The 57,671-nt window shown below is 45.9% G+C and carries 47 protein-coding genes (1 of these 47 only partly in view); 9 read left to right on the top strand and 38 right to left on the bottom strand.

What is annotated here, in order from left to right; all coding sequences use genetic code 11:
- From MHI38_RS25355 to MHI38_RS25320, 8 genes are all read right to left on the bottom strand, one after another.
- Window positions 1-245, bottom strand: partial view of a nucleotidyltransferase domain-containing protein gene (locus MHI38_RS25355; protein ID WP_154886802.1) — the start only. Its footprint begins 952 nt before the window's first position; 245 of the gene's 1,197 nt are visible here — the first part of the coding sequence; it begins with the start codon at window positions 243-245; its stop codon lies beyond the left edge, outside the window.
- Entirely contained in the window at window positions 235-717 is a 483-nt protein-coding gene (locus MHI38_RS25350) for a lasso peptide biosynthesis B2 protein (protein WP_154886804.1), read from the bottom strand. Before MHI38_RS25350 ends, MHI38_RS25355 begins: the two co-directional genes overlap by 11 nt.
- 4 nt (window positions 718-721) lie before the next feature.
- Window positions 722-1,021 carry a lasso peptide biosynthesis PqqD family chaperone gene (locus MHI38_RS25345; protein WP_090919998.1) on the bottom strand — a complete coding sequence of 100 codons (300 nt, stop codon included), beginning with the start codon at window positions 1,019-1,021 and terminating at the stop codon, window positions 722-724.
- Window positions 1,018-1,962, bottom strand: a complete 945-nt coding sequence (locus tag MHI38_RS25340) for an aldolase (protein WP_154886806.1) — start codon at window positions 1,960-1,962, stop codon at window positions 1,018-1,020. The genes MHI38_RS25345 and MHI38_RS25340 overlap by 4 nt, the downstream gene beginning before the upstream one ends.
- Window positions 1,963-2,100: 138 nt before the next feature.
- Complete coding sequence (locus MHI38_RS25335) at window positions 2,101-2,238, bottom strand: paeninodin family lasso peptide (protein WP_123065008.1); 138 nt, start codon at window positions 2,236-2,238, stop codon at window positions 2,101-2,103.
- Window positions 2,239-2,279: 41 nt separating this feature from the next.
- Complete coding sequence (locus tag MHI38_RS25330; RefSeq protein ID WP_154983027.1) at window positions 2,280-4,211, bottom strand: asparagine synthase-related protein; 1,932 nt, start codon at window positions 4,209-4,211, stop codon at window positions 2,280-2,282.
- Entirely contained in the window at window positions 4,208-5,476 is a 1,269-nt protein-coding gene (locus MHI38_RS25325; RefSeq protein ID WP_341181828.1) for a sulfotransferase family protein, read from the bottom strand. The genes MHI38_RS25330 and MHI38_RS25325 overlap by 4 nt, the downstream gene beginning before the upstream one ends.
- Window positions 5,477-5,833: 357 nt before the next feature.
- On the bottom strand, window positions 5,834-7,174 hold the full coding sequence (locus MHI38_RS25320) for an MFS transporter (protein WP_341181827.1): 1,341 nt from the start codon (window positions 7,172-7,174) through the stop codon (window positions 5,834-5,836).
- Between the two features lie 257 nt (window positions 7,175-7,431).
- On the opposite strand from MHI38_RS25320, the gene yhbH reads away from it, so the two are divergent.
- Together yhbH and MHI38_RS25310 are read left to right on the top strand one after the other, a co-directional pair.
- Window positions 7,432-8,598, top strand: a complete 1,167-nt coding sequence (gene yhbH, locus MHI38_RS25315) for a sporulation protein YhbH (RefSeq protein WP_154886815.1) — start codon at window positions 7,432-7,434, stop codon at window positions 8,596-8,598.
- Window positions 8,595-10,031, top strand: coding sequence for a SpoVR family protein (locus tag MHI38_RS25310; RefSeq protein ID WP_154886817.1), 1,437 nt, complete (start codon window positions 8,595-8,597; stop codon window positions 10,029-10,031). The genes yhbH and MHI38_RS25310 overlap by 4 nt, the downstream gene beginning before the upstream one ends.
- A gap of 87 nt (window positions 10,032-10,118) precedes the next feature.
- On the opposite strand, the gene MHI38_RS25305 is transcribed toward MHI38_RS25310, so the two are convergent.
- The 5 genes from MHI38_RS25305 to MHI38_RS25285 all read right to left on the bottom strand — a co-directional run bounded on the left by MHI38_RS25305 (window position 10,119) and on the right by MHI38_RS25285 (window position 20,832).
- Window positions 10,119-12,605, bottom strand: coding sequence for a bifunctional diguanylate cyclase/phosphodiesterase (locus tag MHI38_RS25305; RefSeq protein WP_341181826.1), 2,487 nt, complete (start codon window positions 12,603-12,605; stop codon window positions 10,119-10,121).
- A 292-nt stretch (window positions 12,606-12,897) separates the two neighbouring features.
- Window positions 12,898-16,158 carry an endo-1,4-beta-xylanase gene (locus MHI38_RS25300; protein WP_154886821.1) on the bottom strand — a complete coding sequence of 1,087 codons (3,261 nt, stop codon included), beginning with the start codon at window positions 16,156-16,158 and terminating at the stop codon, window positions 12,898-12,900.
- 370 nt (window positions 16,159-16,528) lie between these two features.
- On the bottom strand, window positions 16,529-17,560 hold the full coding sequence (locus tag MHI38_RS25295) for a LacI family DNA-binding transcriptional regulator (RefSeq protein ID WP_154886823.1): 1,032 nt from the start codon (window positions 17,558-17,560) through the stop codon (window positions 16,529-16,531).
- A gap of 140 nt (window positions 17,561-17,700) precedes the next feature.
- On the bottom strand, window positions 17,701-18,696 hold the full coding sequence (locus tag MHI38_RS25290) for a protoglobin domain-containing protein (protein WP_154886825.1): 996 nt from the start codon (window positions 18,694-18,696) through the stop codon (window positions 17,701-17,703).
- Between the two features lie 240 nt (window positions 18,697-18,936).
- Window positions 18,937-20,832, bottom strand: coding sequence for a PrkA family serine protein kinase (locus tag MHI38_RS25285; protein ID WP_154886827.1), 1,896 nt, complete (start codon window positions 20,830-20,832; stop codon window positions 18,937-18,939).
- 360 nt (window positions 20,833-21,192) lie between these two features.
- Between MHI38_RS25285 and MHI38_RS25280 the strand changes: the two genes are divergently transcribed.
- Window positions 21,193-22,068: a DUF2161 domain-containing phosphodiesterase gene (locus MHI38_RS25280; RefSeq protein WP_154886830.1), complete on the top strand. Its 876-nt coding sequence runs from the start codon at window positions 21,193-21,195 to the stop codon at window positions 22,066-22,068.
- A 93-nt stretch (window positions 22,069-22,161) separates the two neighbouring features.
- On the opposite strand, the gene MHI38_RS25275 is transcribed toward MHI38_RS25280, so the two are convergent.
- From MHI38_RS25275 to MHI38_RS25265, 3 genes are all read right to left on the bottom strand, one after another.
- A complete protein-coding gene (locus MHI38_RS25275) occupies window positions 22,162-22,854 on the bottom strand; it encodes an FMN-dependent NADH-azoreductase (protein ID WP_373323201.1) in 693 nt (230 codons plus the stop codon).
- A 122-nt stretch (window positions 22,855-22,976) separates the two neighbouring features.
- Window positions 22,977-24,200, bottom strand: a complete 1,224-nt coding sequence (locus tag MHI38_RS25270; protein ID WP_090919952.1) for an aminotransferase-like domain-containing protein — start codon at window positions 24,198-24,200, stop codon at window positions 22,977-22,979.
- Between the two features lie 180 nt (window positions 24,201-24,380).
- Window positions 24,381-25,037, bottom strand: coding sequence for a response regulator transcription factor (locus MHI38_RS25265; protein ID WP_090919949.1), 657 nt, complete (start codon window positions 25,035-25,037; stop codon window positions 24,381-24,383).
- Between the two features lie 431 nt (window positions 25,038-25,468).
- Between MHI38_RS25265 and MHI38_RS25260 the strand changes: the two genes are divergently transcribed.
- Together MHI38_RS25260 and MHI38_RS25255 are read left to right on the top strand one after the other, a co-directional pair.
- A complete protein-coding gene (locus tag MHI38_RS25260; protein ID WP_154886832.1) occupies window positions 25,469-25,879 on the top strand; it encodes a hypothetical protein in 411 nt (136 codons plus the stop codon).
- Entirely contained in the window at window positions 25,876-26,940 is a 1,065-nt protein-coding gene (locus tag MHI38_RS25255) for a phosphodiester glycosidase family protein (RefSeq protein WP_154886834.1), read from the top strand. Before MHI38_RS25260 ends, MHI38_RS25255 begins: the two co-directional genes overlap by 4 nt.
- A 339-nt stretch (window positions 26,941-27,279) precedes the next feature.
- Here the strand turns inward: MHI38_RS25255 and MHI38_RS25250 are convergent, their stop codons facing one another.
- The 6 genes from MHI38_RS25250 to MHI38_RS25225 form a co-directional block, all read right to left on the bottom strand.
- A complete protein-coding gene (locus tag MHI38_RS25250; RefSeq protein WP_154886836.1) occupies window positions 27,280-28,302 on the bottom strand; it encodes a LacI family DNA-binding transcriptional regulator in 1,023 nt (340 codons plus the stop codon).
- Between the two features lie 98 nt (window positions 28,303-28,400).
- Complete coding sequence (gene bglX / locus MHI38_RS25245) at window positions 28,401-30,566, bottom strand: beta-glucosidase BglX (RefSeq protein ID WP_154886838.1); 2,166 nt, start codon at window positions 30,564-30,566, stop codon at window positions 28,401-28,403.
- Window positions 30,567-30,701: 135 nt separating this feature from the next.
- Window positions 30,702-32,306 (bottom strand): extracellular solute-binding protein, encoded by a 1,605-nt coding sequence (locus tag MHI38_RS25240; RefSeq protein WP_154886840.1) that lies wholly within the window; start codon window positions 32,304-32,306, stop codon window positions 30,702-30,704.
- Between the two features lie 57 nt (window positions 32,307-32,363).
- Complete coding sequence (locus MHI38_RS25235) at window positions 32,364-33,263, bottom strand: carbohydrate ABC transporter permease (protein ID WP_154886842.1); 900 nt, start codon at window positions 33,261-33,263, stop codon at window positions 32,364-32,366.
- Between the two features lie 18 nt (window positions 33,264-33,281).
- Window positions 33,282-34,241 carry an ABC transporter permease gene (locus MHI38_RS25230; protein ID WP_154886844.1) on the bottom strand — a complete coding sequence of 320 codons (960 nt, stop codon included), beginning with the start codon at window positions 34,239-34,241 and terminating at the stop codon, window positions 33,282-33,284.
- An 11-nt stretch (window positions 34,242-34,252) separates the two neighbouring features.
- Window positions 34,253-35,017, bottom strand: coding sequence for an alpha/beta hydrolase (locus MHI38_RS25225; RefSeq protein ID WP_154886846.1), 765 nt, complete (start codon window positions 35,015-35,017; stop codon window positions 34,253-34,255).
- A gap of 481 nt (window positions 35,018-35,498) precedes the next feature.
- Here MHI38_RS25225 and MHI38_RS25220 point away from each other — a divergent pair, with 481 nt between their 5' ends.
- Complete coding sequence (locus MHI38_RS25220) at window positions 35,499-36,419, top strand: serine hydrolase domain-containing protein (protein ID WP_341181825.1); 921 nt, start codon at window positions 35,499-35,501, stop codon at window positions 36,417-36,419.
- A 137-nt stretch (window positions 36,420-36,556) separates the two neighbouring features.
- Here MHI38_RS25220 and MHI38_RS25215 read toward each other — a convergent pair whose 3' ends face one another.
- The 16 genes from MHI38_RS25215 to MHI38_RS25140 form a co-directional block, all read right to left on the bottom strand.
- Entirely contained in the window at window positions 36,557-36,802 is a 246-nt protein-coding gene (locus MHI38_RS25215) for an AbrB/MazE/SpoVT family DNA-binding domain-containing protein (protein WP_090919903.1), read from the bottom strand.
- Window positions 36,803-36,971: 169 nt separating this feature from the next.
- Window positions 36,972-37,436, bottom strand: a complete 465-nt coding sequence (gene trmL, locus MHI38_RS25210; RefSeq protein WP_090919901.1) for a tRNA (uridine(34)/cytosine(34)/5-carboxymethylaminomethyluridine(34)-2'-O)-methyltransferase TrmL — start codon at window positions 37,434-37,436, stop codon at window positions 36,972-36,974.
- Window positions 37,437-37,599: 163 nt separating this feature from the next.
- A complete protein-coding gene (gene serC, locus MHI38_RS25205) occupies window positions 37,600-38,709 on the bottom strand; it encodes a 3-phosphoserine/phosphohydroxythreonine transaminase (protein WP_186809565.1) in 1,110 nt (369 codons plus the stop codon).
- Between the two features lie 214 nt (window positions 38,710-38,923).
- Window positions 38,924-40,348, bottom strand: coding sequence for a type I glutamate--ammonia ligase (gene glnA, locus MHI38_RS25200; RefSeq protein WP_090919896.1), 1,425 nt, complete (start codon window positions 40,346-40,348; stop codon window positions 38,924-38,926).
- A gap of 413 nt (window positions 40,349-40,761) precedes the next feature.
- On the bottom strand, window positions 40,762-41,826 hold the full coding sequence (gene aroF / locus MHI38_RS25195) for a 3-deoxy-7-phosphoheptulonate synthase (RefSeq protein WP_090919894.1): 1,065 nt from the start codon (window positions 41,824-41,826) through the stop codon (window positions 40,762-40,764).
- A gap of 289 nt (window positions 41,827-42,115) precedes the next feature.
- Window positions 42,116-43,069 carry a 4-hydroxy-3-methylbut-2-enyl diphosphate reductase gene (locus MHI38_RS25190; RefSeq protein WP_154958596.1) on the bottom strand — a complete coding sequence of 318 codons (954 nt, stop codon included), beginning with the start codon at window positions 43,067-43,069 and terminating at the stop codon, window positions 42,116-42,118.
- A 69-nt stretch (window positions 43,070-43,138) separates the two neighbouring features.
- Entirely contained in the window at window positions 43,139-44,608 is a 1,470-nt protein-coding gene (locus MHI38_RS25185; protein ID WP_154958236.1) for an ATP-binding protein, read from the bottom strand.
- A gap of 1 nt (window position 44,609) precedes the next feature.
- Window positions 44,610-45,299: a response regulator transcription factor gene (locus tag MHI38_RS25180; RefSeq protein WP_090919888.1), complete on the bottom strand. Its 690-nt coding sequence runs from the start codon at window positions 45,297-45,299 to the stop codon at window positions 44,610-44,612.
- Between the two features lie 181 nt (window positions 45,300-45,480).
- Complete coding sequence (locus MHI38_RS25175; protein WP_154958237.1) at window positions 45,481-47,127, bottom strand: S1C family serine protease; 1,647 nt, start codon at window positions 47,125-47,127, stop codon at window positions 45,481-45,483.
- Between the two features lie 149 nt (window positions 47,128-47,276).
- Window positions 47,277-47,939 (bottom strand): response regulator, encoded by a 663-nt coding sequence (locus MHI38_RS25170; protein ID WP_154886857.1) that lies wholly within the window; start codon window positions 47,937-47,939, stop codon window positions 47,277-47,279.
- Window positions 47,936-48,973: a sensor histidine kinase gene (locus tag MHI38_RS25165; RefSeq protein WP_090919880.1), complete on the bottom strand. Its 1,038-nt coding sequence runs from the start codon at window positions 48,971-48,973 to the stop codon at window positions 47,936-47,938. The genes MHI38_RS25170 and MHI38_RS25165 overlap by 4 nt, the downstream gene beginning before the upstream one ends.
- 3 nt (window positions 48,974-48,976) lie before the next feature.
- On the bottom strand, window positions 48,977-50,026 hold the full coding sequence (gene liaF / locus MHI38_RS25160; protein ID WP_090919877.1) for a cell wall-active antibiotics response protein LiaF: 1,050 nt from the start codon (window positions 50,024-50,026) through the stop codon (window positions 48,977-48,979).
- Window positions 50,027-50,285: 259 nt separating this feature from the next.
- Window positions 50,286-50,495: a hypothetical protein gene (locus MHI38_RS25155; RefSeq protein ID WP_090919874.1), complete on the bottom strand. Its 210-nt coding sequence runs from the start codon at window positions 50,493-50,495 to the stop codon at window positions 50,286-50,288.
- 112 nt (window positions 50,496-50,607) lie between these two features.
- A complete protein-coding gene (locus tag MHI38_RS28805; protein WP_373323211.1) occupies window positions 50,608-51,120 on the bottom strand; it encodes a 3D domain-containing protein in 513 nt (170 codons plus the stop codon).
- Window positions 51,121-51,575: 455 nt separating this feature from the next.
- Window positions 51,576-53,513, bottom strand: coding sequence for a threonine--tRNA ligase (gene thrS, locus MHI38_RS25145; protein WP_154886859.1), 1,938 nt, complete (start codon window positions 53,511-53,513; stop codon window positions 51,576-51,578).
- A gap of 409 nt (window positions 53,514-53,922) precedes the next feature.
- Window positions 53,923-54,867 carry a putative sporulation protein YtxC gene (locus MHI38_RS25140; protein WP_154958241.1) on the bottom strand — a complete coding sequence of 315 codons (945 nt, stop codon included), beginning with the start codon at window positions 54,865-54,867 and terminating at the stop codon, window positions 53,923-53,925.
- 232 nt (window positions 54,868-55,099) lie between these two features.
- Here MHI38_RS25140 and MHI38_RS25135 point away from each other — a divergent pair, with 232 nt between their 5' ends.
- From MHI38_RS25135 to MHI38_RS25125, 3 genes are all read left to right on the top strand, one after another.
- Window positions 55,100-55,498: a hypothetical protein gene (locus MHI38_RS25135; RefSeq protein WP_341181824.1), complete on the top strand. Its 399-nt coding sequence runs from the start codon at window positions 55,100-55,102 to the stop codon at window positions 55,496-55,498.
- Between the two features lie 335 nt (window positions 55,499-55,833).
- Window positions 55,834-56,328 (top strand): cation:proton antiporter regulatory subunit, encoded by a 495-nt coding sequence (locus MHI38_RS25130; RefSeq protein WP_090919862.1) that lies wholly within the window; start codon window positions 55,834-55,836, stop codon window positions 56,326-56,328.
- A 4-nt stretch (window positions 56,329-56,332) separates the two neighbouring features.
- On the top strand, window positions 56,333-57,571 hold the full coding sequence (locus MHI38_RS25125; RefSeq protein ID WP_090919859.1) for a cation:proton antiporter: 1,239 nt from the start codon (window positions 56,333-56,335) through the stop codon (window positions 57,569-57,571).
- Window positions 57,572-57,671: the final 100 nt, after the last annotated feature.

Here is a 57,671-nt window from a genome sequence, read left to right as displayed (position 1 = left end):
TGTTTCAAACTCCCTAAAACTGCTTCGGGAATAAACCGCAGATCCAGCATTTTTAATTTCATATAAATAACAGAATACAGACGATGATGGACCACAAGTTGTAAAAAAAGTGGCCAATCCATCTCGTGCAGTCGGCCCTTGATCTCCTCGGAAGTCAGATCTGCCAGATCATCTCTAAGCAGGCTCAAGATTAGCTTGAGCTCCTTCGGAAACCCTGTGGAATACAGTTCAGTTTCATGCGTCATAGACAATCTCTCCAGATCCCTTCTCAGGACATCGTTTGCCAAACACGCCGACGACCGTATATTGATCCATCGTATCTGCTCCAGTTACGATCAGTTTTCCACTTCGTAGCCAGGCGTGTGCCATCAGTTGTCCTTGCTTATTCCTTGCGGTACCCATATATAATGTACTCGCGATATTACGCCGTTCCAGCATTTTCATTGCAGCTATCGCCATAACAAGACATTGGCTTTCCCAAAACGTATATTTACTAGCAATCATAACGGCTTTCGATATGTTTCTTATTTCCGCCACTTGAGTCCGATTCAATCCAGTAACAGGTGTTTCGATCATAGGTGTACCAAGCCTCGGAGCAATTTTGGCAAACGGCCTTGTCTTTTGCACTCTAGCCCATCCTAGCAGGATATAAGCTTCCCATACCAAACGCCTTATCGTACCTGGAAGCGAGAAATAGGACTTCACTTTACGATACATGTTCCTACACTCCGCGCGAAATGTTGATTAAACCTTCACGTGAGAGGTGTTCCAAAAAAGCCACAACCTGATCACGGCATTGTTCTGCCTGAATGTCATATTCTGTAGCAAGCGTCTCAATCAATTCATTCAGCGTTCTCTCTTCTGCAATCAGTTCCCAGATTCGTCCGCCTGTACTTCCCAGATTGTAATATTTCCCGGAACTGATGCTCATCATCACCTTTTCGCCACCCATATCACTGACCAAGTTGCCATCCTTCTGGATTACGACGTCATTCGCATCGATAGGTGTAATTGCTGTCATATTTCTATCTGCACTCCTTTGCGTATATGATTAATGATCCGATCCACCATTTCAAATGCTGTAAAATGGTGCCCCGTTCTGCTAATTCTGTTAATCTCCACACTGGCTGAAAGTCTTGAAGCTGTTTCAAACAACCATTGAGCGAGTCCTTGGCGATTCACCAGTCCACCGCGAAAGGTATGAGAGCAGAGCAAGTGCAGACGTTCCAGACCACTTACCTCCTGCAAATACACAGAACCAGATTCCTGGTCCGGCTCAGGTACAAGTTCGTAGATTCCCCCAAGTGGAACAGCCCTCTCGTGAAAATAGTGCTGAACCGGTATGGCGTATTTCGTAATTTCAGCATGCACCGTTGCATAATCCTGCTGCTTCATTCCGAAGCCTTCCAGACTAGGCTGCCATAATTTCTGCTGGGGATATCCGGGGGATACGATCGCTCTGCCTCCAGCATCCCAGGTCAAGGCAACCACATCATCGGTGAGAAGAGGATATCCGCGTGAGGCCAGTGCCGCTGACAAGGTAGACTTTCCCGCGCCAGAATGCCCAACGAACGCGTAGGCCCAACCATCAATCACAACTGCGCTTCCGTGCAGAGGAAGAATACCACGCTGCATCATAATCACGGACATGCATGTCCCGAGGATAAACAGCCTGACTTTTTTCGGATCGGCACCAGATACTTGAGAGACAACGATTCGTTTGCCATGCTCCATGAAAAAAAGACCCGTATCTTCGATTCTGAAAAAAAGACAACCGTCTCGCGCCACAAAGTTGTCGCTACCAACATCCCATTTCTCCCATAACCCTGCCAGATCAAAAGACTCGATCTGTACATCAGCGACATCCTGCTGCGTTTCAGCAGTCAGAGTTGCGCGCTGCAACTCAGGCATCGGAATCTGACTCAACCAGCGTAAACCATAAGCTTCATAGTACAAAGGCAACAATAAAGGCGCCTCCTTCATTTATAGATATGAAAAAAGCCCTGATATTCACAAGCTCAATATTAGGGCGGAGGCGAAAAAGCTGGATTGGTTGCATTTCCGCCCTTTAAGTATGAACTAGCTGGGGAAACTACTAAATTAGGACGTTGGATCGTACATGTCGGCATCGTGAACAGTGATCCAGTCGATTTGTCTGTATCCTACCCCTGCCATCGTTTCATTCACATCCAACACTTCAAGAACGGGTGCTTGCCATTCCTTTTTTTCGTTTTGCATCGTTTTCACCTCCTTTCAAGAGCGTATACGTTTGCCTTGGATCAAAACTTCTGAATAAAGCGGTATACAATTAAACTGTGCATCATCAAACGCAAATCCGGATGGGATGCCAGTTCGGGCCTGGGACTTGGAAAATTAGCCAGAGCTGATTTAATCCGATCCGTGTTTAATATGCCGGCAACCTGACTGTCAGAACACAAGGTTTGCAGTTCCGAGGTAAACGTCTGCCAGTCAGGCAAAATACGGTGTAGCCAGTCCGCAGGTTGTACGCCCCGTACACGCTGATTAAGCCTCACTTTGTCCGGCAATTCCGGTGATGTAGCTCGGCGAATGAGGGAACGATCCGTTCCCTGTCTTACATATTGCTCAATCGGTACGGAGAGACAAAATCGGATCACTCTTGGATCACTTGTGGGATCGCGTTCCCATGCGCGGTAACGAAGGGAACATTTGGTGGCGACGGCCCCATTTTTATTTGCAATCGCTAGATTGTTGAACTTGTCGGCTCGCACCTGTAGTGCATCGGCTCGGGCTCCGCCCTGGAGTACAAGGATGGATTTAAGTCGCTCCAGCACGCCTGTTCTCCGGGCCAGATCTGGATGAATCAGCTGTGCTCCTGCAGGCTGAGCTGTCCCCTTGTTATTTCCTTTGAACCAGTCTGGGAACGCTTTACGGCCTGTAATACGGGCGATGCGTGAGAATGCCATCCCTGTTCGTTCGCTGTACTGTTGCATCTCACGGAACCAGCGGAAGTATCGGCCACTTTTCAGTAGACTAGCGTAATAATCAAGTGCAGGTCCCCATGAGATCGTAAAATTGCCACGTGCGCCTGTCAGCAAAATACCGGCATCCTGCTCACTCGCTTTTTCATAAAATCCACGGATCCAGAATGAATTTTCAAAGTATTTATAAGGCATCTCCATCATGTTCAGCCACGTATCCACTTCACTGAGCGGACTGCGTCCTTCAAAATCGAGATAGTTCTCCGAGATATTGCCTACGTGATTAATGGTGGAACGAATAAATGGTCGCTCGTCTGCTAGCAACGTTTTCGACGTGTAATCCGTAAAATCCGGAACAGGCACGTAGCTATAAGCTTGTAGCTGCTTCCCCTGACTCCGGAGCGTTCCGGAAGCAAAACCCGCAACAGCTCCTGAATCCAGTCCACCACTTAATGCCGCTGCAACCTGTCTATGCGTTCGTAAGCGCGAACCTACGGCTTGGCTAAACACCTCACGAAAAGCTTCTACATAGTCTTCATCCGATTTGAGTCGAAGCGGTTCGACATCATCCCAGCGATGATATTGCCTGAGTTCGATCCTCCCGTTTCGAAACGTCAGCGTATGCGCAGAGGGCAACTGGTTCACTCCGCGATACACCGTGGAATGAATATCAGCCGAATCGTGCATGTCAGGGATGGCCAGAAATTCGGATAACCAGTTTTCGTCAAGTGCCTTCTGCACCCCTCCAAGCTCAAGCAATGGCTTCATTAACGTACAGAAGGCAAATCGCGAACCGTCATGTCGGTAATAAAATGCCCGCATGCCCGTAATATCCCTCGCAGCAAACAACATGCGGCGGCGTTCATCCCAGATCGCAAATACAAAGTCCCCTAGTAGATGACCAGCTACATCTTCTCCAAAACGCTGGTATGCACGGAGAATCAGTTCGCTGTCCGCCAGTCCAGCCAGCTCTGCTCGTGAAATCTGCAACTGATCGGCCAGTTGCTCACGGTTATCCAAAATGGCATCTGAAGTAATGGTCAATTGACTTTCTTCATCATAGAGAGGTAATTTCTCGTTTACGGACTCCAGCGTAATCCACTGAGCATGGCAACTAAGAAACGCTTCATCTCCTTTCCATACCCCCGTTGTATCTGCCGGGATATGTCCAAGACTTGCGTAGAGCCGCCAGCTGTCCTCCCATAGTGCTTGCTGACCTTCTGTATGTACGATTCCGGCTATGGCGCTCATGACTTTCCTCCCCGAACGATCTTGCGCTGGGATGCCCATGCGCTAATTCGATGACCAAATGGTATCCATGATTTGATTCGTTGTAATTTGCTATGGGCAGCATGAAGCTGTTTCTTCAAACGTTCCCGCTCCGTATACCCACGTTCCAGCCGCTGATCCGCTGCGCGAAGAGCTGCCTGCAATTGTCTGATCGTGGCCATAGCGGCTAGTGACGGGTCAATCTTGGGGCTTTCCTTCTCCTCACTGCCGCTGTGGATCGGAGACCGATCCTTGGCTCCATTCATCGGCGCATCCATGCGGTAATTTGGCTGCCAACGACACTCCGTTGCGAGTACTAGCTGTTGCTTGAGCCGCTCCAATACCTCCGTATCCGGCTCTGCCTGAAACTGGACTCCCGTCCAATCTTCAGCTTCTTGTAGCTGTTCACTGTACCCCATCCGGTGGAACAGGTTCGCACCGAGTACACGGCAATACAGTTCAACTTCTTGCCGCTCGAGTATGTTTTTCCAGTTGTTAACAGAACCTTGATGTGCCTCCTGATGTGAAGAGAGGAAGGGGTCCCCGACGCCCATACTATAGAACATGTCAGATTTCGTACTATCCACAAACTGACCATATCGCTCCATGCCTTGTTCATAAGTAATGCCTAGAAAAGCACATAACTTCTCCAGTTCTTCCTGAGGTTTTATAACGAGCTGTTCATATTTTAATTCGTAGGCCAAAGGATGAGCCTCTGCAAAATAATCATTCAATCGAGTTAGACCAAGTGTCAGGTCTACGGCTTTCATATTGAGTTTTGAATGATTCAGACTCTGAATCAGATCAAAAACTTCGCCGGTATGGCGATTTACTTTTTTAAAGGATGCCGCTACAGAAAGGGGGTTACGCTGAAGATGAATGCGTCTGGACTGCGGAAACAATCGATCCAGCCATTCAAGCATATAATAATAACGCGGAGATTTATCAACGATGAAGTCTGCTCCGCTCCCTTCCAGAAATCCATTATATATTTCAAGAGCAAAGCTTCTGCACGCCTTTTCGAAAATATCTTCGGACACCATCGCTTGATAAAATTGACGGATGATGGAACTGCCACCGTAAGCGCGAGAGTCGGCTTTGGACAAATCGACGAGATTCATCAGAAACCACATCTCCTGCGTGGCAAATATGCGACTATGATTTTGCAGCATAACGGTAGATAACGAACTGCCACTGCGGGGAATGCATAATAAAAAGACAAGTCCGTTTCCTTGCGTATCTATCAATGGCAGCCTCTCCTCTGTAAATTTATAAAATTATGCCGTGGGATCGGATCGACCGGATGATCATTACCTTGGAAATGACAGGGAATTTCGACACTCTAAGATACAATATGTATTTATACCTTTACTCTATGATACAAAATGTATCATGTCAATCTTTTATTTTCACCTTTTCATAATTTATTCACTTGCCAATGATCTAAGTACGCAACAATGCAAAAAAGCCTCCAGTTCCTGTTATGAGATAAACAGAATCCGGAGACCGAGATAATCAATAACCGATACGACACAATGACCATATCCATCTTATCTAAACCAAGCTGACCTAATCTAACCTAACCAATTGAAACCAGACTAAACTTATCCGGTAAAGGTAACATCCTTCCCTTTTCCAGCCATACCTAGGCCTTGCATACGTTCCAACTCTTCCTGGTCGGCTGACTGAGCATCCTGCATTCCTTTCTGTACCTTCACGGTTAATAATACCGCAATGCCTGCTACAAAAAAGAAGATCAGTGACAGAATGCCCCAGCGGGTAGAACCTGTAATCTGTCCCACGTAACCAAATACAAATGGCCCAAAGATCGAAGCGAACTTCCCTGTAATGTTAACAAATCCAAAATACTCACCCGTTCGTGCAGCCGGCATCAGATTGCTAAACAAGGAACGTGCCGTCGATTGACTAATCCCTTGCACAACGCCAACCAACCCTGCGAGCACATAAAAGTGCAGAGCTTGGGTCATAAAGTAGCCAAGTATAACGATACAAATATAAATACTTAAACTTACCAATAACACCTGCTTTGCTCCCCACCGCTGCGCCCAAGCACCTAGAAGCAGTGTACACGGGAAACCGATGAATTGCGTAATTAGTAGCGCCAACATCAAATCCGATGTACCAATGCCAATGCTTGTCCCATAGATTGTGGCCATCAGAATAATGGTATTAATCCCGTCATTGAAAAACCAGAATGCGACCAACATCCGAAGCAACTGCGGAAAACGCCGGATCTGACCGAAGGTTTGCCGTAATCTGCGTACGCCAACCTTTGCATAACCTGTTACGGATGCAGGCAACTCAGGCGAGGCTGGCCTTCTAGGTGCATAGCGGAAGATGGGAAGGGAGAACAGTAGCCACCACATCGAAACTGAAATGAATGCAAGTCGCGTACCTGCAAGTGTACTCGGCATGCCGAACCAGCCCGGCTGCTGAATCATTAACAGATTGATTGCAAGTAGTAACCCCCCGCCGATATAACCATAGGCATAACCTTTGGAGGACACCATGTCTCTTCGTTCTACAGGAACTAAATCCGGTAACATGGCATCATAGAATGTATTCCCCCCGGCAAAACCAATCGTAGACAACACGAGCAGGGTAGACGCAAGCAACCAGTCTCCTTCTCCGATCACGCTGAATCCCAGCGTTGACACAATTCCTGTTATCGCGAAAACTCGCAGGAAGTCCCCTTTTCGTCCCGATAGATCAGCCAGTGTTCCTAGCAGCGGAGTTAACAGCGCCACACACAACATTCCAATAGAGTGTGTATAAGCAAGGTAAGAAGCTGCCGTATCCTTATCCAATGTTGCCGCAGCAACAGAAGCATAGAATACAGGTAGCACCGCCGCAAGCACGGTTGTAGCATAAGCCGAATTGGCCCAGTCATACGTAATCCAGGCTTTTACTGCACGTTTATCCACACTTAATCCTTCCTTTACATGCATCAGGGCTCGATGCTCAGAATCAGACCTTTTTCTCTATTGTAAAGGAAAGATATCACATATGATCATGATTTTTGTAAAATTTAAACATGTACCTCGCTCCAGCCTATCCTAAGGCAATTGCAGCGTATTTCATTCATTTTAGTTGAGATCGCATCACATATCGTCCCCGCCCGTGAATATACTTAATTACCGACAGGCCAAACTGTGCCGCGTAATCAATGGGGGGTGCCTACATGTCAAATTCACACCAGCCTTACTCGTTCGTCGTATCCCGGGAAGATTGGTCGCTTCACCGCAAAGGGTACCAGGACCAGCAGCGCCATCAGCAAAAGGTGAAAGATGTCATTAAGCAGAATCTGCCCGATCTGATCACCGAAGAAAATATTATCATGTCCGATGGAAAACAAATCATCAAGGTACCCATTCGCAGTCTGGATGAGTACCGTTTCGTGTATAACTACCAAAAGCAAAAACATGTCGGTCAGGGGGACGGTGACAGTCAGGTTGGCGATGTCATTGGCCGTGATCCTGCGTCCCAGAAGCCGGGCAAGGGCGAGAAAGCTGGCGATCAACCAGGTCATGACATAGTGGAAGCTGAGGTCAGCATTGAGGAATTGGAAGATATTCTTTTTGCCGAACTGGAATTGCCGGATCTGAAACAAAAGGATAAAGATTTGATCGAGACACATACCGTGGTCTTCAACGATATTCGCAAAAAAGGCATGCAGTCTAACATCGATAAGAAACGAACCATACTGGAGAACCTGCGCCGCAATGCAACCACGGGCAATCCGGGCATTCATCACATCAGTCCGGATGATCTCCGCTACAAAACGTGGGAAGACAAAATCATCCCTCAGTCCAATGCCGTCATCATCGCCATGATGGATACATCCGGGTCGATGGGATCATTTGAAAAATATTGCGCCCGCAGTTTTTTCTTCTGGATGACTCGTTTTCTTCGTCGTCAGTATGAGAAAGTCGAAATTGTGTTTCTGGCTCACCACACGGAAGCCAAAGAAGTGACGGAAGAGGAATTTTTCACTCGTGGCGAGAGCGGCGGTACGATCTGCTCCTCTGTATATATGAAGGCACTGGATATTATCGATAAACGTTACCCGCCTACCAGTTACAACATCTACCCGTTCCATTTCTCGGATGGCGATAACCTCACCTCGGATAATGAGCGCTGTGTGAAGCTGATCGGGGAATTAATGAAGCGCAGCAACATGTTTGGTTACGGTGAAGTGAACCAATATAACCGCAGCAGTACACTCATGTCTGCTTACCGCCATATTAAGATGGATCAGTTTATGTATTACGTCATCAAGGAAAAAGGCGAGGTGTACAAAGCGCTCCGCAGCTTTTTTCAAAAAAGAGAAGGAGGCAGCCTAGGATGACCGATGAAATCCGCGAACTGGAATACGCGATTGCTGAAATTATGGAGATTGCCGATGGATTCGGCCTCGACTATTACCCGATGCGCTACGAAATCTGCCCGTCGGATATCATCTACACCTTTGGTGCTTACGGCATGCCAACAAGGTTCAGCCACTGGAGCTTTGGCAAAACGTTTCACAAGATGAAAATGCAATATGATTTTGGCCTGAGCAAAATTTATGAACTCGTTATTAACTCCAACCCTTGCTACGCCTTTCTGCTGGATGGCAACTCTTTGATTCAGAATAAATTAATCGTCGCCCACGTACTCGCACACTGCGACTTTTTCAAAAACAATGCCCGCTTCTCCAAATCCAACCGCAATATGGTTGAAAGCATGGCCGCCACGGCGGATCGAATCAGCAATTATGAGATGGAATATGGCACGGAGGCGGTTGAAGCCTTCATCGATGCGGTAATTGCCATTCAAGAACATGTGGACCCACAGCTCATTAAACCGCGGCACCTAGACAAACAGCGTTATATGGAGATGAAAATTCGCGAACAACGTGGTGATAAAGCCCCTAAACCGGAAGGTCAATATGACGACCTGTGGTCGCTCGACAATCTGCAAACTGAGGAAAAGTCCACGGATAGTCTGCAAGTGCATCATTTTCCACCAGAGCCGGAGAAAGACATTATGTGGTTCATCCAAGAGTTCTCCGAGGTGCTCACCGATTGGCAACGGGATATTATGAGTATGATGCGTGAGGAGATGCTCTATTTCTGGCCTCAGATGGAAACGAAAATCATGAACGAAGGCTGGGCTTCGTACTGGCATCAACGTATTATACGCGAACTCGATCTGAGCAGTGAGGATACCATCGAATTTGCCAAGCTGAATTCTTCCGTTGTGCAACCGTCCAAGCAGAGTTTGAATCCATATTACCTGGGACTGAAAATCTTTGAAGATATCGAGCGGCGCTGGGATCATCCGACACGCGAGGAACAGGAACGTTGGGGACGTCAGCCTGGGCAAGGCCGGGCCAAAATGTTCGAAGTGCGCGAGTTCGACTCCGATACCTCGTTCATCCGTAACTACATGACCAAAAAGTTAACCGAGGACCTCGACCTCTACGTGTTTGAGAAAAAAGGACCCGACTGGAAAATTACCGACAAGTCTTGGGAAAACATCCGTGACCAGCTTGTATTTTCCCGCATTAACGGCGGCTCTCCGTATCTAGTCGTACAGGATGCAGACTATCTGCGTACAGGCGAACTCGTGTTGAAACATCAGTATGAGGGCATCGAGTTGGATCTGAAATACATGGAGCGCACGCTTCCGTATCTGTACCGTCTCTGGGGACGCACAGTGCATGTAGAGACCCGTGTGGAAGATAAACCGATCTGGTTCACCTATGACGGCAAAAAGCACCATCGCAAGTTTTTATAGGCGGGAGTGACGAAATTCGGATATATCATGAAAAACGAAAAAAGAGGCAAGTTCCAGATACTACTCAGGAACTTGCCTCTTGACCGTTTATACGGAATGAAACACCGTGTTACGTTCCCCCAGCAAACGCAGGGGTACAAAGAAATTATTTTCCACTTCATTGGCGGGTAGTGGCCTGCTGAAGTAGTAACCCTGGATCTCCCGACAGTCATTTTGCATCAAAATATCGAGCTGGCCTTTGGTCTCGATCCCTTCTGCAATCACTTCCATCTTAAGATTCTGGGCCATCGAGATAATTGTGGCTACGATAGCCTGATCGCTATGGCTTTCGGTGATATCCGTGACAAACGAGCGGTCGATCTTGAGTTTGTGGATCGGAAAATGCTTCAGATAACTCAGTGAGCTGTATCCCGTGCCAAAGTCGTCCAGACTGATCTTCACACCCAGAGCGGATAGCTCGTTTAGAATTGCCGTGGATACCGCTGCATCCATCATCATGCTCTCTGTGATTTCCAGTTCCAGATATTTGGCTTCCAGACCTGTCTCAGTTAAAGCATTCTGCACCTGCTCCACCAGGTTGGACTGGTGAAACTGCTGGCTGGACAAGTTCACAGACACCGGTATGAGTGGCCCGCCGCTAGCGTGCCACAGCTTCATCTGTCTACAGGCTTCACGAATCGTCCAGTTACCAATATCGTAGATCATGCCGGTCTCCTCGGCCAGAGGGATAAATACATCGGGTGCAAGCAGCCCTTTAAGCGGGTGTTGCCAGCGAATCAGAGCCTCTACCCCGATCATTCGGCTGTCCAGCGTACGAATCTGCGGCTGATAGTACAGCACCATCTCATTACGCTCCAGTGCTTTCCTTAGATAACCTTCGAGCTCAATCCGTTCATAAAGTTCAGAGTCGAGCTGAGCCGTATAGAACTGGTAACCGTTCTTGCCATTTTTCTTCACCTCATACATTGCGGAGTCGGCATGTTTAATCAAAGCATCCGTTCCAACCCCATGTTCAGGGTACATGGCAATACCGATACTGGCTGTAACGTAAAAATCATTTTCCTTCAAACGATAAGGTTGCTTAATCGCTTCCACAATTTCTTCTGCAAGTCGAACCACCTGTTTTTCATCCGCTTGTTCTCCTGTGACTACCATGGTAAACTCATCCCCGCCCATTCGGGCTAGCGTAACATTAGAGGTTGCCTGAGGATGAGAAGCTTCAATTACGGTTATAATCCGGTTGCTCACTTCTTTCAGAAACACATCCCCGATGGAATGCCCCAGAGAGTCATTAATCATCTTAAACCGGTCTATGTCCATGACCATTACAGCAAACTTATGCTGTTTTTGTTGTTCACAGACATTTATCGTAGTAGCCAGCACTTCATCCAACTTGCGTCGGTTAGGCAACCCTGTAAGTGGATCATGCAGAGCCTGATGCCGAATATTTTGCTGTGCCTGGGTCTCTTCTGTAATATCTTTAATCAAGATATGGCTCCCAACATGGGTGTGATCAATGATGACTGGAATGACCGCAATACTCAGATCAAGGAGTTCATTTTGTGTATTTCTCATTTTGGCCATGTAATGCCGCTGTTGCAATTCCTGGTTGTCCCACGTGTGAGCGTTATCCTTACTCGAACACTGTACACTGATCTGCTCAATAATCTGGTTAATCGGGCGGTCAATCACCCTCTTTTCAGGATATCCAGTAATTGTAGTGACTACAGCGTTAATGCCTTTAATGATACCTTCGCGATCTACGGAAACGATGGCATCCGAATGATTATGGTACAGTGCATGATACCACTGTTCATTTTCATGAATACGTTGATCTTTCTGAATCATCCGTTGATTGATAAAATTACCGAATAACGTGAGACCAATGGCCACAATCGTTCCCGCCGCAATAAGGTAAGCAAGAACCTCCGACTCCACCTGTCTGCTTAGACTCTCAGGGATGACTTGCACTTGATGAAATTGAGCTGCTGCCATTCCGGTGTAGTGCATGCCTGTAATGGCCAAACCCATAATGAGTCCACTGCCTATTTTATAGACCCAATGATGTTTAGATTCCGGACGATTGAAAAAAAACATCAGCCACAGCGCTGCATAGGAAGCCAGTGCCGCGATCAGAACGGATAACACCACAAGGCCCGGCTTGTACGTAATCGGAATAGACATCGCTGCCATGCCTACATAATGCATAGAGGTGATGCCTGCAGTCAGCAACAATCCGGCAAACACAAGTTTGCTAATCCGGTTGGACGGGCGACCTGCAAATTCCAATGCTACCCCCGACGCGATAATAGCTAACAAAACGGACAAGATCACCTTGTCCATGGAATAGGAAACGTGCATAGGGAGCACAAAAGCGATCATGCCAACAAAGTGCATCGACCAGATACCCAGTCCCATAGAGATTGCCCCGCAAGCAACCCACCAGTGACGCGCCTTTCCACTCGTCAAAGATACACGGCCTGCAAGATCAAGTGCTGCATAAGAGGCTAACGACGCAATGAAATAGGATAAAATAACAAGTTGTAGATTGTACGTGCCATGTATGTGCTCCACTCACTCTGTCCTTTCAGCCGGGTAATGCTCATATGTATGTTAAATGTAAAAAAAGAAGCGAGTGCGCTGCCTGGGCGACAGGCACTCCCTCCGTAGCATTTGACTTTGCGACTAGCGACTTAGTCATAAACCGATTGGCATACAATGAAACCCGCTAATGATGAATGTTTATAGTCTAAACGTCCCAGCCCTGAAAATCAACACTTATTTCCAGAAGCACAGCGCATTTCACCCTAGTCACTCATTTGTTACACTTCATTAAACATCCTCATCCAAAGCATGGTCAGTAATTCTACTTCTTTACCAATAACAGACTACCGAATCCGGAAGTATCGCGGTACGAGTTGCCTGAAGGATCACTCCACATGAAGACACTGCTACGTTTTCCATCTCCAGCACCATCATCATTCACCTGCAGATCGAACCCGATCCATTTACTTTGCTTGGCGTTAACATTCTCCAGCGGAATAGCTGCCTCTACCACATATCCATCCTTCGTCAGACGTGTACTTGATTTGAACAGCTCTTTACGGGCATTACCACCAAACGAAGTTTCATTATCGAAATTAACTCGATACTGGGCATCATCGTCCTCATAACTGCTCGTTTGATTTTTATTCAGATCAATGAATAGCTCAATGGAATCTTGTTCATGTGCGTTAGCACTTTTTTTACTGAGCAAAGGGTCTTTGACATCAGCAAGTACGTAAAGATACTTTTCATCCCACAGCAACTTCGCCTTGGCCTTAGCACCGGCATTTCCGGCAACCTTAACATCCGTTGTGATGGTCACTGCTTTTTTCCACAACTTATCTTCCTTACCATCAACAACAGGAGTTCCATATGAAACTTTGACTTGTTTTAATGCAGGGCCTAACTTAAGCTTGCCCCGACTTTCCTTTTTCTGCGGTTGCTGATTATTGGTATCATTCCAGACAATAATGGAAGTTTTATTGTTAGGCTGTTTATCCGTAATGCGGAAATCCAGAGATAACACCTTGCTTTCCGCTAGATCAGCTGCGGAGAACGGCAATGATGCATAGACAATATATCCCGATTTATCCTCCTTCACTTGGTACAGCTTCTGATCTTTGCCTTTGCCGCCATCCCGATGAAAGACGTATTGTCCATCTTTCGGTGTCGTGTTTTTCTTGCTGGTTGCCATATCATCCGGGCTGACAAAGACCTCTACCTGGTCGCCTTTCTGACGTGTGGCGTCTTTGACTTCAATGCGCAGGTTCAGTTTTTTCCCATCCCATAATGTCTTCACTTGACCTGTAGTACCTGCTGTGCCTTCGATGACATGTGAAACCGGTTTGGCCTGAACAGCTCCCCAGAGAATATCTTCCTGCCCTTTACGGTCTGGCAAGGATACTTTGGCTTGTGCGGCTGTCCATTCATTTCGATATACAGGCAAGGATGCCGGATCAACTAACGCCCAGTATGCCGGTTTGGCTTTCAGTTTACGGTCAAACAGCAGCGGTGCATCCTTTCTGCCTTTGACAGGAAAATCATCCAGCCATGTGCCGTCATCAGCAAGTCCCCATAACGTCACGCTGTCCATAACACCACGATCATCAAACTCCTTGAACAGATCAAAGAGCGCACGGTAACGATAAGCCTGCTCCAGCATCATCTCATCGGTCACAGGTTTCTCCTGCTCCGAGTTCCCCGAATAGATCGACATATCCAGTTCCGTTACTTGAATGTGAACCCCCAAAGCAACCGCCCGGTTGAACGCTTCACGAATTTGTTTTACATCCGGTCCGTACATCGACACATGCATTTGAAAGCCGATAGCATCAATCGGTGTACCTTTAGCCAGCAGTTTCTCCACCAGTTTGACCATGTCGTTCATTTTGCTAACACTGCCTTCGATACCGTAATCATTGATCACCAGTACCGCGTCAGGATCAGCCTCGCGTGCATAACGGAAAGCCAGTTCAATGTAGTCACTGTCATCTCCGTCACCGTCTACATCGCCAATGATATCCCGCCATTTCGAATTGCTCGCCTGATCACGCAGACCTCCGCCGTCCGAGATGACTTCATTAACAACATCCCACGTATGCACTTTACCTTTGTAACGGCTCACAATCGTTTGGATATGTGTTTTCATACGCTTCAGAAGTTGCTCACGTGTAGCTGGTTTCGATGGATCATTAGGATCGGTAAAGAACCAGTCCGGTACTTGACTGTGCCATAGTAGCGTATGGCCTCTGACCTCCATATTGTTCGCTGCAGCAAAGTTAACCAGCCGATCTGCCTCAGACCAGACAAAATTGCCCTCCGTCGGCTGCATGGCATCCATTTTCATGAAGTTGCCCGCAGTAATACTTTTAAAATGTTTTTTAAGCAGATCCGAGTGCGGATCTTGTGGATCTAGAGCCGTTTGGTCAATCGCTGCGCCAAGAGCATAAGATGTCCCCAGCGTTTTGGCCAAATCCGGGATATCCTTCTCAATTGCGATCGCTTCCGTCGCTGTAATCTGAACATCATCAATGTAGAACGGAATCGTGTCTGTCTCCGTCACTTCAGAAGACTGCTTCCACGGTGTCTCGGCATACATCCGCAATCCGCTTACACCCGTGCTTTCTGCCGGAACGATGACATCTGCTTCGATCTTCTTCCATTGGCCTTTATTCAGTGTAGTGGAAGCAAAGGTTGCATATTCCAGCTTAGCTGCATCACCATTAAATTCCTTCTCCAATGAGCCGTTGATTACCTGGGTTGCAGGCCCTTCATCATACATCGCCCAGAAGGAGACATGAACTGTACTTCCCTTTTGCAAGTAAGGCAACACCTCTACCAACGGTCCATGATAAGTTTCCGTTCGGGAGGAGGTTTTCAAACTGCGGTTACTATTGTGTCCGATGCCGCTGACTACCTCCAGCTTTTCAGTACCGCGAGGTTTCCATTTTCCGATATTCCCATCTTCAAAATCAGCGTTAAACAAAGCTTTGCCCGGTTCTCCCGGCTCACCTGGATTCTCTGGAGCAGGTTTAACAAGCCGGATTTGGAACTCGTCTAACAAATAAGCAGCGGTTGCATCCGTGCTCTCCAGATACAGTTGCAGGCCACTGCCTTGTTCATAACTATATTGTCCTTGCAGCTTCACCCATTTCTGATCGGTTACTTGCTCGGCTGCGTTAACCTGATCATATTGCGCATCCCCGTTGCCATCGCGGCGTTCCACGGTAAATTTCAGATTAGCCGGTGCTGAACCTGCAACCAGTTTCACGTAACCAGATATTTCAACGACAGCATTCTTGTCTACCACATCCGACAATGACAATGAAGGTCCATTCCAGGCCTCTGTGCGACCTGTTGTTTTCAGAGAACGTGTACCTTGGTAAGCTTGATCTCCAGTCACGCCAACCGTTACTCCACCCCGGGCTGTCCAGCCTTGGGTCGTGCCATCCTCGAACGAATGAGACAACAAAATGTCACCTGCATTTGCTGCGCTTGCCTTCTGTTCTCCTGCTCCGATCCCTGGCAACAAACTAAAGATCAGAGTTGCTGCCAAGCATAACCTCAACCATTTTCCCCGCACGTCAATTCCTCCTTGTGAATTTCGTCATCCATCCTGTAACGCGGTCAAACATCGGGCATTTCACAACACACTTCTGCATGCATGGATTTCCTCTGCTGGTCTGTTAACTGGCAACATATTACGTCGCACGGATGGAGTCAGGAACTTCAATGCACGGTTCTTAACCTCCTCAAGTGAGCCGGATTACGCCCTTGGGAACCTGCTTAACTCCCTAAGTAAGCGGTTACATTATCAAATTTATGTCATCATACCTTTTACTGTAAATATGGAAATTTAGTGTCCATCCCCCTCTTTTTATACTTATGATCGCCGCCCATGCCATTCACACTTCAATATTAACGTATCATTCGGTAACAAAAAAAAGCACAGCCTATGGCTGTGCAGGTAGTTCCGGATACGTTTCATTTACAGGCGCTGTCGTCTGGCGAACAATTAAATTCGATGGTTCCGTCACGACAGGGGGTGTATACGAGGGATTCTCAATCATCGCAATCAGATATTCAATGGCTCGAATACCAATGGTGTAGATATTCTGATTCACCGTTGTTAATCCTGGCTTAAACACCTCGGCATAATACGTATTGTCGAATCCAACCACTGAGATATCCTCTGGCACACTGAAACCATGTTTTTCAATCTCATGAATCGCGCCAAAAGCAGACATATCCGAGGCACAGATGATGCCTGTAGGTTGCTCCCTAAGAGCCAGCAAACGCCGAGCTGCCTTGGCACCGCCATCAAATGAATAGTCACAGACTTCCAGATAAATCGTCGCATAAGGAATACCGCATAAACGAAGCCCTTCCTTGTACCCGTCTAAACGAAGGTTAGCAACAGCAGGTCCCAGTGTACCTGAGATGTAGGCAATCTTGCGATGCCCAAGTTCATACAGATGCTTCACTGCCATAGCAACACCATTAACATTATCTGTCGTAATGTAACCTGCACGTTTGCCAAACAGATCGGTATCTATGAACATGGTTGGAATCTCTGCCGTGACCAGTTCCTGAATGCTTTTGTTTTCCCGTCCTTCCCCGAAAACAACAACGCCATCCACATTTCGGCTACGGCAGTGCTTGATGAAAGAATATGTAGGGTCATCAAATCGAGTTGATAATCGAACAAGATCATAACCGCTATTTTCCAAGGCCGTTTTGATCCCTTCAAGTAACTCGGATACAAACGGATTCGTAAACGGAACGGTAAGCAGTACCCCCACTGTCCATGAACGGCGTTTAACCAGTCCACGAGCGACTACATTGGGTTGATATTTTAATAGTTCGATAGCTATATTCACTTTTTTACGTGTTTTTTCACTAACGTCCGGATAGTCGTTCAATACTTTGGAAACGGTTGCAACAGATACTCCCGCTTCTTTGGCCACATCATGGATAGAAGCCATCTAATCACCTCGACCTCTTTTTAAATCGCCTGTCTCCGGCTATATTATCTATAACAACAGCAGGTTTGTCTACCCATTATAGCTTATTACAACCGGAAACGGTATGGAAGGTTCCTGGTGCTTCGGGGTCCACATTACTGCTACAGTTTCCTCAAATCCGTTGCAAGCTTCTCCATTGCTGTCGCAAAAACGGCAAGCTCGGATGAACGTGAAGCCTGACTGCGCGCCCCGTTCGAAGTACGCTCAGACTCCTGCTGCACTCTTTTTAATATTTCCATGATCTGATCCAGATTGGATTGAATTTTGCTTTGCGCGTCTCTGGAGCTTGCCGCCAGCTTGCGTACTTCGCTTGCAACCACTTCGAATCCGCGTCCGAACTCTCCGGCATGTGCCGCTTCAATTGCAGCGTTCAAGCCGACAAGGTGACTTTGATCGGAAATTTCACGAATCAGCTCACCCATTTTTTCGATCTGTTGCATTCCTCCGGTTAACTCTTCAAGGAGCACATGCGCCTGATCCTGGGAAACAACCGTTTCCTTCGCTACAGCGGAGATGGATAACGCATTTTCATTTAATTCCGTAATCATACCAGTAAGTTCCTGCGTAATTTGTGTGATCGCTTGCAGTGTACCATCCTGATCCGAAGCGAGCTGGTGAAGCTGCTCTTTTTCTTTTTTTTCATAAGCTTCCAGAACAAGCTGTGAATCCAGATTGAACATTTTGCTTAGTGCATGTATGACGTAGTGCCACGAATCGGGGATAAGCTGTTTAAATATGGTGGTAGCGATATCCAGATAGGCCATGTAAGCACCGAGATAATAGTTCGTTGTCAGTCCGATACGCGAATGAACTAATCCAATGGTGATCCGCTGTTCAATATAAGCATCGTCCACAATGCCGTCTGTCATGGATAACCAATACATCCGTTGTGTTTCCTTCAATCGTTCAATATTGGAAAAGCGGGCGATCAATTCTATTAATTCAGGATACTTCCCGACATGTTTGTAGAAATGATCCACCACTTCTTCAACAACCTTTTTGAAGACAGGCCGATGATCAGCAAGTAGTTTCAAATCCTGTGCAGTTAACCCCACATAATCCAGTTGTTTTTGCCTTTCTGCCGAAATACTACTCATATCCGATCGGATCAACTCCTCCATAACTTTTTCAACCAAAATTAAAACAATTTTAATTGATTATAGACTAAACTACCTAAACACACATACACCCTAAGAACTATTTAATGTGGGATTGATTATATTAAATTGTAAATTATTGATGAATAATGATTTAATTCAATATAAAAAGGCCCTGAATCTGTTGCGAAGGAGCCTCACAACAAATCTTCAGGACCTAATTCGGAATGGTGCTACAGGTTAACGGTTAAGCAAACTTCCTACGTATCTTAGCAATTCATTTGCACTTGCAGCTGTGTATCCATGCTCTTCGATGAGACGTTTGATGACCTCATTCATGCGCTTCAATTGTGTGGCATCCGGTGTTTTCGTAGAAGTCGTAATCTTGACGATATCCTTGAGATCAGCGAACAGCTTTTTCTCAATGGCTTCCCGCAGACGATCATGACTACTGTATTCAAATTTGCGTTCCTTTCGGGAGTATGCCGAGATCCGGATCAGAATCTCTTCCCTGAACGCTTTCTTCGCATTCTCGGAGATCCCAATCTGCTCCTCAATGGAACGCATCAGCCGCTCATCCGGGTCCATCTCCTCATCTGTCAGCGGATCACGTATTTTAGACCAGTTGCAGAACGCTTCAATGTTATCCAGATAATTTTCAAACAACGTTTTGGCTGACTCTTCGAACGAATACACAAATGCTTTCTGCACTTCTTTCTTCGCAAGTTCATCATACTCTTTACGTGCCAGAGCAATAAAGTTCAAATACCGCTCGCGTTCTTCCTTGGTGATCGAAGCATGTTGATCCAGTCCATCCTTAATGGCACGCAGGATATCCAGCGCGTTAATGCACTGAAGGTTTTGCTTAATCAAAGCGCTGGATATCCGGTTAATAACGTACCGCGGATCGATACCGGACATGCCCTCGTCCAAATATTCATTTTGCATTTCTCGCAGATCGGCTTCTTTATACCCTTCAACCTCTTCGCCATCGTACATCCGCATTTTTTTCACCAGATCCATGCCTTGTTTCTTCGTTTCCTTCAATCGTGTAAGTATGGAAAAGATCGCCGCTGTACGCAGCGCATGCGGTGCAATGTGCACATGTTTCATATCACTTTGCTGAATCAGCTTGGCGTAAATTTTCTCTTCTTCCGACACCTTCAGGTTATACGGGATCGGCATCACAATCATCCGTGACTGCAAAGCCTCATTTTTCTTGTTTGAAATAAAAGACTTATACTCGGATTCGTTCGTATGTGCCACAATCATCTCATCTGCACTGATTAGGGCGAACCGGCCTGCTTTAAAATTGCCTTCCTGCGTCAGGGATAACAGGTTCCACAGAAACTTCTCGTCACATTTCAGCATCTCTTGAAACTCCATCAAACCCCGGTTAGCCTTATTCAGTTCCCCGTCAAAACGATACGCCCGCGGATCAGATTCCGATCCAAATTCGGTAATCGTGGAGAAGTCGATGCTGCCTGTAAGGTCAGCAATATCCTGAGATTTCGGGTCTGATGGACTGAATGTACCAATTCCCACCCGGTTATCTTCAGAGATGATGACCCGTTCCACCGGAACCTTGCTGATGTCCCCACCAAATTCGGTGCGAAGTCTCATCTGGCAGGAAGGGCACAGATTGCCCTCAATGCGCACACCGATCTCTTTCTCTACATCGGGCCGAAGCTCCAGCGGAATGAGATGTAGCGGTTCCTCATGCATCGGGCATCCCTCAATGGCGTAAACGGCCCCTTTTTCCGTACGTGAAAATTGCTCCAATCCCCTTTTTAGCAGGGTCACCAACGTGGATTTACCCCCACTGACCGGTCCCATTAGAAGCAAGATCCGTTTGCGTACATCCAAGCGGCGCGCAGCCGAATGAAAATACTCTTCCACCAGTTTTTCAATCGAACGATCCAGCCCGAAGATTTCCTGCTCGAAAAATTTGTAACGCTTGTGTCCCGAGGCCTCTTCTACCCCAAACGATTCAATCATCTGATACACTCGTGCGTGAGCCGTCATTGCCGGAGTCGGGTCCTCTCTCAGCAGTGCAATATAATCTTCAAATGTTCCGTTCCAAGACAAACGGTCACTCTCTGCCCGATATTCCGCAACGCGTTCAAAAATATTCATGCTTGGTACCTCCCATGGCTCCTTTAGTGTGATTGTCAACCATTCCGAATGGTATGAAGAAATCAATAGAATTGCAGCTCCTGCTTGAATACCCTTCTGCGGTCCGGCTTAGTCCCGCTTCCTTTGTTACAATGGTCTTGTATGGATGTGAAAAGTGTATTACATACCTATGCGGCAACTTGGATAAGTTGACCTCTTTTTTTCAAACCTTGACCCTGAATTTTACGTATGTGCTGTTCTATCAGACATCTTGTGGCCTCAGAAAAAAAAGCATGAATATGCTATAATGAAGGTTCTAATGATGGAAACCGGACAATGCGGCGAAGGCAGGCAGAGCACTTCGGGAGAGGAGTAAAGAGCATGGCTATACAATATGAAACGGAGCTGTATTCCCCTGTCAAAACTTTTTTTGAACAGCGCGGCTTCGATATCAAAGCAGAAGTTAAGCACTGTGACCTGGTCGGCATGAAGGCAGATCAGACGGACCCCCTTATTGTCGAGATGAAAAAAACGTTTAACCTGTCTTTGCTATTGCAAGGTTTGCAACGCCTGAAAATCAGCCCACTCGTATATCTGGCTGTGGAGCGTAACCGAAGTAAACGCGGAGCGGTCAATCAGCGCTGGAGTGAGCTAACAGCACTGTGCAGGCAGCTCGGCCTGGGGCTGTTAACCGTCACTTTTTACAAAACCAAAGCACCTCTAATTGATGTATTATGCGAACCCACGGTGATATCAGGTACTGTGCGATCCCTCCCGGTAGCTCGCAAGAGCGGGATACGTCGCCAGCGCCTGCTGAAGGAATTCGATGAACGAAGCGGAGACTATAATACAGGAGGCAGTACAGGCCGCCAGCTGATGACGGCTTATCGGGAAAAGGCTATACGTGTCGCCGCCGCGCTAAGTTCCAGTGGTGAATCTTCACCTGCGGCACTTGCCCGTCAGACAGGTGTAGGCTCAGCGGCAACCATTTTGCAGAAAAACTATTACAGCTGGTTTGAACGTGTTTCCCGTGGTAAATATATGCTCACCGTTAAAGGTGTGGAGGCATTAACGGAACATGCACTTATGATGCAAGACCAGGGACTGACGGCCGGGGAAATAGACGCATGGACTAAGCATGATCAATTGAACACATTCAATGTGAACTCGACTTCATCCGAAGATTGGGCACAGGAAGATCCTGTTCAGGTTGCCGAAATTACCGAACGTTATCTCCTGAACCCAACCAAAAACTGAACGATACGATGAACGATAAGCTCGCCAAAAACATACAAAAAACGCCCGTTATCTCCTTCCGGAGACGACGGGCGTTTTCCATATGGAATTGGATTAGAAGCTTGCTGCAACTTCTTTAGCCAATTTCAAGCCAGCTTCCACGATCTCTTGGGAACGATCAGGAGAAGCATTGTGACCTTCTACAACAACAACCTCAGGGTTTTGGATGCCCCAGAAGCCAAGTACGTTCGTTACATAACGAACGGACATTTCAGCAGATGCCATAGGCTCTACGGAATATACGCTACCACGTGCGTTAAGCAATGCTACTTTTTTGTCGCCTACAAGACCTACTGGGCCTTCAGCAGTGTATTTAAACATTTTGCCTGCTTGGCTCAGGTAAGAGATGTAGTTAACCAGTGGTGCTGGAACAGTGAAGTTCCACAGTGGGAATGCAAATACCACTTTATCAGCAGCAAGGAATTGATCTTGCAATTGCGCAGCCAGTGTTGCTGCTTTTTGCTCTTCTGGAGTTGCTTCGATACCGTTAGCTGCTTTGTAACCACCAGTGATTACAGTGTTGCCGTAGTAAGGAAGATCTGTATTGTAGAGGTCCAGCTCAGTGATGGTATCACCTGGATGGGACTCTTTGTATGCGCTCAGGAATGCATCGTACAATTGAACACTAACTGCTTGATCCGCAGGACGGTCATTAGCTTTAATAAAAAGAACGTTAGACATGTTAAAATTTCCCCCAATGATTAAAATGTATGAGTGTGTCCCCCTAACTCGCAACGGTTGTTGCATCGTATTAAAGAAGCCGATCACTCATTAATTCATATTATATATAAAAATGTTAGTGGATGCAATAAGGTAATCTAGATGATTTGTAAACTAATCTGAAATTCTTTGGATGAAATCGCTCACCTTTAGCTACGAGCGGTAAATTCTGAGATAGCTTCGTTAATCAAATTCATGCCAAGCAACAACTCATCCCGGCCGGGACGGCTGAAGTTTAACCGAATATATTGTTGATCAAGTGTTCCTGTGGAGCATAACGTTCCAGGCAGAAAAGAGACACCCTTCAATAAAGCTGCCTTAAGCAGTGCTTCACTGTTCAGTCCTTCCGGCAATCGCACCCATAGATACATTCCACCCTGAGGAATGTTATAGCTACATCCCTTCCAGCCGGGTCTCTTCAACAACTCAAGCATTAATTTAAGTCTTGTTTTATATTCCCTGTTCAGCATGGATAAGTGATCGCTCCATCGAAAAGGTGACTGGGCGAGCAATTGGTACAGTAGTCGCTGATTCATTGGACTGGATTGTCCATCCGCAATTCGTTTGACGGAGGCCATTGCCTGAATCAGTGATGGATGTCCCGCAGCCCACCCTGTGCGGAGTGCAGGTGCAACTGTTTTGCTGAAGGACCCGATGTAGAGGACATGTCCACCTTGATCTGCAGTGTCCAATGCGAAGAGTGAAGGATACTTGCGATAGAAGGTAGCTGGCTCCAAGCCGTCAAAATGCAACTCACCATAGGAATCATCCTCAACAAGCAACACCCCGTAACGCGCACACAGATCAAGAACAGCTTCTCGTCGTTCCAGGCTCCACAAAATCCCCGTGGGATTGGAAAAGCTGGGTGCAGCAAAAAGCAGCTTCGGTCTCACCTGCTGCATGTGCTGTTCCAATAAATCTGGTAAAATTCCATCCTGATCTCCCATAACAGGTACAATTGTGGCTCCTTGCATTTCGAGTACTTCAAGACAACCGGGAGAAGTCGGATGTTCAACAAGTACAGAGTCTCCCGGCTCCAGTAACAGACGCATCACGAGATCGATTGCCTGTTGGGTGCCTGTAGTCAGCAAAATCTGATTGGAGACAGTCCGGATACCCTTGCGCTTATTCCAATCATTATTCAACCATTCTCTTAATGGAGCATATCCACCTGGCTCACCATACTGCAATGCAGAAGGTCCTGAACTAAATACGGACAACGCCGCTTCCTCCAAAAGTTTAAAAGGAAACAGTTCCTCCGCTGGCAATTCTTCAGCGAGAGAAATGAAATACTCCTTGCCAGACATCTCACGTATATCCCTCAGTGGTGAAGACAAAAGCCTGTTGGTACGGGAAGCAAAGAAATATTTCATGGATAGATCCCCCTTCATCCCTATTCCGAAACTGTTCTCGCAGCCGCCCTACAACCTATTCCGACTGGGCACCAAATATAACTGAACGAATACCTGAATTATCTCATGAAGTGAGGCAATCTGACTTTGACCTCTAGGAGCAATTTTATTATGACCAGCTAGGACCAGCGGAGACAATAATTAAGACACCGTCTTGGATTGTCTTGCATGCAAGGCATAACGTTCAATGGCCTGTGCTCTGCTGCTCACTTCCAGCTTCACATAGATTTTACGCAAGTAATTGTCTATCGAGCGCCTACTCACATTGATCTCACTCGCTATTTTATCATAGGTTACCCCTTGAACAATTCTTTCCATAATAAAAGTTTCTGTCTCGGTTAGTTCAATTATACCTTCTTCAGACTGTGAATCGGCAGGTTGCCCCCAATCCTCACTGTTTAACCAAGACATGGGTATTGAAACGTAGCCTTCTCTTAGTCCGGAGATTAGATGAATCAATTGGCTCGGCGAAGCCTGTTTGGATAACATGCCGCTTGCACCGAGGCTCATCAGGTAACGAAACAACTTTACGTTATCTTCATCTGTCAGAATAATAATATGTGTCTCATTCGATAGCCCTTTGATTTGAGCGATGTACTGATCTGCCTGCCCTTCTGGCAAACGATAATCCATGAGAATCAAATCAGGCTTGTGCGCACTCACCAGTTCAAGACCCTCCGTTCCGGTCGAAGTCATACCACGTACCGTCAGATCCTGTTGCTCTTCCAAGATTAATTTTGTTCCCAGCATGCTGGTGGGGTGGATATCTACGATGACCACCTGCCATACTTTTTTCATTGTGGTTCCCCCTGTTATGTATTGGACAATTGACTTCTGTTTTCCATCTATATCCTTTATGCGACAGTCCGAGTATAGATGAAGCTAAGGTCGGATTATGTCGAATAAAAGGAAAATACAGGACTCAGCGCTCAAAAACTCTGTTTTCTGACTGTATTCTACTGTAGAAAAGGCAAGATGGGCCCCATTCCATGCATGAAATGATCAAAACCTAGTATAAAATTCCTGCATTTCTATCTAAAAAAGTCGAAAAACCTGCCCAAAGTTCCTACTTATTGCATCTATAAGAAATTGTATCCTAGGACTTCCTTCCGATGCAATCTCTTTTTGATCTATTATTTAAAGAATTTCATTTTTGCGTAATCAATAGCACCATGATAGAATGAGGATTGGAATTTTTTAATCTAATATATAGAACCAGGAGTGATGTTATGAAACCATCCGACCCGTCTTCTGACATCCATCACACCCGGAGCGCCAAAGGCAAGATCAGATCATCCGTTAAATGGTTTCTGGTCATGTGGATCGTTCTCATTGCACTAGGAGTCACTGGAACCTACTATTATAGTAATCACCTCCAGCAACAGATGATCAACCAGCTTCAGGTCCATACTGAGCATCAGATTGACGCATTGAAAAGCGATTATGAAAAGCAACTAACAACGATCTCTTCAGAAGTTGCAGCATTGCAAGGACAGGTTCAGTCCTTCAATGAACTGCTTACGTTCACCAAGGACAATGCAAGCAACAAAACAGACAACAGCAACAAATTGTATACGCAATTGAGCGAAGTGAAGAAACAACTGGAAGCTCTCCAGAAAAAGATGGACTTGCTCAAATGATTACACCCGTGAAACAGGTTAATCGTGTTTTTATGCTTTCACTCGCTCCTTTTATAGGATTGATCATATGTTTGTTGCTATTTCGTCCTGAATTAGAAGTAGGAGCTATCATGCCTACAAGCTTGCCAGAAGATCAGGTAACCTCTCAGACCCAAACAATCAGTAAGGAACTTGCGGGAGCAAAAGAGGCTGCTGTTCAAACTTCTTCTTCTATTAAAAGAACGACCCTGCTTTACAATAAAACGACCAGTACGATGTCTACCATTGTACAAAAGGCTAAAGTTCAAGCCGCCCGTCCGGAAACAATTTACAATAAGCGCATTACGTCCAAACTGGGCGTTCCTTTTGATCGTGTAGACAGCGATCGGATCACCATTGAACTCTATCGGGTAAACCCAGGCAGCTACAAGGGATATGCCATGAAGATCAAGCTGAAAGATCACAATGCGATGAAGATGGCCTTGAATAGTGAGCTAGGGCGATCAGAAACGACAATGCAGGCCGTGAAACGGAGCGGAGCGATTGCCGGGATTAATGCTGGCGGATTTGCTGACAGCGGCGGCAAGCGTTACCCCCTCAGCACTACCGTCATGGATGGGAAGTATATCAACGGTTTTCAGGCTAGCTTCAAAGACCTGTTCTTTGTCGGGCTAAACGATGATGGTAAACTGGTAGGAGGGAAGTTTTTCGATAAAAGCTCCCTGGATCGCCTACACCCGCAATTTGGAGCGACATTTGTACCTATCCTTATGAAAAATGGACAGAAAACGATTATTCCGGACAAATGGAAGGTGTCACCGAAGCGTGCTCCACGAACCGTCATTGGTAACTACAAAGATGATCAATTACTGATTATGGTTGTCGATGGTTATAACGAGAGCGGAAGTTCAGGTGCTACCCTCGAAGAGATGCAAGGTCGACTTCTTAAACTTGGCGTGGTGGACGCTTATAATCTCGATGGCGGTGGCTCCTCATCGCTAATTCTGAATAATCGAGTCATCAATAACCCTTCGGATGGCAATCTGAGACCTGTTCCTACCCACTTTTTATTTTACAAATGATGGGACAAGGCATTCCTTTTCTAACGAATATGGTTATAATAGAAGTAAATGAGCTTGTGCAGGAGGTGCGAAGTGTATGTCGTTTTCGCTGACATTCTGGATTATTGCAGTTGTATTAACACTATTCATCACAGGTATCCTCACTTCATCCTACAACCAAGACAAAACAAAAGGCCTGTAACTGTAGGGCCAAGTCTCTCTTCGGAGAGGCTTTTTTCATGTTTCTGCATACAGCAAAAGACAAGTTTTAAAAGGATGTTCTCTCCCTCCAAAGCTTGTCTCTTGCTATAACAATTGAATTCACCTAACAAACTCTCGGCGGTGACACGAAAAACTTGTTTAGTAACTGACTGCACGTTCGTTTGCATTCGGCATGTTCAACCTGACTTGAGCCGAATTCGGTCCGGTTACGGACTCCCCTTCCACCAACGTGACATATATGCGCTCGTGATCCACAGGTTCTCCAGCTATAATTTTAATTAACTGTTCAGCTGCAAGCGCCCCCCACTTTCGTTTCGAATAATCGATGCTTGCCAGTTTGGGCTGCACATAGTTGGTAAGCTCAATATGATCGAAGCCAATGACATCAATCTGATTGCCAATCTCGAGTTCACTACCCGCAAGACGATCACATAAACCTATAGCCATCTCATCATTAAGACAAAAGACAGCAGCCGGTCCGTTATACGTCCGTATAATGTGGTCTGCAGCTCGTTCCCCACCGCTTTTCTCGAAATCTCCCACGATTTCAATCCATTCCACATCCGCCTGACGCTCTGTAACCTGTCTTACAGCCTTCAACCTTTGTACAGAGTCAAACGAACCTTCAGGACCTGTAACCACGTAGATCTTTTTGTGCCCGTGTTCAATCAAATATTCCATCGCCAGTGTGGCCCCAGCCTTGTTATCGAGCAGTACCTGATTAATATTAGGATGTTTCAACTCACGGTCAAGCACTACAATTTTATGTCCTCGATCCGCATACTGCATAAGTTCCTCACTTGAGAACGTATGATCGAGAATAATGGCCCCGTCAATCATTCGCTCCGGCAACATCCGATGAGACTGTTTACCGCTACATACAATAAGATCATATCCCTGGGCATTACATATCGCCTTCATACCCGTTAACAAGTCTCCGTATACATCACCGCTGAAATCCGTGAGAAAAACACCTAGAATCCGTGACTCTCTCTTTTTCAAGGTTCTGGCAGCCGCGTTGGGAACATAGTTCAGCTCTTTGGCGATGACCAAAATTTTAGAACGGGTCTCATCGGTGACTTTATTGCTTCCATTCAGCGCGTACGATACGGTCGAGATGGAAACTCCCGCCTTTTTGGCGATATCCTTGATACTGACCATATTCTTCGCTCCTCTGTTATGTTGATCAGGCCTTTCCTAATGAAAGACCTGAACTTAAAATAAGAAGTAACAGACATCTCGTTACAGCATAAAACGATTCAGACAAGTCTGAATGTTTGGCTCTGTGTATCTCTGCTATTTGATCCAACCATCACACGAAACTCTCCACGATCACTGCGATAGCTGAGATCAGCATGATGATAACGCAATTGTTCTTTATTTAATGTAAACTTAGCCGTACCCGCTTCCCCCGGTGCAAGGGAAAGCTTCACATAATCTTTCAACTCACGCATCGGACGAACCACTTCGCCGCTTACATCCCGAACGTATAGTTGCACAGTCTCTACACCAGCATGATCCCCTGTATTGGTTACACGCACCTGAACCGTCAGAGAATCATTTGCAGTCATCTCCTGTCCCGACACTTCAACCTCTCCATAAGCAAATGTCGTATAGGAAAGACCGTATCCAAACGGGAACAACGGTTCATTCGGACTGTCAATATATTGGGAAACATAACGATTCTCGGTATTATCCGGGTTGATTGGGCGCCCTGTATTGAAATGGTTGTAATATACCGGGACTTGTCCAACCGATTGCGGGAAGGACATCGTAAGTCGAGCGGACGGATTCACTGCTCCTGTGAGAATATCCGCAATCGCTGCTCCTCCTTCACTCCCTGGGAACCAAGCTTCGAGTACAGCATCTGATTCGCTAATAAACCCGTTCAGATCAAGTGGACGTCCATTGAAAATGACACTGGCAATTGGTTTGCCTGCCGTTTTGAGCGCCTGTACCAATTGTAACTGCGCTGCCGGCAAACGAATATCTGTCCGCGAGCCGCCTTCTCCACTCATCTCGGAATCTTCACCCAGTGCAAGCACGATGATATCAGACTGACTTGCTGTTTCCAGCGCTGCGGCAATCTGCTCATCCGTGATAGTATGCACACCGCTGCCTTGAGCCACAAGAACCTTACCTTGTGGGAGGCGCTCCTGTAACGCTGTTCCCAGCTTCACCGCATCCGCTTTGACACCTTCACAAGACCACCAGCCGAGGATGTCTTCGCTTTGAGCGAAAGGTCCAATTAATGCAACTCTCGCATCAGGTTGTAGCGGAAGGGTCTGTCCGTCATTTTTGAGCAGCACCGCAGACTTCGCAGCAAGTTCTCGTGATACCTCACGATGTTCCTTGGAGAAAACGATCTCGCGCTCACGCTCCGGATCAGCAGCTCGGAACGGGTTATCGAACAGACCCAGCTTGTCTTTGAGCTGCAAAATACGCAAAACCGCTTCATCAACAAGGTGCTCTTGCACTTCACCCTTTTGAACCAGTTCAGGCAAATGGTTGACGTAACATGGCGTCATCATCTCCATATCTACACCCGCACGAATCGCACGGTATGCCGCCTCCCGGTCATCCTCGGCCGCACCATGGGCAATCATCTCACGAATGGAAGCCCAGTCCGAGATTAGCACGCCATCAAAGCCCCATTCTTCGCGCAAAATATTACGCATTAACTTCTCATTCCCGCTGGCTGGAATACCATCAACGGTATTGAATGAAGTCATGACCATCTCCACACCAGCATCCAGTGCCGCCTTATATGCTGGCAGATAATATTCACGGAGCTGACGCTCTGACATATCTACCGTATTGTAATCACGCCCACCCTCCGCTGCACCATACGCAGCAAAGTGTTTTACACAGGCTGCAAGACGATCCAGCTCATCCGTCAGGTTATCACCCTGATAACCACGTACAAAAGCAGCAGCAAATAAACTATTTAGATACGGGTCTTCACCCGTTGTTTCCATCACACGCCCCCAGCGCGGATCACGAACCAGATCGACCATCGGTGCAAAAGTGACATGCAAACCGGATACTGCGGATTCACGCGCCGCAATCTCGGCACTCTTCTCCGCAAGTTCCAGATCCCATGAGCAGCCAATGGCCAGCGGGATCGGGAAGATCGTTTTATAACCATGCACCACGTCTGCCATGAATAATAGCGGGATGCCGAGACGGCTTTTTTCCATATAAGCCCGTTGTACATCCATTATCGCTTGTGCACCGGATAAGCCAAGAATGGAGCCGCTCGCTCTAACGGATTGCTCTGTAATGCCCATCTCTTCCATCGGCCCTGTAATCTGTCCCTGCGTATCTGTTCCTTCATAGAAGTTGGCAGTCAGCTGTAACAGCTGTGCCACTTTCTCCTCCAACGTCATCTGATTCACTAAATCCATCAACTGCTGATTATTCACGTAACCATCCTCCACTACCTTTTAATTGAAAGAAAGAACCCGGCTGCGTTCGGGGAGAGACCGCGCACCGGGTTCAATCGGACGGAGAGACAGAACGCTCCTGTTATCTCCTTGTTGTTGTTCATTTCATTACGTTTATTTGAACTTTTCGTTCAATTCGTCCAGATAAGGCTGAACCAGAGACATTTTGCTATTAACCCACTCTTTCCAGTTAGCTTCCAAGTCTCCGCCTTTGAGGATCAAGTTCGCATATTCGTTTTGATAATCGAAAGATGCTTGGCTCTTCGCTTTGGAGTCGTACAGGTTAACATCCCAATCGTAAGGTGCAAGTGATTTACTTTCAGTACCAAGCTTTGCTTTCTCCTGGAACAATTCTACTGCTCTATCACGATAATCTTTTTTGATTGCAGGGTTTACTACACTGAAGTCATCGCCAAGAAGATAAAGTCCTTCAAAACGTGCAGGGTATTTGTCTTCCAAGACAGTTCCCTCTGGCAACAAGCTTACCAATTCTTTGTTCTCATCGTATTTCCAATCTTTGTTTTCAAAGCCCATGTTGATCAGCAATTGTCCTTCTTTGGTTGCGGAGTAATCGATCAAGTCCATGATACGTTCAAATTTCTCATCACTGATGTTCGGGTTAAAAATCAGAGCAGACCAGAAATTCGCTTGCTCCATGTTGCGGTATTTACCATCATCACCAAGAACGATCGCTGTGTGAACGAGATCATCACTGTTGACGCCAAGATTTTTTCTCATATCAGAATCCAGACCTTGTCTGTAAGAAGCAAGTCCACCAAGACTGGTTACTGCCGCAGTACCTTTTACTTTGAAGTTGTTTTGTCCTTCATTGTTTTTCCAAGTGTAGAACTCTGGATTAAGCAGTCCATCCTTGTACGCTTTTTGCATCAATTTCAGACCCGTCAGCGTTTCTGGATCTGCAGGACCCCAATGGAACTGACCATCTTCACCTTTATAAAATGGAACATCTGTCATCGCATGCACACTGTTAGGCATGATGATGTTAGTCATTGCATCAGCAGCATTGTAAGACAATGGCACCAGTTTATTACCCACCTTACCTGGGTCCTTTTCTTTTACCAGTTCAGCAAACTGATTCAATTCGGAAGTTGTATACGCATCTTTCAGTTCAAACCCAACCGCCTTTGCCCAGTCTTTACGAAGAGCAATAACACCAATTTGGTTCGTCAGCGGGTCAGCCGGTTTGTTTTCGAAATAGATAGGTCTAGGAAGCACATACGTGCCGCCTGTCAGTTCTTCCAGCTTGTCACCCAGTCCTGTCAGCTTGTAAGCCGCAGCAACATTAGGCCATCTTTCTTTCCAATCATCCGGGAACTTATAGAACAAGCCTTGATCGATGTTGTTGATGGCATCGCCGTGTACATAATTCCATACGGCTACATCGGGCAGGTCACCAGAGTTAATCCAGAGACGAAGCTTCTCCCCCCATGAATCCCAGTCAATGTAGTTGTAATCCCATTTGATGTTAAACTTGTCTTCCCAGAATTTATGGAACTCATTGTCCATATTTCCGTTTTTCACTTCGGTCAGATTCGCTACAGAAATGGTCAGGTTATCTTTGTAATTTCCTTCCGCATCCTTTTCGTTGCCACCATCTGAGCCTTTGCTACTGTTAGAACAAGCGGATACTACCAGTACCATGAGACAGAGTGTGATCGCAAATAACGATTTGACTGACAACTTTTTGCCCTTTTTCATGCTTTTACCCCCATGTTTTTAGTCGAATTGCTGAAGCATTGAAATCTTATGTGTATATCAGGTCTTGATAGCCCCTGTTAATACCCCTTTGGCAAAGTGCTTTTGCAGCATTGGGAAGAAACACATAATAGGTACCATCGTGACAAATACCGCTGCCATTTTCATCCCCATGGAGAAACCGCTCAGCTTTACTGCATCCACACTAGATGCGTTGGATGCATTCGTTGTAGAAGTTACAATGATGTTCCTTAACACGTTCTGCAATGGTAACTGATCCGCTTTTCGCAGGAAGATCATCGCATCATACCAGCTGTTCCAGTAAGCTACACCGTAGAAGAGCGTGATAGTTGCCATAATAGGCGTGGCCAGTGGAAGCACCACGGAGAAAAGAATTCTCCACTCCCCTGCACCATCAAGTCTCGCGGATTCCATCAGCGATTCAGGCAAGGTATAGAAGTAGTTCATCATCAGAATCATGTTAAAGGCACTGAAGCTTCCTGCGAGAATGACAGACCATAACGTGCCTGTCAGATGCAGTGATTTCATAATCAGATACAGAGGAACGACCCCCCCGTTAAAGATCATGGTGAACAGTACCAGGAAAAAGAGAAACTTTTTAAATGGGAAATTACTGCGGCTCAGTCCGTAAGCCATGCTTGTTGTCAGGAACAAGCTCAGCGGTAAACCAATAATTAGCAAGATCAATGTATTTTTGTAACCCGACAGGATTCTTCCGTCAGCGAACAGTGCTTTATATGAATCCAGCGTGAACTCTTTCGGGAACATCAGGAACGGATTATCAGCATACTCTTTTTGGGTTGCAAATGAGATCATAATGACATTCCAGAACGGAATCAGAATCATCAGTGCAAGTACCAGTAAAACGGCGAATATCAAGTAATCCAGAAAGGTCATTCGTTCGGTGCCAATCTTAGGTTTTCTTCCAGCTTTGCTCATCTCACTTCTCCTCCTCTCTTATCGGAATAAACCGTCTCCACCAAGCCACTTGGCAAATCTGTCGGCCAGAAGCAGCAGCGCCATATTCACCAGGGAACGGAACAAGCTGACCGCTGTCGAGAATGAAAAGTCGGTTGATGACTGGAACGTAATCCGATAGATATATACATCGAGTACTTCAGATACATTTTTCGTCGCGGCATTCGCCAAGTTGAAAATCTGGTCGAAACCGGAGGACATCAATCCGCCCACCGACAAAATAAACATAACCATGATCGTTGGCATGATGTTTGGCAACGTAATACGAAACATCTGTTGCATCCGGGATGCTCCATCGATCTGTGCAGATTCATATTGATCCTGATCGATACCGGAGATTGCTGCTAGGAAGATAATTGCGCCCCAGCCGCTCGATTTCCAGATGTCAGTCAGCAACAACATCGGAACAAAGTTGGATTCCGAACCCAAGAAATTAATCGTCGGCAAACCAAGTAATCCAAGTGCACTGTTTACAAGTCCGTCATAGGCAAGCACGTTAATGACTACACCGGATACGATGATCCAGGACAGGAAGTGCGGAAATGTCAGGACGGTCTGGAACCACTTCTTCCCTCTGCGCATCCGCAACTCATTCAACAGCAGTGCCAGAATAATCGGAAACGGGAACTGAATAATCAGCTTCAAAATGTTAATGTAAAGCGTCCGCCATACGGCATCAATAAAGGTCGGATCGCGGAAGACGTATTTGAAGTTTTCAAATCCGCTCCACGGACTTCCCCAGATTCCAAGGTTAGCCTTGTAGTCTTTGAACGCCAGTGACAGGCCGCCCATCGGCATATAGGCAAACAGGATCAACCAGACCATCCCTGGAATAAGCAGGGTATACGTCATTCGGTGTTTCCAGATTTCAGTCCAAAGGGACTTACCTCTCAGGTTTGCCTTCAGCTTTTTGTTAGGTCCTTCGGCTGCAGGTTTCAATTTGCATCTCCTCACTCTACTATGGTGTTGTCGTTGTAAAGAAAATCAAACATCGTTTTCAGATGCTGTTCCCAAAATCGCCATTCATGCGTGCCAGGTGTTTCTACATACCGAAAATCAAATGCAGTTCCCTGCATATACTCGGCGTAGTCCCGATTCATGTCCACGAAAGGATCATGGTCCCCGCAACAACTCAATATCTTCGGCAAGGCTCCTCCCTGCTCCAGCAGTCTGGCTGACAATGCGTAAATATCCTGATCAGCCTTTACCTGTAACCGTTCCCCAAAAACCGCTTTCATTTCCTTGATCATACCTTCGGGCATATGGGGATCACGAAGCCGCGCCTGAATATTCGTTACACCGGATAAAGACACCACTTTGCTGTACTGCTCAGGATAGGTCAACCCACATTTCAACGCTCCATATCCGCCCATGGACAAACCGGCAACATAAGTTTTGGCTGGGTCGGAATTCAGCTTCAGTAGCCTTTCACATAGTTCAGGCAGTTCCTTCGTGATGTAGTGGAAGTAATTCAGGCCGTATTCCATATCCGTGTAATAACTGCGATTGGCTTCAGGCATGATGACGGTGCAACCATACTGGGCTGCATACATCTCAATGGTGGTCAGACGTTGCCAGGTACTCGCATTGTCTCCTGCCCCGTGAAGCAGATATAGTGTACCGCCTGAAGTCTCTCCGGAGTCACTGGATACCACGTGTATGCTTGTATTCATGCATAATGTGGGCGATCCGGTTTCGATCGTAATATGCGCCATTGATCGTAACCCCTTTCATCTTTGTTGCTTTTAACTGCGGTTTGCTTTTTCTCTTTCTTTGCTTGCTGTTACTTCCCCCAACATGCTCACCTTTACCGGCTTTGGTTATCGAAACGATTCTCTCGAATCGTTTCAAAAACAATCAACATTGATTTACTTGGAGTTTAAATATCAACATTTTATTTGGAAGCGATTTCTTCGAATCGTTTCGAATAAATCATAATCCCGTTGACTAAACCCTGTCAATAACCTTTTTACAATTTTCGCGTTTTTTTATCAAAAAAGTGACCTGATTGTTCCAATTTTGATTCAAAAGGCACTTTTATAACGAGTATTTTCGGATTTAATCATTCATTATTACACTGGAATTGACATCAAACCGAGAATATACTAACATGAGTTCTAATTTTGCAATCAGATTACGGAAACGTTTCACCAGACTGAATTCATTCAGGTAAACGCTTGGAACTGGAGGGTTATCATGGCAGAACAACTTAAAGGATTTATTGACACAATCACAGAAGAGAAGCTTGTTGTGCACTCTGTGCGTGTACTACAAAATGGGCGACTTCTGGATGAATGGCATTCGGACGGAGATCGCAGGCGTGTGCAACATTCTGTAAGTAAATCCTTTACCTGCATGGCGGTTGGACTTGCCGTTGAAGAAGGACTTATTCAGTTGGATGACACTTTGGGCGATTACTTCCCTTATGACCAAGCACAGCGCCCCCCCTCACAACTGCCCTCTCCGCGAGAGCTCACATTGAGGGATCTGCTTCGCATGTCATCAGGTCACGATGACCCACCCCTCTGGGCTGACGAACGAGCTTCTTTAGAGGAAAAGGACTGGGTCAAACACTACATGTCTCTATCATTGGATCGAATGCCAGGAGAACATTTTACTTACAGTAGTGGTGATACGTTTATGATCTCGGCCATGTTGCAAGAGGCTATTGGTCTGACAGTAAAGGATTACCTCATTCCACGTCTTTTTGAACCACTAGGCATGGTTGATATCCAATGGGAGACTTCTCCACTCGGAGTTACCTTGGGATGTGCGGGCCTTTGGCTGAGTAATGAAGAACTAAGCCGATTTGGACAGTTTCTACTCCAGGAAGGTCGCTGGAACGGTAAACAACTGGTTCCAGCAGATTGGATCAGAGTCGTTACACGTAAACAGATCGAAACGAATGGCGATGGAGATTGGGGAAAAGGCTATGGCTATCAGTTCTGGATGTGTTCGCATGACGCTTACCGAGCAGATGGAGCTTATGGTCAATTCTGCATTGTCCTGCCTTCCAAAGAGGCTGTCATCAGTATCAACAGTGAAGAGGAGAATATGCAAGGCATCCTGAACGCTGTATGGGATAAGATTTTGCCAGCGCTAAATCAGTCGAACTAAGGATGATTTATTAGTTTACATAGACACTGGATGCAAGAACGAGCTTCCAAGTCGCTGTGTCATCTTATACAACGTTAAACATTAAAAAACAAAAACACCATGGAGTTTGTATGCTCCATAGTGTTTTTTGCTTGCTTTTATGAAAGCTGAGTCATTTCTTCTAAGCATTGTGCGCATATGTAACGCTCTTTAAAGTCATTGACATCTTCCATTGATCCGCAGAAAATACATTTCGGACGGTATCTTTCCAAGATAATGTGATCCCCTTGAACTAAAATTTCTACAGGATCTCCTTCATTCATTTGATACCTTTTGCGCAAAGATTTAGGCAATACGATCCTACCCAATTGGTCAACTTTGCGAACTACTCCAGCTGGCTTCATAGCTACGGCACACCTCTCCTATCTTACTCTGAATTTCTAGGTACATTAGTACTATATCTATAGATTCGCCAAAATTTTGTCGAATCCTGCTGGAAATAAACATTTTTTGTCCTTTTTTTTGAAAAATGTTTTTTTAGCGAATTCTAACCGTCTTTTCGGATACCATTCACTAATCCAGTCCTGGGAAATTTAGCTGACGCAGTGCTTCATATACAATAATTGCTGCTGAATTGGAAAGGTTTAATGAGCGAACATCACCACTCATCGGCATCTTCATGCAAGTTTCTGGATTAGCAGCAATTAGTTCAGGTGGGAGCCCTTTCGTTTCTTTACCAAACACGAGAAAATCTCCATCCTGAAATTCGAAATCGGAATACCGGTTTTTCGCTTTCGTTGTTGCGTAGAAAAACCGTCCGTTCGGATACTTCTGCTGAACCTCGTCAAAAGAATCATGATATTCAATATGAACGGCATGCCAATAGTCTAGCCCGGCACGTTTTAAAGTTGCATCATCTGTCCGAAATCCTAAAGGACGCACGAGATGTAAGTGGGTGCCAGTCGCCGCACAAGTCCGCGAGATATTTCCCGTGTTAGCCGGAATCTCTGGTTCAACCAGAACGATGTGTAAAGCCATATGTGTTTAATCTCCTTTTATTTCATGTTCATGTATACAACAATCCTCTAATTTTAAAGAAAAGCCCTCCACACGTCAATGTGGAAGGCTTTGCCACAACAGTAGGATAGTTTATCGAAGCTTCACTACTGCCATATTTGGTCATACGTTCGTTTCTCAGGGATTATCCGTTCGCCTGTTGGAAGTGGTTCATAAAGTCGGTAAGGGCCTTAACACTCTCATATGGAGCCGCGTTATAGATCGAAGCACGAAGTCCTCCTACACTGCGATGCCCCTTCAGACCTACAAAACCTTCTTGCTCCGAAGCTTTAATGAATTTCTTCTCCAGTTCCTCAGATGCGAGTCTGAACGTCACATTCATCAACGAGCGGTCTTCTGCTGCAACGCAACCACGATAGAAATCCCCTGAGGAATCAATTGTATTGTAGAGCAGCTCCGCTTTCTTGATATTTTTTTGTTCCACACCAGCCAGACCGCCTTGTTCCTCGATCCATTTTAACACTTCGTTCACCATATATACCGAGAAGGATGGCGGCGTATTATACAGGGAATTGTTATCTACATGCGTGCTGTAACGGAACATGGTTGGAATGGTTTTCGGAGATTCACTCACCAATTCCTCGCGTGCAATAACAACGGTAATTCCCGAAGGACCGAGGTTCTTCTGTGCACCTGCATAGATCATGCCAAACTGATTCAGATCAAACGGTTTGCAGAAAATATCACTGGACATATCTGCGATGAGCGGTACCGATCCGGTATCAGGGAAAGCCTTGAATTGTGTACCTTCAATTGTCTCATTTGAAGTTACATGCACATAAGCCGTACGTTCAGGCAAACTCAGATTCGAAACATCCGGTAATTTCATAAATTTATCGGATTCTGAAGAAGCTACGATCTGTGTCTCACCAATTAACTTCGCTTCAGACAGAGCCTTTTTGGCCCAGCTGCCTGTCATGATGTAACTAGCTGTCTGACCCGCCCCAAGCAGGTTCATAGGCAACATCGCGAATTGTGTGCTTGCACCGCCTTGCAAGAAAAGAACTTTATACCCTTTCGGATTGCCTAGCAACGACAGCAATCGCTCCTGAGCTTCATTATGTACAGACTCGTACACGGCCCCACGGTGAGACATCTCCATAATCGACATGCCTGTATTACGAAAATCTACAAATTCCGCCTGAGCACGCTCCAATACTTCTAGTGGCAACGCTGCTGGTCCTGCATTAAAGTTATACGCTCTCTTTGTCACAAAATCCCCCGCCCTTTCCATCCTTAACTGACATATGAAGTAAATATTATCGCTATGATATCAGTATTCCCTGAACGCTTCAAGGGGAATATGCACTGAAAACTCGTTAAAAGCCATCAAATTCCTTTATCACCCTAAAAAGTTAAAGCGCTATACTGTTTGTTTCAAGGAAAAGCCTCCGAGAAGCATCCCGGAGGCTTTGATTTGGAACAATTTCGGTTCTGACTCCAACCGATTAGCAGTCGAAGTAGAGACTGTACTCATGCGGATGAATGCGGATTGCAACAGCTTTAGCTTCATCGCGTTTGAGGTTGATGTAATTATCGATGAATTCTTTGGTGAACACGCCACCTTCAGTCAAGAACTCGTTATCAGCTGCCAGTGCATCCAGTGCTTCTTCGAGGGAAGCCGGTACACTGCGGATGTTTTCTTTATCTGCATCAGAAAGGTCGTAGATATTTTTATCGAGTGGACCATATCCGAGCTCAGTTGGGTTGATTTTGCGTTTGATTCCGTCCAGACCAGCCATCAGCATTGCGGAGAATGCCAAGTAAGGGTTAGCAGTGGAGTCAGGTGTACGGAACTCGATACGACAACCTTTAGGTGTTACCGCTGCTACCGGGATACGTACAGCTGCAGAACGGTTACCTTTGGAGTATACCAAGTTAACCGGTGCTTCATAACCAGGAACCAAACGTTTGAACGAGTTCGTGCTTGGGTTCGTCAAAGCGATCAGTGCTGGAGCGTGGTACAAGATACCTCCGATGTAGTGCAGAGCCATTTCGCTCAGGTTAGCATAACCGCCTTTGTCATAGAACAATGGGGAATCGCCATCGAAGATCGATTGGTGAACGTGCATTCCGCTTCCGTTATCACCAAACAATGGTTTTGGCATGAATGTTGCTACTTTACCATATTGACGTGCCGTATTGTGCACGATGTATTTGTATACAAGCAGGTTATCTGCTGTTTTCTTCAACGTATCAAAACGGAAGTTGATTTCAGCTTGGCCCGCAGTCGCTACTTCATGGTGATGACGCTCGATGGACAAACCAGCTTCCTCCAACAAACGACACATTTCGCTACGGATATCTTGTTGGGTATCCACTGGAGCTACTGGAACATATCCACCTTTAGTGCGAACTTTAAAGCCCAGGTTGCCGCCTTCTTCTTTGCGGTTTGTGTTCCATGATGCTTCTTCGGAATCAACGAAGTAAGAAGAGCTGTTCGTGCCGCTCTCATAACGAACATCGTCAAAGATGAAGAACTCGGACTCTGGTGCGAAGAACGCTGCAGTACCTACGCCGCTTTCTTTCAGGAAAGCTTCAGCTTTAACTGCGATACTGCGTGGGTCACGCTCATAACGCTCGCCATCCGGTGTGAAAATGTCACACATAACATTCAATGTAGGGTGTGCAGTGAACGGATCGACATAAGTCGCTTCAGGGTCAGGCATCATAACCATATCGGACTCTTCAATACCACGGAAACCTTGGATAGAAGAACCATCAAACGCTACTCCATTTACGAACGTGTCTGCATCAACAGCCGAAGCTGGCAAAGAGATATGATGCGCACGACCAGCCAAATCTACAAAACGAAAATCTACCCACTCGATGTTGTTCTCTTGAATTGATTTCAATACGTTTTCAACCGACATGTATTCGTCCTCCCAAATATTCCGAACATTAAACAACCCCACGAAGAAAATGTCTATATATTCGAATTTTTTTCTGTCGTCATTATAAATTCTGAAACATAACATCGTCAATACTTATGTAAGGTATTTTTTGCGAGCATGTTAGGTATACTTACATTTTATAATATTCAAAAATGCATATAACAAAGCAAATAGTTTATATTTGACCGATTTAATGCGGTGAAGCGACCCCAAAAACACCCTAAATCATGGAAAAACGTGACATCATAAATGTTTCTTATCACCTTTGATTAATAAATATGTTCATCTGTGCAAAACAGACGAAAAACCGGACATCTACCCAAATTGTTCACAAGGAACAAATCTGAACAGAAGTCCGGTTTTGACTCTTCAAATCTCTATAACCGTGTTAATTATACGCCTACACGTGCCGGGAAAAATGCAGCAGGCTGTTTAGCTGTGTTAAATGTTTTCCCAACAATCGGGGCTAGTTTCTCCAGATCTTGTAACAGGTTCGCAAACTGATCAGGGAACAGAGACTGCACACCGTCTCCAGTCATGGAGTTATCGGGATCTGTGTGCATCTCAATAATCAAGCCGTTAGCTCCAGCAGCTACCGAAGCTTTGGTCATCGGTTCTACCAGTTCACGACGTCCCGTACCATGGCTCGGGTCAGAGATGACTGGTAGATGGCTCAAAGACTGCAAGACAGGGATTGCCGACAGATCCAGCGTATTACGAGTGTATTGTTCAAACGTACGGATACCTCGTTCACATAACATCACATTTGGATTGCCACCAGCGAGGATGTACTCCGCCGCATTAAGCAATTCATCGTATGTCGCACTGAATCCGCGCTTCAACAATACCGGTTTGCCGCACTCACCTAACTTGCGCAACAAGTCGAAGTTCTGCATGTTACGTGTACCCACCTGCAGAATATCCGCATACTCTGCGCAAATATCTACGTATTCAGGCGTCATGACTTCGGTAATCGTCAATAGATTATGCTTCTGGCCTGCTTCCGCCATCATGATCAGACCTTCTACACCTGTTCCTTGGAAGCTATACGGTCCTGTACGTGGTTTGAAGGCACCACCACGAAGAACTTGACCACCCGCAGCTTTCACAAGGCCAGCAATCTCATCAATCTGTGCTGCAGATTCAACCGCACAAGGTCCGCCCATAACGACAAGTTCTTTCCCGCCGATATCTACACCTTTGATCGAAATTACGGTATCTTCTGGATGGAAGTCACGACTTGCCAATTTGTAAGATTTCGAAATCTTCACCACGTTCTCGACGCCCTTCATTTGGCGCAAGTGTTCTTGCATTTTAGGTTCAACTTTACCAATTAATCCAATGATGGTGCGATCCTCTCCACGGGATACATGTGCCTGCAACCCTTCCTTTTCAATCACACTAACGATATCTTGAATTTGGTCCTCCGAGGTAGCTTTGCCTGCGATTACGATCATAAATTGTCCCATCCTTCCTTGTATAAGAGCACTCGTTTATCGTGCGTCTAATTATCTTGTGGTCCGTATCCCAAAAACTCTGTCACGCTTAAACGCTTGTTCGCTTTTAAGCTTTTAATCACTAAAGCAAATATAACACAGTTTCTTCCCATCGTCAAGAAGTGATCACTATATCCGGTATTTTCTACAGGTAAAATATAAACTGTATGGACAAAAAAACATCCCGCTATGTCACGTCCCAATGAAACGAGGATCTGCACAGCAGGATGTTTCCTATTCACTTTTGAAATTATGTGGTACGCGTCTTCTCTCGAACCGGAGGCAATAGCTTGCTCATATTAACGGTACGTACAATTTCCCACGTTTCCGGCTGATCATGCTCATACTGCTCCAGATATTGAATAACTTCCTTGGTGATTGGTGTTGGAGTTGAAGCGCCTGATGTCACAGCCACTTTCTGCACACCTTTCAACCAGTCTTGTTGAATTTCAGATACGTCGGATATACGATATGCCGTCACGCCCGCAATCTCCTCGGACACTTGTGCCAAACGATTGGAGTTATTGCTACGTGGATCACCTACAACAATAACAAGATCGGCCTGCCCAGCTTGCTCTGCTACCGCTTCTTGACGTACTTGCGTAGCGAGACATATTTCGTTATGAATCTCAGCTCCTGGGAATTTCTCCAGCAACCGGCTCATAATGTGTTTGATGTCCCATTGACTCATTGTCGTCTGATTGGTAATCAAAATTTTCCCCGCAGGCACGATCAGATCTTCAATCTCTTCTTCCTTCTCAATCAGATGAACACGGTCTGGTGCAACACCAATCGCACCTTCCGGTTCCGGATGATTCTTCTTACCGATGTAGATAATATCATAACCTTCAGCCGTCTTCTCCCGGATCAGATCATGAGTCTTCGTAACATCTGGACAGGTTGCATCTACTGTGGTCAGCCCCTTCTCCCGAGCCAGCTTACGTACCTCCGGCGAGACACCGTGAGCCGTAAAAATAATCGTTCCACTCTCCACCTGATTCAGAATCTCCATCCGATTAGGACCGTCTAGAGTAATAATGCCCTCATCTTCAAAAGAATCAGTCACATGTTTGTTATGCACAATCATACCTAATATATAAATAGGCCGTGGTAAATCCAGGTTGCGTGCCGCCTGACGAGCAAGCACCATGGCATCTACAACTCCATAACAGTATCCCCGCGGCGAAATTCGCAGTACTTCCACTTGGTTGCCACCCGCTTTCTTTTCGGCTGTATAGGCCGATGTAATTGCAGTCTTCATCCTATTATACCTTTATTCGATAGGCGGGGCAAAGACCACAGGCAACCAGATGATAAAAGTGGTTCCTTCTCCTCGTCTCGTTACCACTTCAACCGACCCGTTATGCTCCTCAATGATCCATTTAGCAATGGATAATCCAAGTCCGATACCCGGCGTCGCCCCACGAGATTCATCTGCCCGGTAGAACCGGTCAAAAATAAACGGTACCTGATCCCGTTCCATACCGATTCCCGTGTCACTGATCCGCAGTCCGACCTGCCCTTTATACAACAGAGCATCCAGCGTAACCGAACCCTCCGGTGTGTACTTAAAGGCATTTTCGATAAAAATAAACAAGACTTGTTGCAGATAATCTTTGCTTCCGTTTACGTAAATACCGTTCAGAATCGACAAATCCCCAGGAAGCCAGTCTGCTTGTCGATCCAGGAACTGGGCTCTACGCGCTACTTCCTGCACCAGAATCTGCAACGGAATGGGATTGAGCTCGATTTTCTGACCTGTATCCGCTCTGGCAAGGGATAACATATCGCTGATCAGACGGCTCATACGTTTGCCCTCATCAGCCATATCCTCAATTGCCTCAAGAGACATCTGCCTAATCGTTTCTTCATCCAGATTCGGGCGGTCTCCACCCTCCTGATCCCACAGCTTTTTCAGGAAATCCACATTTCCTCGAATGGTAGTCAGCGGTGTACGCAACTCGTGGGAAGCATCGGATACGAATCGGCGCTGTGCCGTATTCGTCTCTTCCAGCCCACGGAAAGACAGCTCGGTTCGCTCCAGCATGTTATTCACCGTTTCAATCAGACGACCGATCTCATCCTTCGGTCCCGAATACTGAATACGTACACTAAGATCGTCTCCAGACTGAATCTGATTAGCGGCATCAATCACATTAACCAGTGGTCGCATGGACTTACGGGCCAGAATCAAACCGGATGTAATGGCAAGCGCCATAGCTACAAGCCATCCGAACACCAGGATATTCCTTAATGCCTCAAGCAAACGCTCCTGTGAATTCACAACCGTTCCCACTTGAAGAACACCTTTAACGCTAGTTACGCCATTCATTTTAATCATAATAGGATCCTGATTTACCATAAACGGTGTTCCGTTTATATAGATTTTTGTCAATCCCGGTTCTCTAAGCAAGCGTTCCGAACTCATCACTGGGAATTGCAAACCTACTTTTTCCATATTGTTGGATCGGTTACTATTACCCGTCTCATAATCGGATAGCTGAATATAAATTTGGGAACCTTGCAATTCAATCTCAGTAAATGGATCCAGATTTAGATTCAGTTGGTTGAGAAAATTCAGATTAATCTGACTTAAAATCTTATTACTTTTCTCCGCAAGCTGATGCTCGACTTCTTGATATGAATTAAAATACACAAAAGCATAAATGACCACACCCCAAAAAATCAGCACGGCTGCAAGAATCCCCGAATACCATGCGGTTAGTCTTAACCGAATGGACATGTTACGAGTCACCTCTCAAAATATAGCCGGCTCCCCGGATCGTCTGAATGAGACGTTTGCCACCATGCTCTTCTGTTTTCTGTCTAAGCATCGCGATATAGACCTCTAGCACATTGGACTCGCCGCTATAATCGTATCCCCATATTTTATCCATAATGAGGTCACGAGACAGTACCCTTCTCGGATTTTGCATAAACAGATTAAGCAATTCAAACTCTTTTGCTGTCAGTTCAAGACGTTTGCCATCTCGGAGCACTTCGCGTGAATCGTTATCCAGAATGATATCTTCATATACCAGGCGATTGTCTACCACGTTGGAGATATCCGCTTTGCGACGCAGCAAAGCACGGACACGTGCGAGCAATTCTTCCAGTGCGAACGGCTTCACCAAATAATCGTCAGCACCAGTATCCAGTCCGGTCACCCGGCTCTGAACCTCATCCTTTGCAGTAAGCATCAGCACAGGAACTTTACTACCTGCTTCTCTCAATCTGCGGCATACCTCAAAGCCATCGATCTGCGGCATCATCACATCGAGCACTACGATATCCGGCTCCTTATCCATCAGCTTGCTTAGGCCTTCTGCTCCGTTAGAAGCTGTCTGAACCTCATATCCTTCAAATGCCAGGCCTCGGCGCAGCATAGACACAATTTTCTCGTCGTCATCTACAATTAAAATCGTTGAGCGCATGGTCTTTCTCCTTTACCCTATCGTTGTATCCCCATTGTAACAGGCCAAAGCCCGATTCGCATCTTCTCCATAATCCATAATAGAGAAACTATGCAAAAACAGAACAGAAACATCGTGCAAAAAAACGGAAGGGCCTTAAACCCTTCCGTTCTTACCTTCATATACTTCAACCTGGTTGCAACTATTGTTGCTGTGTTTGTGTTGTATCGTAATCATACTTGTTGCCAATTTTCACTTTCACATCAATCTTTTTGCCGTCACGTACAACATTAAGCGTAATCTCTCCGCCGACTTTCTGAGTCTTGATAAAGTCGATCAAATCCTGACTTGTTGCTTTTGAAGTACCATTTACGCCGGTAATGATATCATACGGTCTCAGATCAGACTGGTAAGCTGGAGATTGGTACACCGTGCTTGCAACAACTGAACCTTCCGTAATATTTGTTCCCATTTGTTTGGCCACTTCCGGGGTGAGATTCATCAGAGAAGCACCGATAAACGGTACAGGTTCTTTGGGAACATCTTTGTTCTCTTTCAAGTATTTCACCGCTTCAGAGATTACACTGGACGGGATTGCAAAACCGATACCTTGAGCATCCGCACTTACAGCAACGTTCATACCGATAACTTCTCCATTCAGATTCAGCAGCGGACCACCCGAGTTACCCGGGTTAATCGAAGCATCTGTTTGCAACAAGTGGCTGTATTCACGTGTTTTACCTGTTTCTTGATCCGGAATGCTGATCGTACGTTCTTTGGCACTAAGAACACCTGCAGTGACTGTATGTTCAAAACCTTCAGGGTTACCAATCGCTACAAGCCATTCACCAACTTGTGTGCTATTTGAGTTGCCTAGCGGTGCTACAGGGAAATCTTTATCTCCGCTATTTTTCTCAATTTTCAACACGGCAAGGTCAAGATCAAAACTGCTTCCGAGCAATTTAGCTTCATATGGCTTGCTATTGTTCTCAAGTGTTACCTGAATGACATCTGCACCTTGAACAACGTGCTGGTTCGTCAGTATATAACCTTCTTTGTCAAAAATAAATCCGGAGCCGATCCCCATGGGTACGAGTTGATTGCTCGCTTGAGGTTGAGGCTGTTGCCCTTGTTCTTGTTGTTGTTGATTTCCGTTAGGTCCACCAAGTCCGCCACCAAAGAAGTATTGATACAACGGATCGTTTGTATTTGCTCCACCTTGTCCAGAACCACGTGTGGACTGTTTAGCCAGCGTTTCAATTTTAACAACAGCCGGGCTCGCCTGTTTCACCACAGAGGATACATCCTCTTTACCTGTCGGTAGCAAGGACGCCGTCACGTTGTTACCTCCACCTGTATTACTCGGTGTTTCCTGAGCAGATTCCGTTCCGTTATTCGTCAGCGCGGCTTGGGGTGTGAACATGTTCGTTCTGTCGGCTGTGTACATCAACACAGTGATGACTAACATACCTGCGATAAAGGAGAACAGAAGTGATCTTACAGAAGACCTTGGTCTACGGTTGTTATAGTTCCAGTTACCATTGTTATTTCCATTTCCTTGACCTCCGCCATGACCCGAACCGCCGCCAGACATTCTGCCCGTTTGACCAGAGGAGTCATTATTATGGTAAGAAGGTACAGGTTTTATTGGATCTGGTCTTGTAATCTCCACATTTCCTTCTTGCCTTGGCCCATTGCCACTAGCTGTATCTTCCTGACTCACAGACTGGAATGGTCCGTAAGAATAATAATACGAGGAGTCATCATTTCCGGCAGGATTGCGATTTTCAGTTTGATTCGTTTCTTTTTCCTCATCTTGTCGATTTGATCTATAATTACGTTCGTCCATGCCTCTCTACCTCCCAATCTCTTATTTGCAAGAGATATTCTTTAACTGTTCTTATTTTGTACTTTGAACCTTAATCGTACCTTAAAAACAATTAAAAAGGAGATAAAAGCATGCAATATTTGCTGATTTTTCCCGTCATAGCAACATTTTCAGCCTTGCTTCTTCACCCATCCTTGCCGATGTGCATAAATCGCCAGTTGTGTCCGATCATCCATCTCACATTTCATCAGCAAATTACTTACATGTGTTTTAACGGTTTTAATACTGATATGTAATTCTTCTCCGATATCTTTATTGGTTTTCCCTTCAGCAATAAGTAGAAGTACTTCCTTCTCCCGATCCGTAAGTCCAGATTCACTGTCCCTCGCCGTCCGCTGCCGGATGCCTCGCGTTAACGCCTGTGAGACATCTCCTGTCATCACGGGCATGCCTCGGTTAGCACCTTGAAGAGCATAGATCAGTTCTTCGGCGGATACCGTTTTGAGCACATAACTTACTGCTCCTGCCTCAATCGCTTGAACAACGAGATCATCTTCCAGAAAACTGGTCAGCATGACAATCTTCATATTCGGAAATTCAGACATGATGGCTTGCGTAGCCTCAGCTCCGTTCATCACCGGCATCATCAGATCCATCAGAATCAGGTCCGGCATTTCCGAATCCTTCATCTGACGTAGCTGATCGAGTGCATGTTGCCCGTTACCTGCTTCCGCCATCACATGGAACGTAGGCTCCAGCATGAGGTAAGTCTTCAAGCCCATTCGTACCATATCGTGGTCATCCACAATCATTACGTTTACTTTGCCATTCATTCTGATTCCTCCTCGGACACGTTATCAAATTTCGGGATGAGCACTCGTACCGTCGTACCCGCCCCAGGCTTGGATATAATCTGCACCTGACCGCCCAGCTTCTCGGCACGTTCTCGCATCGTGGACAACCCATATGAGCCTGGTCGCTCCGTCTGTTGCAAGAAACCTTGCCCGTCATCACTAATGCTCATGCTGATCTGATGCTCCGATTCCCGGATAGCCAGACTAACGAGTCCAGCTTCAGCATGTTTAACAACATTGGCTACAGCCTCCTGAATAATGAGAAACAGCTGGTGCTCAATGGCATCAGAGACTCCGCCATCCAACTCCAGCTCTTTCACGCCTTTTAAACCATTTTGCCGACAATAATCAGGGAACCAGCTGTCGAGTGCTGCAGTTAGGTCGCGTCCCTCCAATTCAATCGGCCTGAGTTGCGCGATCAATCCACGCATCTGGCGCTGTGCAATATGAGACATCTGAATTAACTGGTCGAGCACATTGCGACCATGCTCCGGATTCATCTCTAGCAGACGGGGAAGGGATGAAGCAGACATGTGCATGGCGAATAGTTGTTGACTCACTGTGTCATGCAGATCCCTTGCCATTCGTTTACGTTCTTCGATAACGGCACGCTCAGAAGCCTGTTCCTTTTCAATTACCTCTTGCTCACCAAGCCGCTGGAGTAACCTCATTTTTTTCTCAATGGACTCCATCATCACATTAAATTCCTGATAGACCCGTCCAAAAGAAGCATCTTCCGCATCAGGCATGCGAACCGCAAGATTTCCTTTAGATACTTTCAACATATTGAGATCGAGCAAATCAATTTTGCGCTGAAGCCGCAATGCGGCGATATATCCGGTGACCACAGTTCCTACAACGACAACTCCGATATACGTCCATGCCCGATTGCGATTATCCCCTGTAAGCACATCCCCATATAACAGATAGAATCCGCCCAGTGTGATCAATCCGGTTAACACGAAATACGTCATCAGTTCCCACTTGTTTGCCTTAAGAATCGTTCGAATCATAGGTTAATCCACCTTGTTTACTTTGACATCGCCAATAAAAACACTGACAATAATGCGGAGCTTCTTACCGGCTTCTTGGTAGTGCGGAGTTTCCTCCTGCGCATTTCCCAAAAAACCTCCACGTTTTGTACCCAGAAGCTTCATGTCTCCCAGAAAAGAGCTGCTGGTGAGTGAAATGCCCAGATCCATGTCTTCTGGAACAAAAATCTTAACATCGCCAATAAAATGTGAAATGACAATTTTGGTCTCTCCATATGGAATCTGTGCCTTGGTCAAATCAATAACGGTATCCCCAATAAATGAGGAGATATTCATCGGTTTCAGCGTAAACACTTCTTTACCCATATGAAAATCACCAATGAAAGTGGATTTATTGATTGTTTTGCCATAGCCTTCTTCATATCCATACTTATAGTTATGAGAATTAGCGTGGCCAAAGCCTCCAAATTTTGGATCATCCGAATGTGAATGGTACTTCTGATGTGACTGTCCGAACTTTTCACTGTCTTTTTTCAGGTTCGGCCCCTCTTCGGAATGAAAGGATTGATGCTTACTCGAGGGTTGCTCTTGCTTTGGTTTGCCAAAGGTCTTCTCGAACTCTTCATCGAATGATGAGGGCATCTCCAAATCTTGAGGGGACAATGGCTTATAAGGCTGCTCAGGCGGTGGAGGCGGTGTTTTGCTTCCATTTCCATGAGGTTTCCGATCCCGATGACCTGGTCCAATTAGTACATATAACCCTCCGCCGATCAGCAGAATTGGAACTAGATAACGAATGAATTCTCCTAGGGAATAACCAATCACGCCCAAGTTACGCGCAAGGAAGAATCCACCTATGGAAAGCACGACAACGGGCCCAATAGCAGCATATCCCCCGTTACGGCGAATTTCCGTCAAACCTTTCACTCCCCACCAGATCAAAAACACCGGCCAGTATGTTCTAAATATATATCCTACATCAATGTCATATCCCAATTGTCTGAGCAAGATCATTGCACCTATAGCGATAAGAGGTATGCCAACCCACAAACGGTCTAGCGTAGATCGTTTCATCACTCATGTCTCCTTTGTCTTTATTCTATATCCAGTGTACCTTAGACATGCTAAGGTTAACAGCGCCGACAGGTGGAATTTGTCTCGGTCTCGAGACTGAGGGCTGAGGAGAATTATGTAAATTTTAATCATTTTAGAAAAGGAACATGAAATCGGGAATATGAAAATGAAAACACCCCGGAGCAACCGCTCCAGGGTGTACAAATCATCATCGATTCTTTATTCATTTTGCATAGTTTAATGCTTGAACCGTGGCAACTTACTTTTTCATTTTTCCTGCACGGCCGGTTTGACCTGTGTTTTCTACACCAAACTCGGCATTATATTTTTCATCAGGTGTTTGGAAATTGTCTTGTACTTTGTTTTGAGCGGATTGCTTCACTTTAGACGCGGCGCTTCCATTCTCCTGTCCAAATTCAGCATCATACTTCTCGTTCGGCGTTTGGTACCCTTGGGATTTCTTTGCCACAACGAATCACCTCTCTCTTCATATTTACACTGCCTGTTGCAGTGCGGGGTTCGTCCCCAGTCAATATTATGTGAAGAGAGCCATTTTGTTATTCAGGCATAACATTCCATTCTCAGATAGCTTTGTCCAGCCAGGAATCCGGTACAGTTTTATAGACATCGATCGCTTTGGACAACTCCGCCAGCATCTGCTCCGTACATTTCCCTGCACCCTGCTTGATAACCTGTACTTCAACATCCTTTTTACCCCATTCTTTGTACACCTGCTTGGTCGTCGGAAAATACAGATCGATTTTGTTGCCTTTAATGGCCGAGCCTGTATCCGCAACGATACCGTAACCATAACCAGGTATATACAATATGGAACCCATCGGAAATAACTTCGGATCTGCTGCAATGGTAGATACGGTTTCCTTGTCCCGTCGAACCTTTACCCCAGAATACGTTATACCGTATTGCGGATGTTTTGGCGTTTTACCAGTGGATTCGACTCCTGCTGTATATCCTGTTGCCGTCACCTTCTGGGTTTCCAAAATTTGTTCTGAACGCGGTGCCAGCACTGGCATGGCCGGGTCAGCAGGATCAATCACCCGTTTGGCTGGTAATTCAGGTTTTGGCAACACCATTGGCTGTGGAGACCACATAAAAGCCATGTACACGAGTGTAGTCAATTGAGCCTCGTCCGTGTATACAGGTTCGAGTTGATTTTGCTCTCCTGTCTGCTCGACTTTTAAATCACGAGCTACATCTTGTTTGTTATTATTGTTCATTTCCTGGACATGCATGATCGTGCTTTCCTCTTCAAATATATAGGCCTTGGCCTCATTGAAACTCATCAAAATCCCGGCAAATATGAAGCAGCACATGATGATGAACTTGTGGTTTTCATTGAATTTTAAAAAATGCTTTTTCATGGTATAACCTCCCCCTCACTTGCAAAGGGTTACCAAAAAGCATCTATCTTATACCTTTTGTCAGAGTATAGATACAAAAAGAAACACAAAAACCGTCTGAAAACGATGGGTTCAGCCATGTTCTCAGACGGTTTCGTTAGATTTATTTTACAACACAGGATTCTAAACTAGACTTGTCTTGAAGCAATTTCTTCTTTCAACTGAGCCACAATCTCATCCACCAGCTTCATGCCCAGATCGCCCTCTCCGCGTTTACGTACGGATACCGATGCAGCATTTTTCTCGTTCTCGCCCACAACGAACATGTAAGGCATTTTTTCTAGCTGCGCTTCACGGATTTTGTAACCCAGTTTCTCGTTGCGAAGATCTGCTTCTGCCGCGATTCCTGCACGTTTCAGCTTCGCTTCTACTTCACGCGCATACTCATCGTAATTTCCGGATACCGGAATGACTTTGGCTTGTACTGGAGACAACCAAAGCGGGAATGCACCTGCGAAGTTCTCCAGCAAAAATGCAGTGAAACGTTCCATTGTACTAATTACGCCCCGGTGGATAACGACCGGACGATGCTTCTGCCCATCATCACCAACATATTCAAGCTCAAAGCGCTCAGGGAGCAAGAAGTCCAGTTGAACGGTAGAAAGTGTTTCTTCTTTGCCAAGTGCAGTCTTGATCTGTACATCCAGCTTCGGACCGTAGAACGCCGCTTCGCCTTCAGCTTCATAGAACGGAAGATCAAGTTCTTCCACAACTTCACGCAGCATGCGTTGAGACATTTCCCACATCTCATCGTTCTGGAAGTATTTCTCGGTGTCTTGCGGATCACGGTAAGATAGACGGAAACGATATTCGTGAATGCCAAAGTCTTTATATACCGTTTGGATCAATTCGATAACACGAGCAAACTCTTCTTTGATCTGATCCGGACGTGCAAAGATGTGAGAGTCATTCAGTGTCATCGCACGTACACGGTGCAGACCTGTCAACGCACCTGACATTTCATAGCGATGCATCATACCAAGTTCGGCAATACGGATCGGAAGATCACGGTAGCTGTGCATATTGGATTTGTACACCATCATGTGGTGAGGACAGTTCATCGGACGAAGAACCAGTTCTTCATTGTCCATGATCATTTTCGGGAACATGTCTTCCTGGTAGTGCTCCCAGTGACCGGAAGTTTTGTACAGCTCTACGTTCCCCAATACAGGAGTGTAAACGTGCTGATAACCAAGGCTTTCTTCCAGATCAACGATATATCGTTCCAGTGTACGGCGCAATTTTGCACCGTTAGGCAACCAGATTGGCAGACCTTGACCTACGAGTTGCGAGAACGTGAACATTTCAAGTTCTTTACCCAGTTTACGGTGATCACGCTTGCGCGCTTCCTCCAGGAAATGCAAGTGCTCGTCCAGCTGTGCTTTTTTCACAAAAGCAGTACCGTACACCCGTTGCAACATTTTGTTCTTGCTGTCCCCGCGCCAGTATGCACCCGCTACGTTCATCAGTTTGAACACTTTAATCTTGCTTGTAGATGGAACGTGTGGTCCACGACACAAGTCGAAAAATTCGCCTTGTTCATAGATCGTAATTACGCTATCTTCCGGTAAAGCATTGATTAATTCAAGTTTGTATGGGTCGCCGACTTCATTGAAAATCTTGATGGCTTCCGCACGGCTAACTTCTTTGCGCACGATAGGCAGATTTTCATTGACGATGCGTTCCATTTCCTTCTCGATCTTCTGTAAATCTTCCGGGTTAAGCGGATGTTCGAGATCCATGTCATAGTAGAAGCCATCTTCGATGACTGGTCCTACGCCCAGATGAACTTCTTTGTTACCGTACAGACGTTTTACCGCCTGAGCCAGCAAGTGAGCTGTACTGTGGCGCATCACTTCAAGACCTTCAGGGGAATCCAACGTTACGATCTCCACCAAAGCCCCTTCATGAATTGGAGTGGACAGATCCACCACGATGCCATCCAGTTTTCCTGCTGCGGCATTTTTGCGAAGCCCACTGCTAATTGAAGCGGCTACATCCTCAATACTGCTCCCATCTGCGTACTCACGTACGGAACCATCCGGTAGTTTAATGTTTACTGCCATTTGTCTCATTCCTCCTGTAAAATATACATCATTCATTTTCATTGTCATGCAATGGACTGATCATCTATTGCGTATTTCCAGTTCGCCCTTAGATCAACGAAAAAGAACGCAAAAAACACCCGTCCCGGTCAAGGGACGAGTGTTATATCTCGTGGTTCCACCCTAATTCAGCTGATTGTTCCTCATATTAGGAAAACAGCCCTCATTGGCATGTCGGTAACGGGCATGACCCGGCAAATCCTTACTCACAAAACCGCCATCCTTCAAATGGTTGGGTAACCGGTTTTATTTTCAAAATTGCAGCTCCAAAGGGGTAAACCATACGCGATATCCGGAGGAAATTTCAGCCCAGGTTCCTCTCTCTGCACCGATCTAACGTGTGGCTCTTGTCTTTGTCAACGCTTTTGTATCAACAGTTATTATAATTGCCCAGATCGCCTGCGTCAAGACTTGTCAGCAATCCAGAACGAAGCACTTCGCATTCGGGACATTGATGGCATATCTGCACCTTATCTTCGAAAATTTGGCATATCGTCGAGATGATGGGCAACTCGGGAGTGCTGGTGTGCAGCATGACCTTTTCCGGTGATATGGAAATAAGCGTACTCACGATCATATCCTCGATATCCATCTCCAGTTCCAGTCCTGGCATCTCCACAACCACTTGCTCATCTTTCTGCACAGGCAACAGATTAAGTCCCGCATCAAGCACCTGAAATTCATGTTTGCCCTTGTGAATCAGATGGATTAAAGGAACTTTAGCCTCCTGAAAAAATACAAAATACTTCAACAGTCCCATGAACTCTTCATATTGACGATCCATCCAGAACTCATCGAGTGCATATTCCACGAGCTCCTGCAATTCCTGCTTGTAGGCACGTATACGGAAATTCAGGATTCCTTCGAGATGGAAAAAATGGATGTCCTCCAAATCCTGCCTTAAACCTCTCGCTAATGTTGCACGGCGGCGCTCCCGCAGGCCCGGTTGATGCAAGTCACTATTCACGAGCAACGGCATGCAGATGCGGTGAACCTTCTCAACTTCGTGTTCATCCATTACCGAGCATGATTTGGCAATAATATTCTCTACCATGCTTCGTTCCTGTGTTTCCATTATATAATCCGCAATACCCAGGGAAAGCAAATCACTGATTCGTGGCAACCACTGCTGGAAATCTTCGTGATTCTCATTGCCTCTGCACGTCCAGACTGCTCTGCCATCCTTATGTTTGAAGGTGAGCCGGAAGCCTCTTTTACTTATATGTAAACCTTTGGTTTTTTCCTTAATGCATTGTTGAAAAAGGGCTGCCTCCTCTTGCCCAGACACATCGGTCCATACTGTAAACAGTTCCATAAGAATCACTCCTTTCCTTTCTCTTCAAAGTATATGGCAAGGCCCAAAGGGATATACGAAGCGGTTTGATGGAAAGGGTGTCATGATTTCTCAGCATAAAACGCGAGCAAAAGTTTTTTGGCAAAAAGAATAATAGAAGGTTTCGTGAACTATGAATGAATGGTTTGGAGATCACGCAAAAATGTGTTATTATTTTTATAACAGTATCTTCACGGAAGGGGGGAAGCCGAAAATGAGACAACATCCTAGACTGCTCCATCACATGATTATCATCATTTTATGCGTTTTTCAGGCGCTGTGCTTCCCGATTCCAATGCAGACAGAGTCTGCCGTTGGTGTATCCGTCGATGCCACTTCGAATAAAGAAGGGCTTGAAGTGCTGTCTCAAATACCCGAGTCTCAGCAGAAACCTGCCATTCGCAAAAATCCGCAAGTAATGTCTAAGCTGGCTGTTAAGCAAACCAAGCCTGTATTTCTTGTCCTCGCATTATTAATCGTGCTGCGAATTCCTACAGCAGGTCTGTCTTTTAAACCGTGGTATTGTCTGTTCAAGCGCAGATTATTTCTGTTGCCAATTAAATACACCAGTATGTATTTATCCCTCTCCCCAATGGCACCGAGATACGCCTGAGCTCGTTAAGAGCCTGTTTGCCGTATTCGTCAGGTTGCCAGAGCATGGAGCCACCTCTTGTTATAGACGGTGTTCTCATGCATAACTTATAACCCATTATGTAAACGTTACTTTTGAAACAACTGATTTGAACTTTATATGTGTTCGTTTATTTGTTGAGCTTTATTTCACAAAACTGATTTTGATTACACATCATATATTCGGCTGTGTCAGGAATTACTGGCTCTGTTTCCCTGCACCATTTGATGTTCCGCCTGAGCAGCAGATCAATTGATTACGGGAAGAAAGGCCTTCCTTCTATGGCCAGCCTCAATTACTAAGGAGGCATACTATCCATGGATGTACGCGAAACAGACTTGCCGGGAATCGGCAAAAAATTTCAAATTGAAACGAGCAGCGGTGATAAAATCGTCATTATTATTCACGATGATGGACGCCGTGAAATGTATCATTTTGAATATGATGACCCGGATCAAAGCATCTCTATGATTACACTTGACGACAATGAGGCAAGACAGATTGCCGCGATCGTTGGCGGATTAACTTACAAACCGAAGCAACTTGAAAATATTGAAGTTACCTTTGATGATCTGATTATCGAATGGTATAAAATCGAAGCTTCATTTGGATGCATTGGCAAATCCATTGGTGAATTGAATGTACGTCAAAACTCTGGTGCAACGGTCATTGCCGTTGTGGAGAAAAATCATAAAAAACACATCAGCCCAGGTCCGGAGGTTGTGATTAGCGCAGAATCTACGGTAGTCGCCGTTGGCGAACGCAACCAGCAGAAGCTTTTCAAGTCCCTCCTCCTGACGGGAAGGGGGTAACTCGATGGACCATTTGATTTTTGAAGTGGGGCTCGCGCTGGTGCTTATTGCAGCAGCCGGCCTTTTATCCGCAAAACTGAGATTTTCGGTTGTTCCGTTCTATATTCTGATCGGGATGGCCGTGGGACCACATGCCATGCAAATCTGGCATTTGGACTTCCGATTTATTGAAAGCCAGCCGTTCATCGACTTTATGGGTCGAATCGGTATTCTATTCCTTTTGTTCTATCTGGGATTGGAGTTTTCTGTAGGTCGTTTAGTCAAATCGGGTCGCTCCATCGTTGTTGGCGGCTCGATCTATATCGGGATTAACTTCACACTCGGATTAGTATTCGGTTTTGCTTCCGGTTTCCCGGCAGCTGAGGCACTCATCATTGCAGGCATAACAACGATCTCGTCTAGTGCCATTGTTGCCAAGGTGCTTGTTGATTTGAAACGAACAGCCAATCCGGAGACCGAGATGATTCTGGGTATCATTATGTTTGAGGACGTATTCCTCGCCGTATATATTTCCATCCTGTCCGGACTTGTACTCAGTGATTCATCCTCCATCGGAGGCGTAATCATGTCCGCACTGATTGCTCTCGGCTTCATGCTTGTAGTCATCATTCTCGGACGTAAAGCTACACCGCTACTGAATAAATTGCTGAAAATTCGTTCCAATGAATTATTCTCACTTGTTGTTTTCGGGGCATTGTTCCTTGTCGCTGGTTTCTCCGAAACGATCCATGTTGCTGAAGCCATCGGTGCGTTGCTCGTTGGTCTTGTGCTTGCGGAAACGGAACATGCTAAACGGATCGAACATCTGATTCTGCCGTTCCGAGATTTCTTTGGAGCTATCTTTTTCTTCAGCTTCGGACTATCTATTGATCCGTTGTCCCTTGGTGGTGAAGCCGTTTGGCTCGCTTTGATTGCTGTAGTGATTACACTGTTTGGTAACTTCCTCGCAGGTATGCTGGCTGGACGCAGTGCAGGACTTTCACCAAAAGCATCTGCTAATATCGGATTAACCATTGTATCTCGTGGTGAGTTCTCCATTATTATGGCCAATATGGGTAAAGCCGGTGGACTGTTACCATTGCTTCAACCATTTGCCGCGCTGTATGTATTAATCCTTGCTATTCTGGGGCCGCTATTAACCAAAGAGTCCAAACACGTATTCCGTATTTTGGATAAAATATTCAAGTTCAAAGATCCTCGCAAGAAAAAAGAAGAACCTAAAGTTCTGCAGAAAGAAGGCTAAGTAACATGTCTGTGCAGAGCAGACCTATGTTTGTATTAAGCAACTGAGCGGCTACATGCTGACCTTTCTGTGAAGAACCCAGGGAGAATGGCTCGAAGCC

The organism is Paenibacillus sp. FSL K6-1558 (assembly GCF_038002565.1).
Taxonomy (GTDB): Bacteria; Bacillota; Bacilli; order Paenibacillales; family Paenibacillaceae; genus Paenibacillus; species Paenibacillus polysaccharolyticus.
The sequence above is the reverse complement of the archived record's forward strand: the minus strand, read 5'-3'. Positions and strand labels throughout refer to the sequence as shown.

Bases quoted from the DNA above. Each gene is read 5' to 3' on its own strand.
- MHI38_RS25235 (WP_154886842.1), bottom strand. From the start codon at position 33,263: ATGAGCAAAGCTGGAAGAAAACCTAAGATTGGCACCGAACGAATGACC.
- MHI38_RS25260 (WP_154886832.1), top strand. From the start codon at position 25,469: ATGAAACCATCCGACCCGTCTTCTGACATCCATCACACCCGGAGCGCC.
- aroF (WP_090919894.1), bottom strand. From the start codon at position 41,826: ATGATCGTAATCGCAGGCAAAGCTACCTCGGAGGACCAAATTCAAGAT.
- MHI38_RS25250 (WP_154886836.1), bottom strand. From the start codon at position 28,302: ATGGTCAGTATCAAGGATATCGCCAAAAAGGCGGGAGTTTCCATCTCG.
- MHI38_RS25290 (WP_154886825.1), bottom strand. From the start codon at position 18,696: ATGAGTAGTATTTCGGCAGAAAGGCAAAAACAACTGGATTATGTGGGG.
- MHI38_RS25295 (WP_154886823.1), bottom strand. From the start codon at position 17,560: ATGGCTTCTATCCATGATGTGGCCAAAGAAGCGGGAGTATCTGTTGCA.
- MHI38_RS25165 (WP_090919880.1), bottom strand. From the start codon at position 48,973: ATGATTCGAACGATTCTTAAGGCAAACAAGTGGGAACTGATGACGTAT.
- MHI38_RS25265 (WP_090919949.1), bottom strand. From the start codon at position 25,037: ATGAAAAAAGTATGGCAGGTGGTCATCGTAGATATCCACCCCACCAGC.
- MHI38_RS25240 (WP_154886840.1), bottom strand. From the start codon at position 32,306: ATGAAAAAGGGCAAAAAGTTGTCAGTCAAATCGTTATTTGCGATCACA.
- MHI38_RS25310 (WP_154886817.1), top strand. From the start codon at position 8,595: ATGACCGATGAAATCCGCGAACTGGAATACGCGATTGCTGAAATTATG.
- MHI38_RS25170 (WP_154886857.1), bottom strand. From the start codon at position 47,939: ATGAATGGCAAAGTAAACGTAATGATTGTGGATGACCACGATATGGTA.
- MHI38_RS25175 (WP_154958237.1), bottom strand. From the start codon at position 47,127: ATGGACGAACGTAATTATAGATCAAATCGACAAGATGAGGAAAAAGAA.
- glnA (WP_090919896.1), bottom strand. From the start codon at position 40,348: ATGTCGGTTGAAAACGTATTGAAATCAATTCAAGAGAACAACATCGAG.
- MHI38_RS25135 (WP_341181824.1), top strand. From the start codon at position 55,100: ATGAGACAACATCCTAGACTGCTCCATCACATGATTATCATCATTTTA.
- MHI38_RS25130 (WP_090919862.1), top strand. From the start codon at position 55,834: ATGGATGTACGCGAAACAGACTTGCCGGGAATCGGCAAAAAATTTCAA.
- MHI38_RS25350 (WP_154886804.1), bottom strand. From the start codon at position 717: ATGTATCGTAAAGTGAAGTCCTATTTCTCGCTTCCAGGTACGATAAGG.
- MHI38_RS25280 (WP_154886830.1), top strand. From the start codon at position 21,193: ATGGCTATACAATATGAAACGGAGCTGTATTCCCCTGTCAAAACTTTT.
- yhbH (WP_154886815.1), top strand. From the start codon at position 7,432: ATGTCAAATTCACACCAGCCTTACTCGTTCGTCGTATCCCGGGAAGAT.
- MHI38_RS25285 (WP_154886827.1), bottom strand. From the start codon at position 20,832: ATGAATATTTTTGAACGCGTTGCGGAATATCGGGCAGAGAGTGACCGT.
- MHI38_RS25270 (WP_090919952.1), bottom strand. From the start codon at position 24,200: ATGAAATATTTCTTTGCTTCCCGTACCAACAGGCTTTTGTCTTCACCA.
- MHI38_RS25220 (WP_341181825.1), top strand. From the start codon at position 35,499: ATGGCAGAACAACTTAAAGGATTTATTGACACAATCACAGAAGAGAAG.
- MHI38_RS28805 (WP_373323211.1), bottom strand. From the start codon at position 51,120: ATGGTGTTGCCAAAACCTGAATTACCAGCCAAACGGGTGATTGATCCT.
- MHI38_RS25140 (WP_154958241.1), bottom strand. From the start codon at position 54,867: ATGGAACTGTTTACAGTATGGACCGATGTGTCTGGGCAAGAGGAGGCA.
- MHI38_RS25125 (WP_090919859.1), top strand. From the start codon at position 56,333: ATGGACCATTTGATTTTTGAAGTGGGGCTCGCGCTGGTGCTTATTGCA.
- MHI38_RS25225 (WP_154886846.1), bottom strand. From the start codon at position 35,017: ATGGCGCATATTACGATCGAAACCGGATCGCCCACATTATGCATGAAT.
- MHI38_RS25180 (WP_090919888.1), bottom strand. From the start codon at position 45,299: ATGCGCTCAACGATTTTAATTGTAGATGACGACGAGAAAATTGTGTCT.
- MHI38_RS25215 (WP_090919903.1), bottom strand. From the start codon at position 36,802: ATGAAGCCAGCTGGAGTAGTTCGCAAAGTTGACCAATTGGGTAGGATC.
- MHI38_RS25255 (WP_154886834.1), top strand. From the start codon at position 25,876: ATGATTACACCCGTGAAACAGGTTAATCGTGTTTTTATGCTTTCACTC.
- MHI38_RS25185 (WP_154958236.1), bottom strand. From the start codon at position 44,608: ATGTCCATTCGGTTAAGACTAACCGCATGGTATTCGGGGATTCTTGCA.
- MHI38_RS25345 (WP_090919998.1), bottom strand. From the start codon at position 1,021: ATGACAGCAATTACACCTATCGATGCGAATGACGTCGTAATCCAGAAG.
- trmL (WP_090919901.1), bottom strand. From the start codon at position 37,436: ATGGCTTTACACATCGTTCTGGTTGAACCAGAGATTCCGGCTAACACG.
- serC (WP_186809565.1), bottom strand. From the start codon at position 38,709: ATGGAAAGGGCGGGGGATTTTGTGACAAAGAGAGCGTATAACTTTAAT.
- liaF (WP_090919877.1), bottom strand. From the start codon at position 50,026: ATGAAACGATCTACGCTAGACCGTTTGTGGGTTGGCATACCTCTTATC.
- MHI38_RS25330 (WP_154983027.1), bottom strand. From the start codon at position 4,211: ATGAGCGCCATAGCCGGAATCGTACATACAGAAGGTCAGCAAGCACTA.
- thrS (WP_154886859.1), bottom strand. From the start codon at position 53,513: ATGGCAGTAAACATTAAACTACCGGATGGTTCCGTACGTGAGTACGCA.
- MHI38_RS25275 (WP_373323201.1), bottom strand. From the start codon at position 22,854: ATGCAACAACCGTTGCGAGTTAGGGGGACACACTCATACATTTTAATC.
- MHI38_RS25335 (WP_123065008.1), bottom strand. From the start codon at position 2,238: ATGCAAAACGAAAAAAAGGAATGGCAAGCACCCGTTCTTGAAGTGTTG.